The 56,837-nt window shown below is 66.6% G+C and carries 53 protein-coding genes (2 of these 53 running past the window's edge); 26 read left to right on the top strand and 27 right to left on the bottom strand.

The annotated features are described in order from the left end of the window. Window positions 1-493 carry the 5' portion of a MarR family winged helix-turn-helix transcriptional regulator gene (locus tag CHB69_RS02315; RefSeq protein WP_089214336.1) on the bottom strand. It extends 14 nt beyond the left edge of the window, so 493 of the gene's 507 nt are visible here — the first part of the coding sequence; the start codon lies at window positions 491-493; the stop codon falls past the left edge of the window. A gap of 187 nt (window positions 494-680) precedes the next feature. Between CHB69_RS02315 and leuD the strand changes: the two genes are divergently transcribed. Then, complete coding sequence (gene leuD / locus CHB69_RS02310) at window positions 681-1,283, top strand: 3-isopropylmalate dehydratase small subunit (RefSeq protein WP_089214335.1); 603 nt, start codon at window positions 681-683, stop codon at window positions 1,281-1,283. Between the two features lie 159 nt (window positions 1,284-1,442). Here leuD and leuC read toward each other — a convergent pair whose 3' ends face one another. Then, complete coding sequence (leuC, locus tag CHB69_RS02305) at window positions 1,443-2,870, bottom strand: 3-isopropylmalate dehydratase large subunit (RefSeq protein ID WP_089214763.1); 1,428 nt, start codon at window positions 2,868-2,870, stop codon at window positions 1,443-1,445. A gap of 293 nt (window positions 2,871-3,163) precedes the next feature. Between leuC and CHB69_RS02300 the strand changes: the two genes are divergently transcribed. Further along, on the top strand, window positions 3,164-5,509 hold the full coding sequence (locus tag CHB69_RS02300) for a TonB-dependent receptor (RefSeq protein ID WP_089214334.1): 2,346 nt from the start codon (window positions 3,164-3,166) through the stop codon (window positions 5,507-5,509). A gap of 73 nt (window positions 5,510-5,582) precedes the next feature. Further along, window positions 5,583-7,283: a sulfatase family protein gene (locus CHB69_RS02295; RefSeq protein WP_089214333.1), complete on the top strand. Its 1,701-nt coding sequence runs from the start codon at window positions 5,583-5,585 to the stop codon at window positions 7,281-7,283. Here the strand turns inward: CHB69_RS02295 and CHB69_RS02290 are convergent. The 10 genes from CHB69_RS02290 to coxB all read right to left on the bottom strand — a co-directional run bounded on the left by CHB69_RS02290 (window position 7,280) and on the right by coxB (window position 16,143). Further along, window positions 7,280-8,170, bottom strand: coding sequence for a class I SAM-dependent methyltransferase (locus CHB69_RS02290; protein WP_170935400.1), 891 nt, complete (start codon window positions 8,168-8,170; stop codon window positions 7,280-7,282). The genes CHB69_RS02295 and CHB69_RS02290 overlap by 4 nt on opposite strands. After that, on the bottom strand, window positions 8,163-9,560 hold the full coding sequence (gene thrC, locus CHB69_RS02285; protein WP_089214332.1) for a threonine synthase: 1,398 nt from the start codon (window positions 9,558-9,560) through the stop codon (window positions 8,163-8,165). Before thrC ends, CHB69_RS02290 begins: the two co-directional genes overlap by 8 nt. Window positions 9,561-9,586: 26 nt before the next feature. Further along, the gene (locus tag CHB69_RS02280; protein ID WP_089214331.1) at window positions 9,587-10,228 is read right to left on the bottom strand and encodes an SURF1 family protein; all 642 of its coding nucleotides are present in this window, start codon (window positions 10,226-10,228) and stop codon (window positions 9,587-9,589) included. Further along, complete coding sequence (locus CHB69_RS02275) at window positions 10,221-10,661, bottom strand: DUF983 domain-containing protein (RefSeq protein ID WP_089214330.1); 441 nt, start codon at window positions 10,659-10,661, stop codon at window positions 10,221-10,223. Before CHB69_RS02275 ends, CHB69_RS02280 begins: the two co-directional genes overlap by 8 nt. Beyond that, window positions 10,621-11,496: a cytochrome c oxidase subunit 3 gene (locus tag CHB69_RS02270; RefSeq protein WP_089214329.1), complete on the bottom strand. Its 876-nt coding sequence runs from the start codon at window positions 11,494-11,496 to the stop codon at window positions 10,621-10,623. Before CHB69_RS02270 ends, CHB69_RS02275 begins: the two co-directional genes overlap by 41 nt. Window positions 11,497-11,573: 77 nt before the next feature. Continuing rightward, complete coding sequence (locus tag CHB69_RS02265; RefSeq protein WP_089214328.1) at window positions 11,574-12,140, bottom strand: cytochrome c oxidase assembly protein; 567 nt, start codon at window positions 12,138-12,140, stop codon at window positions 11,574-11,576. Next, window positions 12,137-12,286 (bottom strand): hypothetical protein, encoded by a 150-nt coding sequence (locus CHB69_RS19990; RefSeq protein ID WP_170935399.1) that lies wholly within the window; start codon window positions 12,284-12,286, stop codon window positions 12,137-12,139. Before CHB69_RS19990 ends, CHB69_RS02265 begins: the two co-directional genes overlap by 4 nt. Further along, complete coding sequence (locus CHB69_RS02260; protein WP_089214327.1) at window positions 12,283-13,194, bottom strand: heme o synthase; 912 nt, start codon at window positions 13,192-13,194, stop codon at window positions 12,283-12,285. The genes CHB69_RS19990 and CHB69_RS02260 overlap by 4 nt, the downstream gene beginning before the upstream one ends. Window positions 13,195-13,388: 194 nt before the next feature. Next, window positions 13,389-15,053: a cytochrome c oxidase subunit I gene (gene ctaD, locus CHB69_RS02255; protein WP_089214326.1), complete on the bottom strand. Its 1,665-nt coding sequence runs from the start codon at window positions 15,051-15,053 to the stop codon at window positions 13,389-13,391. A 19-nt stretch (window positions 15,054-15,072) separates the two neighbouring features. Beyond that, window positions 15,073-16,143: a cytochrome c oxidase subunit II gene (gene coxB / locus CHB69_RS02250; protein ID WP_089214325.1), complete on the bottom strand. Its 1,071-nt coding sequence runs from the start codon at window positions 16,141-16,143 to the stop codon at window positions 15,073-15,075. Between the two features lie 230 nt (window positions 16,144-16,373). Here coxB and pyrE point away from each other — a divergent pair, with 230 nt between their 5' ends. The 5 genes from pyrE (at window position 16,374) to CHB69_RS02225 (ending at window position 20,235) form a co-directional block, all read left to right on the top strand. Then, window positions 16,374-16,961 (top strand): orotate phosphoribosyltransferase, encoded by a 588-nt coding sequence (pyrE, locus tag CHB69_RS02245; RefSeq protein ID WP_089214761.1) that lies wholly within the window; start codon window positions 16,374-16,376, stop codon window positions 16,959-16,961. Beyond that, a complete protein-coding gene (locus CHB69_RS02240) occupies window positions 16,958-17,704 on the top strand; it encodes a pyridoxine 5'-phosphate synthase (protein WP_089214324.1) in 747 nt (248 codons plus the stop codon). The genes pyrE and CHB69_RS02240 overlap by 4 nt, the downstream gene beginning before the upstream one ends. Window positions 17,705-17,864: 160 nt before the next feature. Next, entirely contained in the window at window positions 17,865-18,269 is a 405-nt protein-coding gene (gene acpS, locus CHB69_RS02235; protein ID WP_089214760.1) for a holo-ACP synthase, read from the top strand. Next, complete coding sequence (lepB, locus tag CHB69_RS02230; RefSeq protein WP_245836466.1) at window positions 18,266-19,126, top strand: signal peptidase I; 861 nt, start codon at window positions 18,266-18,268, stop codon at window positions 19,124-19,126. The genes acpS and lepB overlap by 4 nt, the downstream gene beginning before the upstream one ends. Window positions 19,127-19,131: 5 nt before the next feature. Next, window positions 19,132-20,235 (top strand): AI-2E family transporter, encoded by a 1,104-nt coding sequence (locus tag CHB69_RS02225; protein WP_089214322.1) that lies wholly within the window; start codon window positions 19,132-19,134, stop codon window positions 20,233-20,235. Window positions 20,236-20,275: 40 nt separating this feature from the next. Here CHB69_RS02225 and CHB69_RS02220 read toward each other — a convergent pair whose 3' ends face one another. Further along, window positions 20,276-20,800, bottom strand: coding sequence for an FKBP-type peptidyl-prolyl cis-trans isomerase (locus tag CHB69_RS02220; protein WP_089214321.1), 525 nt, complete (start codon window positions 20,798-20,800; stop codon window positions 20,276-20,278). Between the two features lie 380 nt (window positions 20,801-21,180). Then, window positions 21,181-21,387 carry a 30S ribosomal protein S21 gene (gene rpsU / locus CHB69_RS02215; RefSeq protein ID WP_003047635.1) on the bottom strand — a complete coding sequence of 69 codons (207 nt, stop codon included), beginning with the start codon at window positions 21,385-21,387 and terminating at the stop codon, window positions 21,181-21,183. A gap of 280 nt (window positions 21,388-21,667) precedes the next feature. Between rpsU and CHB69_RS02210 the strand changes: the two genes are divergently transcribed. The 4 genes from CHB69_RS02210 to CHB69_RS02195 all read left to right on the top strand — a co-directional run bounded on the left by CHB69_RS02210 (window position 21,668) and on the right by CHB69_RS02195 (window position 25,407). Beyond that, window positions 21,668-22,432 (top strand): class II aldolase/adducin family protein, encoded by a 765-nt coding sequence (locus tag CHB69_RS02210; protein ID WP_089214759.1) that lies wholly within the window; start codon window positions 21,668-21,670, stop codon window positions 22,430-22,432. 27 nt (window positions 22,433-22,459) lie between these two features. After that, window positions 22,460-23,005 (top strand): (2Fe-2S)-binding protein, encoded by a 546-nt coding sequence (locus tag CHB69_RS02205; RefSeq protein WP_089214320.1) that lies wholly within the window; start codon window positions 22,460-22,462, stop codon window positions 23,003-23,005. Between the two features lie 127 nt (window positions 23,006-23,132). Continuing rightward, window positions 23,133-24,014, top strand: coding sequence for an RcnB family protein (locus tag CHB69_RS02200; RefSeq protein ID WP_245836464.1), 882 nt, complete (start codon window positions 23,133-23,135; stop codon window positions 24,012-24,014). A gap of 118 nt (window positions 24,015-24,132) precedes the next feature. After that, entirely contained in the window at window positions 24,133-25,407 is a 1,275-nt protein-coding gene (locus CHB69_RS02195; RefSeq protein ID WP_089214319.1) for a metal-dependent hydrolase family protein, read from the top strand. A gap of 272 nt (window positions 25,408-25,679) precedes the next feature. Here the strand turns inward: CHB69_RS02195 and CHB69_RS02185 are convergent, their stop codons facing one another. After that, window positions 25,680-28,304: an EAL domain-containing protein gene (locus CHB69_RS02185; protein WP_245836450.1), complete on the bottom strand. Its 2,625-nt coding sequence runs from the start codon at window positions 28,302-28,304 to the stop codon at window positions 25,680-25,682. 167 nt (window positions 28,305-28,471) lie between these two features. Here CHB69_RS02185 and CHB69_RS02180 point away from each other — a divergent pair, with 167 nt between their 5' ends. Beyond that, window positions 28,472-29,500 (top strand): fatty acid desaturase family protein, encoded by a 1,029-nt coding sequence (locus CHB69_RS02180; protein ID WP_089214317.1) that lies wholly within the window; start codon window positions 28,472-28,474, stop codon window positions 29,498-29,500. A gap of 2 nt (window positions 29,501-29,502) precedes the next feature. Here the strand turns inward: CHB69_RS02180 and CHB69_RS02175 are convergent, their stop codons facing one another. From CHB69_RS02175 to CHB69_RS02165, 3 genes are read right to left on the bottom strand one after another with little or no spacing between them, the layout of a single operon-like run. Beyond that, the gene (locus CHB69_RS02175) at window positions 29,503-29,985 is read right to left on the bottom strand and encodes an asparaginase domain-containing protein (protein WP_212541877.1); all 483 of its coding nucleotides are present in this window, start codon (window positions 29,983-29,985) and stop codon (window positions 29,503-29,505) included. Continuing rightward, complete coding sequence (locus tag CHB69_RS02170) at window positions 29,982-30,467, bottom strand: DUF3291 domain-containing protein (RefSeq protein WP_089214756.1); 486 nt, start codon at window positions 30,465-30,467, stop codon at window positions 29,982-29,984. Before CHB69_RS02170 ends, CHB69_RS02175 begins: the two co-directional genes overlap by 4 nt. A gap of 11 nt (window positions 30,468-30,478) precedes the next feature. Next, window positions 30,479-32,080, bottom strand: coding sequence for a lysine--tRNA ligase (locus tag CHB69_RS02165; RefSeq protein WP_089214755.1), 1,602 nt, complete (start codon window positions 32,078-32,080; stop codon window positions 30,479-30,481). 106 nt (window positions 32,081-32,186) lie between these two features. On the opposite strand from CHB69_RS02165, the gene CHB69_RS02160 reads away from it, so the two are divergent. The 3 genes from CHB69_RS02160 to CHB69_RS02150 all read left to right on the top strand — a co-directional run bounded on the left by CHB69_RS02160 (window position 32,187) and on the right by CHB69_RS02150 (window position 34,244). Beyond that, on the top strand, window positions 32,187-32,555 hold the full coding sequence (locus CHB69_RS02160) for a PilZ domain-containing protein (RefSeq protein ID WP_089214315.1): 369 nt from the start codon (window positions 32,187-32,189) through the stop codon (window positions 32,553-32,555). 132 nt (window positions 32,556-32,687) lie between these two features. Beyond that, window positions 32,688-33,038, top strand: a complete 351-nt coding sequence (locus CHB69_RS02155; protein WP_089214314.1) for a DMT family protein — start codon at window positions 32,688-32,690, stop codon at window positions 33,036-33,038. A gap of 18 nt (window positions 33,039-33,056) precedes the next feature. Beyond that, the gene (locus CHB69_RS02150; RefSeq protein WP_089214313.1) at window positions 33,057-34,244 is read left to right on the top strand and encodes a carboxynorspermidine decarboxylase; all 1,188 of its coding nucleotides are present in this window, start codon (window positions 33,057-33,059) and stop codon (window positions 34,242-34,244) included. On the opposite strand, the gene CHB69_RS02145 is transcribed toward CHB69_RS02150, so the two are convergent. Continuing rightward, entirely contained in the window at window positions 34,225-35,883 is a 1,659-nt protein-coding gene (locus CHB69_RS02145) for an FAD-dependent oxidoreductase (protein WP_089214312.1), read from the bottom strand. The two genes, CHB69_RS02150 and CHB69_RS02145, sit on opposite strands and share 20 nt — an antisense overlap. A 230-nt stretch (window positions 35,884-36,113) precedes the next feature. On the opposite strand from CHB69_RS02145, the gene CHB69_RS02140 reads away from it, so the two are divergent. The 7 genes from CHB69_RS02140 (at window position 36,114) to CHB69_RS02110 (ending at window position 43,640) form a co-directional block, all read left to right on the top strand. Then, on the top strand, window positions 36,114-37,310 hold the full coding sequence (locus tag CHB69_RS02140) for a type III PLP-dependent enzyme (protein ID WP_089214311.1): 1,197 nt from the start codon (window positions 36,114-36,116) through the stop codon (window positions 37,308-37,310). Between the two features lie 258 nt (window positions 37,311-37,568). Then, entirely contained in the window at window positions 37,569-38,300 is a 732-nt protein-coding gene (otsB, locus tag CHB69_RS02135; protein ID WP_089214310.1) for a trehalose-phosphatase, read from the top strand. Beyond that, window positions 38,285-40,078: a glycoside hydrolase family 15 protein gene (locus tag CHB69_RS02130; RefSeq protein WP_089214309.1), complete on the top strand. Its 1,794-nt coding sequence runs from the start codon at window positions 38,285-38,287 to the stop codon at window positions 40,076-40,078. The genes otsB and CHB69_RS02130 overlap by 16 nt, the downstream gene beginning before the upstream one ends. Next, window positions 40,075-41,469, top strand: a complete 1,395-nt coding sequence (locus tag CHB69_RS02125) for an alpha,alpha-trehalose-phosphate synthase (UDP-forming) (protein WP_089214754.1) — start codon at window positions 40,075-40,077, stop codon at window positions 41,467-41,469. Before CHB69_RS02130 ends, CHB69_RS02125 begins: the two co-directional genes overlap by 4 nt. A 41-nt stretch (window positions 41,470-41,510) precedes the next feature. Then, window positions 41,511-42,680: a CaiB/BaiF CoA transferase family protein gene (locus CHB69_RS02120; protein ID WP_089214308.1), complete on the top strand. Its 1,170-nt coding sequence runs from the start codon at window positions 41,511-41,513 to the stop codon at window positions 42,678-42,680. A gap of 82 nt (window positions 42,681-42,762) precedes the next feature. Next, entirely contained in the window at window positions 42,763-43,191 is a 429-nt protein-coding gene (locus CHB69_RS02115; protein WP_089214307.1) for an MAPEG family protein, read from the top strand. Between the two features lie 11 nt (window positions 43,192-43,202). Beyond that, window positions 43,203-43,640, top strand: a complete 438-nt coding sequence (locus tag CHB69_RS02110; RefSeq protein WP_089214306.1) for an MAPEG family protein — start codon at window positions 43,203-43,205, stop codon at window positions 43,638-43,640. Here the strand turns inward: CHB69_RS02110 and CHB69_RS02105 are convergent, their stop codons facing one another. The 8 genes from CHB69_RS02105 to CHB69_RS02070 form a co-directional block, all read right to left on the bottom strand. Continuing rightward, the gene (locus CHB69_RS02105) at window positions 43,641-44,840 is read right to left on the bottom strand and encodes a class I SAM-dependent RNA methyltransferase (protein ID WP_089214305.1); all 1,200 of its coding nucleotides are present in this window, start codon (window positions 44,838-44,840) and stop codon (window positions 43,641-43,643) included. Window position 44,841: 1 nt separating this feature from the next. After that, window positions 44,842-46,188, bottom strand: coding sequence for an NAD(P)H-hydrate epimerase (locus CHB69_RS02100; protein ID WP_089214304.1), 1,347 nt, complete (start codon window positions 46,186-46,188; stop codon window positions 44,842-44,844). A 36-nt stretch (window positions 46,189-46,224) separates the two neighbouring features. Continuing rightward, window positions 46,225-46,599: a hypothetical protein gene (locus tag CHB69_RS02095; RefSeq protein ID WP_245836448.1), complete on the bottom strand. Its 375-nt coding sequence runs from the start codon at window positions 46,597-46,599 to the stop codon at window positions 46,225-46,227. Then, window positions 46,596-48,458: a dihydroxy-acid dehydratase gene (gene ilvD / locus CHB69_RS02090; RefSeq protein ID WP_089214303.1), complete on the bottom strand. Its 1,863-nt coding sequence runs from the start codon at window positions 48,456-48,458 to the stop codon at window positions 46,596-46,598. Before ilvD ends, CHB69_RS02095 begins: the two co-directional genes overlap by 4 nt. Window positions 48,459-48,785: 327 nt before the next feature. Further along, window positions 48,786-49,517: an N-formylglutamate amidohydrolase gene (locus tag CHB69_RS02085; protein WP_245836447.1), complete on the bottom strand. Its 732-nt coding sequence runs from the start codon at window positions 49,515-49,517 to the stop codon at window positions 48,786-48,788. Further along, the gene (locus tag CHB69_RS02080) at window positions 49,514-50,362 is read right to left on the bottom strand and encodes a 4-(cytidine 5'-diphospho)-2-C-methyl-D-erythritol kinase (protein WP_089214752.1); all 849 of its coding nucleotides are present in this window, start codon (window positions 50,360-50,362) and stop codon (window positions 49,514-49,516) included. Before CHB69_RS02080 ends, CHB69_RS02085 begins: the two co-directional genes overlap by 4 nt. Before the next feature lie 4 nt (window positions 50,363-50,366). Then, entirely contained in the window at window positions 50,367-51,977 is a 1,611-nt protein-coding gene (locus CHB69_RS02075) for a tetratricopeptide repeat protein (protein ID WP_245836445.1), read from the bottom strand. A 52-nt stretch (window positions 51,978-52,029) separates the two neighbouring features. Continuing rightward, entirely contained in the window at window positions 52,030-53,685 is a 1,656-nt protein-coding gene (locus CHB69_RS02070) for an electron transfer flavoprotein-ubiquinone oxidoreductase (RefSeq protein ID WP_089214301.1), read from the bottom strand. A gap of 118 nt (window positions 53,686-53,803) precedes the next feature. Between CHB69_RS02070 and CHB69_RS02065 the strand changes: the two genes are divergently transcribed. The 3 genes in view from CHB69_RS02065 to moaB are tightly spaced (at most 3 nt apart) and all read left to right on the top strand, a layout consistent with a single transcriptional unit that may run on beyond the window. Continuing rightward, window positions 53,804-54,589: a uracil-DNA glycosylase family protein gene (locus tag CHB69_RS02065; RefSeq protein ID WP_089214300.1), complete on the top strand. Its 786-nt coding sequence runs from the start codon at window positions 53,804-53,806 to the stop codon at window positions 54,587-54,589. 3 nt (window positions 54,590-54,592) lie between these two features. Continuing rightward, on the top strand, window positions 54,593-56,365 hold the full coding sequence (locus tag CHB69_RS02060) for a lytic transglycosylase domain-containing protein (protein ID WP_089214299.1): 1,773 nt from the start codon (window positions 54,593-54,595) through the stop codon (window positions 56,363-56,365). Then, window positions 56,355-56,837 carry the 5' portion of a molybdenum cofactor biosynthesis protein B gene (gene moaB, locus CHB69_RS02055; protein ID WP_089214298.1) on the top strand. The gene runs 42 nt beyond the window's last position, so only the first 483 of its 525 coding nucleotides appear in the window; the start codon lies at window positions 56,355-56,357; its stop codon lies beyond the right edge, outside the window. Before CHB69_RS02060 ends, moaB begins: the two co-directional genes overlap by 11 nt.

The following is a 56,837-nucleotide window of genomic DNA, read 5'->3' as shown; positions in this document are numbered from 1 at the left end:
CGGACAGCACTGCGAGTTCGCGCGTCTCTTCGGCCAGATTGTCGATGACCCGGCGCATCAGCGCCTGCAGCGTCTCGACCTCGGCGTCGGTCATGCCGCGCGTCGCGACCTCGTGGATCTCCGCGTTCATCGGCGCGAGCACCAGTTCGAGCTTTTTGGCATGCGGGGTCAGATAGATGAAGGTCTTGCGGCGATCCTCCGCCGTCTTCTTGCGCGTGATCAGCCCGGCCTTCTCCAGCCCTTTCAGCGCGACGACGGTGGTCGGCTCGCGCATCCCGACGCGCTCCGAAAGCTCGCGCTGGGTGATGCCGTCTTCGCGCCAGAGCTGGCGCAGAAAGCGCCATTGTCCGGCCGACACGTCATATTCGAGCGTCTTGCGCTCGAGCAGCCGCGAAAAGGACCGAAAGACGATGCGCGCCAGATAGCCGATGCTGTTGTCCGGATTGGTGTAATATTCGGCCGGATGCCGATAGCTTTGTTTTGCCTTGGCCAAACTCGTTCCCCTGCCACACGCTCGGCGGCAGCCTCTTTGACCTCCGCCCTGTAAATCTTAGAGCCCGAAGAATCAGGCGGCAACCTCCTTTCGTATGCAAACGCCGCGTAACGCGGCGTTTGCATTGGACAAATGCGCGTCGATCACATACTTAGGATACTAAGTTAATTGCAGGAATGCCCCGCCAGTGCAGAAATTCACCCGCGTCCGCGCGCCGGCCGCCCCCTTGCCGCTCGCCAATGTCGATACCGACATGATCATTCCCGCGCGCTACATGAAGGCGCTGACGAAAGACGGGCTCGGCAGGCATCTGTTCCAGGAGCTGCGCTATGCCGAAGACGGCCGCGAACGGCCCGACTTCATCCTCAACCACCCCATATGCCGGGCGGCGCAAATCCTGATCGCCGACCGCAATTTCGCCTGCGGATCGTCGCGCGAGCACGCCGCCTGGGCGCTGACCGATTTCGGCATCCGCTGCATCATCGCACCGAGCTTCGGCGATATTTTCGCGGGCAATGCGCGCAAGAACGGGCTGCTGCTGATCCGCCTGCCCGACGCCATATGCGAGGGGCTTCGTCGCGACGTCGAGCGGTCGCAATATGCGCCGATCGAGGTCGACCTCGAGATGCAAACGATCCGCCTCGCTTCGGGCGAGACGCTGGCATTCGCGATCGACCCCGACGACCGGCGCGTCCTGCTCGAAGGCCTCGACGACATCGGCCGCACGCTGCGCCACAACGACGCGATCGCGCGGTTCGAAGAGGGGGGTAGGGGTTCGGATTCGGCGTGATTTTGGGGTGGGGAGCGGACTGACTTCCCAACCATGAACCGTCGCCCCAGCGAAAGCTGGGGCCGCTGCCGGCCTGGCCTTTTGCTGCTGTGACAAGAGGATGGCGGCCCCAGCTTTCGCCGGGGCGACGGCGGGAAACGGCTCGATTCCAGACGCCTCCTACGTCCCATTCGCATCAAGCTCCGACGGATCGGCGATACACCCCGCAATCGCGCTCGCCGCCGCCAGCGCCGGGCTCATCAAATGGGTGCGCCCGCCGCGCCCCTGGCGGTTCTCGAAATTGCGGTTCGAGGTCGAGGCGCAGCGCTCGCCCGGGTTCAGCCGGTCGGGATTCATCCCGACGCACAGCGAACATCCCGGCTCGCGCCAGTCGAAGCCGGCGTCGCGGAAAATCCGGTCGAGCCCCTCCTCCTCGGCCTGCCGCCTGACGAGCCCCGACCCGGGAACGACCATCGCGCGGACGTGACCCGCAACCTTTCGTCCGCTCGCCACCGCAGCCGCGGTCCGCAGATCCTCGATCCGGCTGTTGGTGCAGCTGCCGATGAACACCCGGTCGAGCCGCGTCCCGGCAATCGGCGCGCCCGGAGTCAGGTCCATATAGGCGAGCGCCCGCTCGGCCGCGGTGCACGCCTCGGAGCCCGCGAGCGCGGCCGGGTCGGGAATCGTCCCGTCGATCGCGACGACCTGCGACGGATCGGTGCCCCAGCTCACCATCGGCCGCACCGCCGCCGCGTCGAGCCAGAGTTCATGGTCGAAAGACGCCCCCTCGTCGCTCGCAAGCTGCCCCCAGCGCCGCACCGCCGCGTCCCAGTCCGCGCCGGCGGGCGACGCGGGCCGCCCTTCAAGATAGGCAAGGGTCGTTTCGTCGGGCGCGATCAGCCCGGCCCGCGCCCCCATTTCGATGCTGAGGTTGCAGAGCGTCATGCGCCCTTCCATCGACAGCGCGCGGATCGCCTCGCCCGCATATTCGACGACATGCCCCGTCGCCCCGTCGACGCCCAGCGTGGCGAGGATGTGAAGTGCCAGATCCTTTGCCGAAACATCCGCCGCCAGCGCGCCGTCAACGACGATGCGCATATTGCGCGACCGGCGCTGGCGGATCGTCTGGGTCGCGAGCACATGCTCGACCTCGCTGGTGCCGATCCCGAAGGCGAGCGCACCGAAAGCGCCATGCGTCGAAGTGTGGCTATCACCGCACACGATCGTCATCCCGGGCTGCGAGCGCCCCTGTTCGGGGCCGACGACATGGACGATGCCGTTGCGCCGATCGCCCATGGCGAAACGCTCGATGCCGAAGCGGTCGGCATTCATCGCCAGCGCCTCGAGCTGCGCACGCGCCTGATCGTCGGCCACCGCTTCGGGGCCAGCCGCCTGCCCTTCGGTCGGGACATTATGATCGGACAATGCCAGCGCGCGCTCGGGCCGGCGCACCGCGCGCCCCGCCGCAGCAAGCGCGGCGAAGGCCTGCGGCGACGTCACCTCGTGCAGCAGGTGCAGGTCGACATAGAGCAGGGTCTCGCCCTCGTCCTCCGCCACCACATGCGCGTCCCAGATCTTGTCGTATAAAGTGCGTGCCGCCGCCGTCATCGGGCGCTCCCCCGTCGCGTTCCGAAGCGCGCCCAACGAGCCGATTCGGACCTTTTCAAAATACTTAGAGTTCTAACTTATATCGAGAGAGCCGTTCGGCGCGCAAGCGCGAATGAGCACCGCCGGCGAAATATACTTAGTAGTTGAAGTATTTTTTCGCTGTGCTACGAAATGCCCCGGGAGCGAGACGACTCAGTCCGCCGGATGCGCACGACAAGGGACAATCCCGCACGCGCCGGACGCGAAAGGCACAGGCCGCCAGGCGGCTCACTCCCGAAAGAAAATAGGGCCGGATGGCTAAGCGCATTTCCGCCGCGACGACGCGCGCGCGGGAAGCCGATGGCGTGCGGCCGGTTTGGGAGGACAGGATGAAGACCGGATTTCTCTTGGCTTCGGCGGGCGCGATCGCCCTGACCGCGAGCCCCGCACAGGCCCAGACGACCGACGCGGCCCCCGCCGGGGACGTCCCGGCGGCGGCCGAAGCCTCGCCCCATGGCGGCGACATCGTGGTCACCGCGCAGCGCCGCAGCGAAAGCGTGCAGGACGTCCCGATCGCGATCGCCGCGTTCAACAGCGAGATGGTCGAGGCGAGCGGCAGCACCAACATCACCAGCCTCAACGGCATTGCGCCCAATGTCGTGCTCCAGACGCAGGGCCTCGTCGCCAATGTGCCGATGATCGCGATCCGCGGCATGAGCACGTCCGACCCCGATCCCAACGCCGACCCCAAGGTCAGCACGATCATCGACGGCGTCTATATTCCCTTCGTGTCGAGCACGATGCTCGACCTGTTCGACGTCGAGCGCATCGAGGTGCTCAAAGGTCCGCAGGGCGTGCTGTTCGGCAAGAACAACCTCGCCGGCACGATCAACGTCGTCACGTCGCGCCCGGCCGACGATTTCGGCGGCGAGGTGCGGCTGACCGCCGGCTCGAACGGGCTCAAGCAGTTCCGCGGCAAGATCAACAGCGGCCGCTTCGCCGACGACGCGCTCGCCGCCAAGATCGCGGTCAATTTCCGCGACTATAACGGCTACAGCCGCAACGTCGTCACCGGAAACAGGCTCAACACCGCGAACGTCAAATCGGTGCGCGGCGCGCTCGATTATGACAAGGGCGGGCCGTTCACCTCGACCGTCGTCGTCGACTGGCTGAAGCAGAAGACCACGGGCCCCGCCCCGCACGTCCTCGACAATGGCGACCCCAATTGGGACCTCCTGCCCGACGAGGTGAAGACCGACATTCGCAAGTCGGCCGTGCCCTTCGATCCCTATGCCAACACCGAAACCTATGGCGGGTCGTGGAATTCGAACCTCGACGTCGGCTATGGCAGCATCGCGGCAGTGCTCGGCTATCGTCACCTGACCTATATCACGCGCGGCGATTTCGACGGGTTGATCACGCCAGTCCCGGGCCTCGACGTCACCCGCGACTTTTCGGGTGAATCGAAGAGCGCCGAGCTGCGCTATGTCTCACCCGAGGACGAGCCGGTCGATTTCGTGGTCGGCGCCTATTATCAGGCCGATAAATGGCGCCAGTTCAACACGGTGCTGGCGAACCCGACCACGACGACGCTCGCGCAGCTTCACCAGGACACCGAAAGCTACGCGCTCTTCGCGCTCGTCAACGCGCACCCGACCGAGCGGCTGACGCTGTCGATCGGCGGCCGCTACAGCCACGACCGCAAGAAATACGACATCGCAACGCAGGTGCTGATCGGCGGTATCCAGCGCTCGTCATTCGAGAGCAGCCTCGAGAACAGCTGGTCCGAATTCACCCCGCGCCTGACGGTGGAATATAAGCTGTCGCGCGACGCGATGCTCTACGCCAATTATTCGCAGGGCTATAAGGCGGGCGGCTATAATTCGCGCGGCACGATCCCGGAGAATATCGGCCCCTATAACCCCGAACATGTGAATGCGTTCGAGGTCGGCGCGAAGACCGATCTGTTCGACCGCCTGCTTCGCCTCAACGTCGCGGGTTTCGTCAACAATTACCGCGACCTGCAAAGCGCCGTGACCAGGATGGGTGCGGTGCGGCCGGAAAATATCACCACCAACGTCGCCGCCGCAAAGATTTACGGGTTCGAGGTCGAGACGCTGCTGCGCCCGGCGCCGGGCCTGACCTTCGGCGCCAACCTCGCCTATCTCCACGCCCGCTACACCGATTTCTGCGCCGATACCGACGGGGTGTTCACCGACGGCTCGCCCGAGCCCGGCCAGTGCGCCCCGGCGATGCCGATCCTGATCAACGGCACGCCCAACGGCACCTTCGCGGTGCCGACCGATTCGACCTATCTCGAGCTCGCCAATGCGCCGAAATGGAGCGGCAGCCTGTCGGCCGACTATGCGATCCCGACCGGCTTCGGCGAGGTGAGGCTCCACGCCGACGGCCGCTATTCGGCGCGCTTCAACACCTGGGGCCGCAGCAACGATCCCGGCTATTATCGCAACGAGGTGATGCTGGTGAACGCGAGCATCGCGGTCGCGGGGGTCGACGACCGGTGGAAGGTCACCCTCTATGGATCGAACCTGACCGATCAGGACGTGATCTCGGGTGCGATCTCCGCCGGCGCGACGCCGATCCAGCAATATTATCAGCCGCCGCGCGAATTCGGGGTGGACGTCGCGTTCAAATTCTGACGCGATCCGCCCGCGGCGCGCTACGCTGCGCCGCGGGCTTTCCATTGAAACAGCCGTCAACCGGGAGAGTGAAATGGGTTGGGACGTCGATCGCCGGACATTCGTCGGGGGCATGGGGGCGCTCGCCGCCGCGGGGATCGGGGGGCCGGCGCTCGCGAAGAACGGCAAGCCCTATAATGTGCTGATGATCGTCACCGATCAGGAACAGAGCATGGCGAGCTATCCCGCCGGCCTGCTCGAAAAGCTGCCGGCGCATCGCGAACTGCTCGAACGCGGGCTGCTGGTCGAAAATTACCACGTCCATACCACCCCCTGCACGCCGTCGCGCTCGACGATCTTTCAGGGGCATCACACCCAGCAGACGGGGCTGTTCCTCAACAGCGACAATGCCCCCTACCCCGTCGCCGCCGAGGATATGCCGACGCTCGGCCACATGATGCAGGCCGCGGGCTATTATACGAGCTACAAGGGCAAGTGGCATTTGAGCCGCATCAATTTCGAACGCAACTGGACGCGCATTCCCGGCGGCATCTATCCGACCACCGAAAATGCGATGGAGAAATACGGCTTCCACGATTACGGCTTCGACGGCGAGGAAGTCGGGCTGACGTGGGACGGCTACAAGGCCGACATGTTCGTCGCGGGCGACGCGGCGCGCGCGATCTTCGACTATGCGCGGCGCGACAAGGCGGGCGGCAAGCCGTGGTTCCAGGTCGTCGGCCTCGTCAATCCGCACGACATCATGTTCTATGACGCGACGGGCAAGCAGGCCGAAAGCCGTCCCGATCCGAACATATTGGGACCGCTCCGCCGCGAGCCCGGCGATCCGCTCTACGAGGTCGACAACAAGTTCGACCTGCCGGCGAGCTTCTACAAGGACGACCTTTCGACCAAGCCCGAGGCGCATCGCGCGATCGTGCGACTCAACGATCTCTTCTACGGCATCATGCGCCACGACGACGAGGAAAGCTGGCACCGCTTCATCAACTATTATTACAATTGCCTGCGCGACGTCGACCGGCGGCTCGGGCAATTGCTCTGGGCGCTCAAGGAGAGCGGCCAGATCGACAATACGATCATCATCTATACCAGCGACCATGGCGAGCGCGCCGGCGCGCACGGGATGCGTCAGAAGGGCGCGACGATGTATCGCGAGGAAACCAACATTCCGATGATCGTCGCCCACCCCGATTTCGCGGGCGGGCGCACGACCAAGGGGCTGATGGGCGCGATCGACATCGCTCCGACGCTGATGAGCCTCGCGGGCCTGTCGGCGGACGAACAGGCGAGCCGCTTCCCCGGCCTTCCCGGCATCGACGTGTCGGGCCTGTTGTCCTCGCCGACCGCAAAGACCGAGCGCGACCGTCGGGGGCATCTCTTCGACTATGCCGTCGTCCATTATTGGGAACCGACGAAGGATCGTTCAGCGACCCTCGCTTCGGGCGAACCCGATTATTCGAAGCGTTTCGACCTCAGCAAGCGGCGCCTTCACCGTGGTATCCACGACGGGCGTTACAAGTTTGCGCGCTATTTTGCGCCGGCGCACCACCATACGCCGACCGACTGGCAGACGCTGATCGCGATGAACGACCTGGAACTCTACGACACCCACGCCGACCCCGGCGAAATCGTCAATCTCGCGCTCGATCCGAAGCACAAGGCGACGGTGATGAAGCTCAACGAGCAGACGAACGCGCTGATCGCGCGCGAGATCGGGATCGACGACGGCCGCGAATATCCGGGGCCGACCGAGATGTATAACCAGCCGGCCTAACAGCTCCAGCGCGCGAAGATGGCGGTGGGGAGCAGCAATCCGCGCGCCTCTTCGCGCACCGCGAGCTCGCCGCATTCGACCGTGCCGGGCAGATGCGCCAGCGTCTGCGACAGCAATTCGCCGATCGCCAGCGCCGACATGCGCACCGCATAGACGGTCAGGAACAGCGCGCGGCTGTCGGCGTCGAGCAATTGCCCGCAATCGGCGAGCAGCGGCGCGAGCCCCTCCTCGATCTGCCAGCGTTCATTATTCGGCCCGCGTCCGAATTTCGGCGGGTCGAGCAGGATCGCGTCGTAACGCCGTCCGCGCCGCACCTCGCGTGCGGTGAACTTGCCGGCGTCGTCGACGATCCAGCGGACCGGCCTGTCGGCGAGCCCTGCAAGCTCGGCATTCTCGCGCGCCTGCGCCACCGACTTCTTCGACGCATCGACATGCGTGACCGCAGCGCCCGCCGCCGCGAGCGCCTGGCTTCCAACGCCGGTATAGCCGAACAGGTTCAGAAAGGCGGGATCGGGCGTGTCCGCAACCCTTTCGCGCAGCCAGTCCCATACCGGCGCCATATCGGGAAAAAAGCCCAAATGCCGGAACGGCGTGCAACTTGCCGTAAAGCGCGTCTCGCGCCAGCCGAGCGGCCAGCCTTCGGCGGGCACGGGCTTATGGAAATACCAGCGCCCGCCGCCATCCTCGTCCGACGCGGGAACGAACTCGCCGTCGGCCGCCTCCCATTCGCTCGCGGAGAGCGCGGGCTCCCACATCGCCTGCGGTTCGGGCCGGATGAAGCGATAGGCGCCATAGCGTTCGAGCTTGCGCCCGCCGCCGCTGTCGATCAGCCCGTAATCGTCCCACCCCTCACCGACGAGCGTCCTTAGGGGCGGCAGATCAGCCACGGGCCGCTTCGGCGAGGATATAGGCCTTCACCGCATCATAGTCGCCGGGCAGCTTTTCATAGCGCTCTTCGCGGTCGAAAAGATTGCCGAGCCGCGCGGGCAGCGGCGGACGCACGCCGCTCGCGCGCTCGACCGCATCGGGGAATTTCGCCGGATGCGCGGTCGCGAGCGTGACGACGGGCACGTCGGCGTCGATCTCGAGCGCGCGCGCAGCGGCGAGCCCGACCGCGCTGTGCGGGTCGATGAGCTGGCCCCCGCGCTCCTGCGCCCAGCGCAGCGCGAGCGCCATTTCGTCGCCGTCGATCCGCGCGCTCGAAAACAGGCGCCGGGCGCCCGCGAGCATGTCCTCGGGGATCGACATGGCGCGGCTGGCGTCGAACTCGGCCATCATCCGCCTGATCGCGCCGCCGTCGCGCCCCGACAGGTCAAAGAGCAGCCGCTCGAAATTGCTGCTGACCTGAATGTCCATGCTCGGCGTCGCGGTCGGCGTCACATGGCCCGCGCTATAATCGCCGCGGGTCAGCGCGCGGTGGAGGATGTCGTTGACGTTGGTCGCGACGACGAGCTTTGCCACGGGCAGCCCCATCTGCGCCGCGACATAGCCTGCAAAGACGTCGCCGAAATTGCCCGTCGGCACGCTGAAGGCGATTTCGCGGTCGGGCGCGCCGAGGCGGACGCCGGCATAGAAATAATAGACGATCTGCGCCATCAGCCGCGCCCAGTTGATGCTGTTCACCGCCGACAGCGTGACCCGGTTCCGCGCCTCCTCGTCGCCGAACAGGCGCTTCACCATCGCCTGTGCATCGTCGAAGCTGCCGTCGATCGCGATATTATGGACGTTCGGCGCGAGCACCGTCGTCATCTGGCGCCGCTGGACGTCGCTGACGCGGCCTTCGGGATGCAGCATGAAGATGCGGATATGCTCGCGCCCCGCGACCGCCTCGATCGCCGCCGACCCGGTGTCGCCGGAGGTCGCGCCGACGATCGTGATATCGCGGTCGCCGCCGGCGAGGAAGGTTTCGAACAGCTGGCCGAGCAGTTGCAGCGCGACATCCTTGAACGCCAGCGTCGGACCGTGGAACAGCTCGAGCAGCCAGTGACGATGATCGAGCTGGACAAGCGGCGTCACCGCATCGTGGCTGAAGCGGCCATAGGCGGCCCTGCACAGCGCACGCAGTTCGTCCTCGGACAATACGCCGGCGACGAAAGGCGCCATGATCCGCACCGCGGTTTCGACATAATCGAGCCCGGCGAGCGCCCGGATGTCGTCGGTGCCGAGCCGCGGCCAAGCGGCCGGGACATAGAGCCCGCCGTCGCTCGCCAGTCCGGCGAGGGTGGCGGCACGAAAATCGAGGGTCGGCGCAGAGCCGCGCGTGCTGATATAGTCCATGACGCAATGCGCCTAGCGGCGCGGCGTCAGCGCTGCAAGCGGCGGCGTAGCGCCAATATGTAGATCACCACCGCGATCCCCGCGAACAGGAACCATTGCACGGCATAGGCGAGATGATTGTTCGGCACGTCGGCACCGCTCGGCACCGCGCTCGCGCGCAGGCCCGGCGCGGGCGTGTCGGCGACGAGCATCGGCCGCGCCGGCACCGCGCGCCCCGTCAGCCGCTCGATCAGGCTCGGCTGCTCGGGACCGGGGACGATCGTTCCCTGCACCGTCCCGCCCTTCCACGCCGGCGGCGCAAAGTCGTCGGCGATGCCCATGTCGACGAGCGCGCCCGGCCCTTCGGCGCCGGTCCGGCAGTCGGCGATCATGCGGATGCCGCTCCCCCCTTCCCGCGCGGCACCGCTGCGCGGGAGCCAGCGCACCGGCTCGAGGCAGGTCACGCTGCTCTTGCGAAACAGCATCGCGTCGGGGACCGGAGCAAGAGCGGGATAGGCGACCGTCGCCGACATCGCGCGATTGCGTTCGTAGAGCGCGATCAGCGCTTCCTTCTCGCCCTTGCGCTGAAGCTGCCAGACGCCGAGCGCGACCATGATCAGCACCGCCAGCGCGACGAGCAGCGTCGGCACCAGCGGCCAGCGGCGCGGCGGAAGGGCAGGCTCAGTCATGGGGCTCGTCGTCGGCGCGCCGTCCTTCGGCCGCCTGCCGCTGATGCTCGCTCGCGAGCAGCGCGGCCTTGGCGATGCGCAGGCCATAGACAACCGCGGCGGCGGTAATCGGCACCCACAGGATGACATGCACCCAGAAGGGCGGCTCGAAGGCGAAATCGACGAGAATCGCGGCGACGACGATCAGCGCGCCGATGATCATCGTCAGGAAGGCCGCGGGTCCGTCGCCGACATTATAGCTTTCGAAATCGAGTCCGCACACCCGGCAGCGCGGCGCAAACTTCGCCAGCCCTGCAAACAGCGTCTGCGCGCCGCACTGCGGGCACAGACCGAAAAGGGCAGCGCGCCCGACCGGCGGCTGCCCCTTCTTAATGTCGTTATCGTGCGTCAAATCAGTGCGCGGCGACCGGCGCGCCCCAGCCGCCCCAGACATAGACGATGATGAAGAGGAACAGCCACACGACGTCGACGAAATGCCAATACCAGGCCGCGGCTTCGAACCCGAAATGCTGCTGCGGCGTGAAGTGGCCCTTATAGGCGCGGACGAGGCAGACGATCAGGAAGATCGTGCCGACGAGGACGTGGAAGCCGTGAAAGCCCGTCGCCATGAAGAAGGCCGAGGTATAGTTGATCGTGCCGAACGGGAAGGGCGCGTGCGCATATTCATAGGCCTGGATCGCCGAGAAGACCGCGCCGAGGATGATCGTCGCCCACAGGCCCTTCTTCAGCCCCTCGCGATCGCCGTGGATCAGCGCGTGGTGCGCCCAGGTGATCGTCGTGCCCGAGCAGAGCAGGATCAGCGTGTTGAGCAGCGGCAGCGAGAAAGCGTCGATGACGTGGATGCCGGCCGGCGGCCACTGGGTGATCGCGGCCGCGCCGTCCTGTCCGAAGAGCGAGGTCACCGCGCCGTCGACGATCTCGACCGGCACCGGAAAGAGCGAGAAATCGAACCACGCCCAGAACCAGCCGACGAAGAACATCACTTCGGATGCGATGAACAGGATCATGCCATAGCGCATATGGAGCTGCACCACCGGCGTATGATCGCCGGCATGCGCTTCCTTGATCACATCGCCCCACCATTGGAAGAAGGTCAGGATCACGCCCGCGAAGCCGAGGCCGAGCACCCATTTGCCGACGCCGCCGAAATGGTCGGCGTGCATCGCCATCACCAGCCCGAAGAACATGACGAGCGCCGCGACCGAGCCGATGAGCGGCCAGACGCTGGGGTTTACCAGGTGATAGTCATGATGTTTGGCACCGGCCATTTCGCAGTTCCCGTATTTGCCCCAGCTCGGCGATTCCCCATCGCCAGCCGGCCTGTTAGACTCTGTTGCTCGCGGCCTTAGCTCGCCTTTTTCCCGTCGTCCACAGGGTAGAAGGTATAGCTAAGCGTGATTTCCTGAATGTCGCGCGCGTCGACATCCTCCTTGATCTTGGGGTCGACGAAGAAAAGCACCGGCATCCGCACCTGCTCGCCCGGTTGCAGCGTCTGCTGGGTGAAGCAGAAGCACTGGATCTTCGTGAAATATTTCCCAGCCTGGTCGGGAGTGACGTTGAAGGTCGCGGTGCCCGTGATCGGCCGCGACGATTCATTCCTGGCGATAAAGATCGTCATGTCGCGCGCGCCGATCGTCACCGTGTCGCGCGGATGTTCGGGATAGAATTTCCACGGCAGCTTCGGCGACACATTGGCGTCGAAGCGCACCGACACCGTATCGCTGAGGACCTTCGGCTCTTCGGCGGCAGCGACCGGATCATAGCGCTGCGTCGTCCCGCCATAGCCGGTGACGCGGCAAAAGAGATTGTAGAGCGGAACCGCCGCGAAACCCAGGCCGACCATCGCCACCGCGATCGTAGCGGCGACGAGCGCAAGGCGCTTGTTCTTCCTGCGGATCGCGTCGCTGGTCATTTTGGCACCACCATGCGCGCCACCGTAATGAAGAAGAAGAGGAAAGCCAGACCGGCGAGAAGCCAGCCCATCAAATTAGCGCGGCTCCGCTGGCGCCGGCGATATTCGGCTTCGTCGAAGGGTTCGGGCGTCGGTTCGTCGGTCATAGCGGCCACAGATGGTCGGCCACCACGGCGCCGAACAGGATGAAGAGATAGGCGATCGAAAAGGCAAAGAGCCGCTTTTCGGGCTGCATCCGGTCGCCCTCGCCCGCCGTGCGCAGCCCCACCGGCACCGACAGCAGCACGAAAGCCGCGGACAGCAAAATTGCGGTCCAGCCATAGAGCGCGCCGGCAAGCCCAAGCACCCAGGGCGCGATCGCGGCGGCCGCCATGATGATTGCGTAGAAGAGGATCTGGCGCCGCGTCGCGCGCTCGCCCGCGACGACCGGCATCATCGGAATCCCCGCAGCGGCATAGTCCGAGCGCACGAACAGCGCGAGCGCCCAGAAATGCGGCGGCGTCCACAAGAAGATCAACAGGAAGAGCAGCACCGGCAGCGGCGCGATCGTGCCCGTCGCGGCGACCCAACCGATCAGCGGCGGAAACGCCCCCGCCGCGCCGCCGATCACGATGTTCTGCGGGGTGCGCGGTTTGAGCCACATCGTATAGACGAGGACGTAGAAGAGGATCGAGACGGCGAGCAGCGCCGCCGCCTGCCAATTGGCAGCGAACAGCATCAGAAAGACCGAAAAGGCAGCGAGCCCGACCCCGAAATGGAGCGCGGTCTGCGGGTCGAGACGGCCCGCGGGAAGCGGCCGGTTCGCGGTCCGCTTCATCTTTGCGTCGAGACCCGCCTCATACCATTGGTTGAGCGCGCCCGATGCCCCAGCACCCAAGGCAATCGCGAGGATCGAGGAAAAGGCAAGCACCGGATGCATAGGCCCCGGCGCCGCGAGCAGCCCGCACAGCGCCGTGAAGACGACGAGCGACATTACGCGCGGCTTGGTGAGCGCGAACAGGTCGCGCCAGTCGGCCGGAAGCGTCATTGCGCCATGTGTCAGGCTCTGCGCCATGATGGTGATCTTATAGCCTTTGGAGCGTCATTGCGAGCGAAGCGAAGCGATCCAGAGCGGTTTACGCACACTCTGGATTGCTTCGCTTCGCTCGCAATGACGAATTTGGTGAGTTTGCCATGCTTGACCCGCTTGAGAGGCAGTGCCCCCTTGCCACTTGTCGGCAGAGGGCACGGCCTGACAGGCGAAAATCATCACGCGATCCGCGGCAGTTCGTTGAACTGGTGGAACGGCGGCGGGCTCGACAGCGTCCATTCGAGCGTCGTCGCGCCTTCGCCCCACGGATTGTCGACCGCCTTCTTGCCCGCGACCAGCGAATAGATCACGTTCACGAAGAAGAAGACCATCCCGACCGCCATGATCGCATAACCATAGGACGAGATCAGGTGCCAATAGGCATAGGCTTCCGCATAGTCGGGATAGCGGCGCGGCATGCCCTGCTGGCCCAGGAAGTGCTGGGGGAAGAACAGGACGTTCACGCCGATGAAGAAGATCCAGAAGTGCAGCTGGCCCAGGACCTCGCTGTACATCCGGCCCGACATCTTCGGGAACCAGTAATAGAAGCCCGCGAACAGCGAGAAGACCGCGCCGAGCGAGAGCACATAGTGGAAGTGCGCCACGACATAATAGGTGTCGTGAAGCGCGGTATCGACGCCGCCGTTGGCGAGCACGACGCCGGTGACGCCGCCGACGGTGAACATGAAGATGAAGCCGATCGCCCAGACCATCGGCGTCTTGAAGCTGATCGAGCCGCCCCACATCGTCGCGATCCAGCTGAAGATCTTGATCCCTGTCGGGACCGCGATGACCATCGTCGCGGCGGTGAAATACATTTTGAGGTTCACGCTCATGCCGACGGTGAACATGTGGTGCGCCCACACGATGAAGCCGACGACGCCGATCGCGACCATGGCATAGGCCATGCCGAGATAGCCGAACACCGGCTTGCGGCTGAAGGTCGAGATGATCTGGCTGACGATGCCGAAACCGGGCAGGATCATGATATAGACTTCGGGATGGCCGAAGAACCAGAAGAGGTGCTGGTAGAGCACCGGATCGCCGCCGCCCGTCGCATCATAGAAGGTGGTGCCGAAGTTGCGGTCGGTGATCAGCATCGTGATCGCCGCGGCGAGCACCGGCAGCGCGAGCAGCAGCAGGAAGGCGGTGACGAGCACCGACCAGACGAACAGCGGCATCTTGTGCAGGGTCATGCCCGGCGCGCGCATGTTGAAGATGGTGGTGATGAAGTTGATCGCGCCAAGGATCGACGCCGCACCCGCGAGGTGGAGCGAGAAGATCGCCATGTCGACCGCCGGACCTGCCGAGCCGCTGGTCGACAGCGGCGCATAGACGGTCCAGCCGGTGCCGGCGCCGTTGCCGCTGCCGCCGGGCACGAACATCGAGCCGACGAGCATGACGAAGGCGACCGCGGTCAGCCAGAAGCTGACGTTGTTCATGCGCGGGAACGCCATGTCGGGCGCGCCGATCATCAGCGGCACGAACCAGTTGCCGAAACCGCCGATCATCGCCGGCATGACCATGAAGAAGACCATGATCAGGCCGTGCGCCGTGATCATCACGTTCCAGAAATGCTTGCCCGCGACCTCGTCGCCCGCGCCGCCCATGAACTGCGCCCAGCCCTGGAGATACTGGATGCCGGGTTCGGCGAGCTCGAGGCGCATCATGCCCGAAAGCACGCCGCCGACGATGCCGGCGATGATCGCGAAGATCAGATAGAGGGTGCCGATGTCCTTGTGGTTCGTCGACATGAACCAGCGGACGAAAAAGCCCGGCTTGTGATCGTGATCGTCATGCGCGTGGTCGGCATGGATCGGTGCAGTCGCTGCGATATCGGTCATTATTCTGGCCCTCGGCTTATCAGTTCGTCGTCGCCGGCGAAGCGGCGGGCGCGTCGCCAGCCGCCGTATCGGGCGTTTCGGCGGGCGCGGTGGTGCGGACGGCCGCAATCGGGCCTTCGGGAACGGGTTGCGCCGCAGCGGGAGCCGCAGCCTCGGCGCCATCGGGGTTGCCGCCCTTCGAGCGGACCCATGCCTTCCACTTGTCCATCGGCAGCGCCTCGACCGCGATCGGCATATAGCCGTGATCGACGCCGCAAAGCTCCGAGCACTGGCCGTAATAGACGCCGGGCTTGTTCACCGTGAAGGTCGTTTCGTTGGCGCGCCCCGGAACCGCGTCCATCTTGGTCCACAGCGCGGGGACCGCGAAGCTGTGGATCACGTCGGCGCCGGTGATGATCAGCTTCACCTGCTGGCCGACGGGGACGACCATGCGATTGTCGACGGCGAGGTGATAGGGCTCGCCCGACGCCTTCGCCTGTTCCTCGGTCAGCATTTTCGAGACATATTCGCCGATGCCCTGGTCGGGATAGGCATAGCCCCAATACCATTGATAACCGGTGACCTTGATCGTCAACGCGTCCTTCTTAGGCGGTTCATATTGCGCCGCGAGCAGGCGGATCGACGGCACCGCGATCACCGCGAGGATCAAGACCGGGATCGCGGTCCAGATGATTTCGATGAAGGTGTTGTGCGTCGTTTTCGACGGAACCGGATTGGCCTTGGCACGGTAGCGGACGATCACCCAGAGCAACAGGCCGAGGACGAAGAGCGAAATCACGGTGATGATCGGCAGCAGCACCACATGACTGAACCAATAGGCCTGTTCGCCGATCGGGCTTTCCTGCGTCTGGAAGTTGATCCCCGCATCGACCGGCTGCCCGACGCCGGGGGCCGGCTTCATCGGCACATAGGTCGCGTCGCCCGCCGGAGCCGCTGCATCGGCCGCGGCCTGCGTCGCGGCGTCGGTTGCCGGAGCCGGAGTCGCCGAGGCCGTCGCCGCCGGCGCTTCGGCCGGGGCCTGCGCATGGCCCGCGCCCACCGCGCCCAGCGATAAAGCTGCCGCAATTACAAGGGTTTTCAAGCTCTTCATAAGGATTGTGCCGCCCGTTGCCTGTTGTCTTTATCGATCCCCCAACCCACCCCTCAGGATGCCGGACAATCGTCTCGGCGCCGCGCGGACGGGCTGAATCTCGCGGGGGCTATAGACCCGCTTGCCGCTTGCCTCAAGCATCTCTAACACTATTTTGCAGCGGGCAAATTTGCCCTGCCCGACCCCTGTCGCTGACCGCGGCGATGCAATGGAAAAAGAACGCTTCTCCCATGACCGACGACGAAATCCTGGCCGAGTTCCGCGCCGCCGACGCGCTGCTGCACGGACATTTCCTGCTCTCCTCGGGCCGCCACAGCGAATATTATCTGCAGTGCGCGCGCGTGCTGATGGACACCGAGCGCGCCGGGCGCCTCGCCGTCGCGCTCGCGGGCAAGCTGCCGCGCGATCTTCGCCATGCGATCGACCTCGTCGTCTCGCCCGCGATGGGCGGGGTGATCATCGGGCACGAAATGGGCCGCGCGCTCGGCAAGCCGGCGATCTTCGTCGAGCGCCCGACCGGTACTTTCGAGCTGCGCCGCGGCTTCGAGATCGAAAAAGGCGCGAAAGTGCTGATGGTCGAGGATGTCGTCACGACCGGCCTTTCTTCGCGCGAGGCGATGGATGCGGTGCGCGCCGCGGGCGGCGAGGTGCTGGCCGAAGTCGCGCTCGTCGATCGCTCGGCGGGCAGCGTCGACCTCGGTGTGCCCTTCTATCCGCTCGTCGCGATCAACTTCCCGACCTATGCGCCGGACGAACTGCCCGGCCATCTTGCGGACACGCCCGCGGTCAAGCCCGGAAGCCGGAGCCAGGCGGCTTGACCGCCTCCCCTTCCCCGCACCGCCTGCGGCTCGGCGTCAACATCGACCATGTCGCGACGATCCGCAACGCGCGCGGCGGCGAGCATCCCGATCCGGTGCGCGCGGCCGAGATCGTCGCCGCGGTCGGCGGCGACGGAATCACCGCGCATCTGCGCGAGGACCGGCGCCATATCCGCGACGACGACCTCGCGCGCATCCAGGCCGCGACGGACCTGCCGCTCAATCTCGAAATGGCGGCGACAGAGGAAATGCTCGCAATCGCGCTGCGCCATGCCCCGCACGCGGCGTGCATCGTCCCCGAAAAGCGCGAGGAGCGCACGACCGAGGGCGGGCTCGACGCCGCGGGGCAGCATAATCATCTCGCTCCGATCGTCGCGCGCCTCTCCGACGCGGGCATCCGCGTCAGCCTGTTCATCGAGCCCGATGCGCGCCAGATCGAGGCGGCGATGCGGCTGAAGGCGCCGGTGGTCGAATTTCACACCGGCCGCTACGCCCATGCGGAGGGCGAAGCCCGCGCCGCCGAACTGCGCCGCCTCGCCGATGCGGCGGCGCTCGCGTGGAAGAACGGCATCGAACCGCACGCGGGGCACGGCCTGACCTATGACAATGTCATCCCCGTCGCCGCGATCCCGCAACTCGCCGAACTCAACATCGGCCATTATCTGATCGGCGAGGCGATCTTCACGGGGCTGGAAGACGCTGTGCGCCGGATGCGGGTATTGATGGACGAGGCGCGGGGCTAGTGGGCAAGAATTTCGTCATTGCGAGCCCTTCGACTGCCTTGCAGGCGCTCAGGATAAACTCGCGCGTGGCGCGAGCGAAGCAATCCAGAGGCGGCCTTGCGCCGCTCTGGATTGCCGCGTCGCCTTCGGCTCCTCGCAATGACGGCCTGTGGGGGCCGTCATGATCATCGGTCTCGGCTCCGACCTGTGCAGCATCGAGCGCATCGAGGCGTCGCTCGCACGCTTCGGCGAACGCTTCGAGATGCGCGTCTTCACCGAGATCGAGCGCGCCAAGGCGGCGCGGCGCCCCTTCACCCGCGCCGGCACCTATGCCAAGCGCTTCGCGGCCAAGGAGGCTTTCTCGAAAGCCGTCGGCACGGGCTTCAAGCGCGGCGTGTTCATGAAGGACATCGGCGTCGTCAACGCGCCGTCGGGCGCCCCGACGCTCGCGCTCACCGGCGGCGCCGCCGAGCGGCTCGCGGCGATGCTCCCGGCGGGGCACCGCGCGCAAATCCATTTGACGCTGACCGACGATCATCCGTGGGCGCAGGCCTTCGTCATCATCGAAGCGATACGGGACGAATGATGGCGAAGAAACGAAAGCGCGCTGCCGACGACGGCAGCTGGGGCAAGTTCATCCGTGACATCATCGTGATCCTGCTGCTCGTGCTCGGGATTCACAGCTGCGTCGCCAAGCCCTTCTATATCCCGTCGGATTCAATGATGCCGACCTTGCGCAACGGCGACCGGCTGATCGTCAGCAAATATCCCTATGGCTGGTCCTATGCCTCGGTGAGCTTTCATCTTGCGCCCAGGATGAAAGGCCGGCTGTTCGGCAGGCTGCCGCAGCGCGGCGATATCGTCGTGCTCGAACATCCCGACACGCGCATCGACTATATCAAGCGCGTCATCGGACTGCCAGGCGATACGATCGAACTGCGCGGCGGCGCGCTGATCATCAACGGCAAGCCGATCAAGCGCGAGGTGCAGCCGATGCTGTCGATCCCCGTCGATGCCAATCTGCCCGGCCCCGATTCGAGCCTCTATCGCTTCGTGCGGCGCGGCGACGACGGGCGCATGATGCTCGAACTGCCCGTGGTGCGCGAAACGCTGCCCGGCGGCGCGACCTTCGACACGATCGACATGGGCCCCGGCTATGCGACCGACGATTATGGGCCGATCACCGTCCCCGCCGATCATCTGTTCCTGATGGGCGACAACCGCGACGGCAGCGCCGACAGCCGCGTCCCCGTCGCGATGAAAGGACTCGGCGGCCCGGTCCCCTTCGAGGCGATCGCCGGCCGCGCCGAAATCATCAGCTTTTCGACCGACGGCACGACCCAATGGTACAACCCATTGAGCTGGATTCGCGGGCTGCGGTCGGGCCGCGCCGGAACCGATCTTCATCCGCCGCGTGAAGAGGCGGTCGTCAACAGGGAGTGACGGGTATGGCGGAAACCGGGGAAACGGCAGGATCGCGCCGAAGGCCGGACAGCCAGGCGCCCGGCCCGGCCGAAATCCGCAATCAGCTCGTCCGCACCGAACTCGTCAAGGCGAGCGTCTGGCTCGGCCTCGCGCTGTTGATCGGCGCGTGCATCGTGCTGATCCAGCCGATCCTGCTGATCTTTGCGGGAATCGTCGTGGCGGCGATGCTCGACGGGGGCACGCGCCTGCTCGGCCGCGCGCTGCCGATCGGGCGCGGCTGGCGGCTGTTGATCGTCTGCCTGTGCCTCACCGCCTTTCTGTTGTGGACGATCCTGTTCGCGGGCTCGCAGATCGCCGATCAGGCCGCGACGCTGCAACGGGTCGTGATGGCGCAGATCGACCGCGTGGCGGCTTGGGCGAGCGATCACGGGATGGGCAATCTCCAGCTCGATACCAAGACGATCACCGACAATCTTGCGGGCACCGTCGGGCGCGTGACCGCGGCGCTCGGCACGGTGGTCGGCGCGCTGACCAGCCTCGTTATGATTATGGTGCTCGGTCTTTTCCTCGCGATCGAACCGCGGCTCTACGAACGCGGTGTCGCGTGGATGCTGCCGGTGAGCGCGCGCGAGGACTTTTATCTCACCACCGCGCGCATGGGCTTTACCCTGCGCCGGCTGATGGCGGGGCGGCTGCTCGGCATGGCGGTCGAAGGGGTCGGGACCTGGCTCGCCTGCCTCGCCGTCGGCATTCCGATGGCAGCCCTGATGGGGCTCCTCACCGGCCTGCTCGCCTTCATTCCCAACATCGGCGCGATCGTGTCGGGCGTGCTGCTTGTCCTTGTCGGTTTTTCGGCGGGGACCGACACCGGCCTTTGGGCGATCGCCATCTATCTGATCGTCCAGACCGTCGACGGCTATGTCATCGTGCCGATGGTCGCGAAGCAGACGGTCGATCTCGCCCCCGCGCTCGTTCTCGGCGCGCAGATATTGCTCGGCACGCTGCTCGGCATCCTCGGCCTGTTCCTCGCCGACCCGCTCGTCGCGATGACCAAGGTCGCGCTCGAACGCGAGGCCGAGCGCAACGCCGCGGGCAAGCCCAAACGAAAAACGGCGGCGAGCCTCTGATCGAAGCGTCGCCCCAGCGGAGGCGGGGGCGACGGCATGGCTATGGTTGCGATGCGCCCGGCGGCGGGCCGCCCGGACCACCGGGGCCGCCCTGCATCTGCATCTGCTGCATCTGCTGCATCATCGCGCGCACTTCGGCGGCGTTGCGGAAGTCGATCAGCTCGACATCGAAATAGAGCGTGCTGTTCGGCGGGATCGGACCCGCGGCCTGATCGCCATAGCCCTCTTCGGGCGGGATCACGATCTTGTATTTGCCGCCGCGCTGCATCTGCTTGAGCGCCTTCGAAAAGCCGGGGACCGAGCCGGCGACCGGCAGCGGCGCCTGCTCCTGCTGGTCGAACACCGTGCCGTCGGCCAGCTTGCCGGTATATTTGATCAGGACCATGTCCTCGTCGGTCGGGCTCGGGCCTTCGCCGGGCTTGACGACCTCGACGGTCGTGCCACGCTCGATCGTCTGGCACCAGGCGACGCCCACCGCCAGCGCGACCAGCGCCGCGAGGCCGATCCAAAGCAGCCACAGCCCGCCCTTGCTCACCGGGCGCAATGGAACCGTCGTCACACTCATCGTCGCTGATCCTTCCCTGGCGCCGCACGGGCGCGAATGTCGGCGCCGCCTATAGGCGGAGCGACGTGGAAGGGTCCAGAGGCAAATGTGCGCGGGGAGTGGGAGAGGCGACGGCTATGGGGTGGGGAGCGGACGTCGGACAAAACCCCTCCTCTTCAGAGGAGGGGCAGCGAGACTTGCGAGCTTGCTCGCTAGTCGCAGCGGGGTGGTGCTAGACGCCTTGCGCGCTATCGCGCGCCACCACCCCCAACCCCTCCTCTGAAGAGGAGGGGCTTATGAACGACCCCTCCCGCCCGAAACCCGTCGTTCCCAACGAAAAAGGGCGCCGCGTTGCCGCAGCGCCCTCTTTTCGAATCAGGATCCCGAACGGGAAGACGGGCTTACTTGATCCCGTCGCGTTCCATCCGCTTGCGCTCCATCTTGCGGGCGCGGCGGACGGCGGCGGCGCGTTCGCGCGCACGCTTTTCGCTCGGCTTCTCGTAGTGACGGCGCAGCTTCATTTCGCGATACACGCCCTCGCGCTGCAGCTTCTTCTTGAGCGCGCGAAGGGCCTGGTCGACGTTGTTGTCGCGAACGATGATCTGCATATGCCGTGTCGTCTCCTGTTCGTTCCGGCAGCCTTGGTTTCGGGAAAATCCCCGATCGCCCAAGACCATCAATATTCGGGCAATAAAAAGAGCGCCGCGAAAGCGCGACGTTCCGTTGCAGCGCCACTAGCGGGATTCGCGCCGAAATGCAAGCCCCCGCGCGACGAACCGCGTCCGTGCCGCATCGACGACCGGCGGCGACCCTCGCGGGATTGTGCCGCCCCCTCGCTCTGTGGCATAGGTAGCAGGACGAAACCGACAGGTGAAGAGGATCAAGGCCATGGCAACCCAGCTCAAGCGCAACAGCAAATATAGCGAAGCCGAATGGACGGCGCGGCAGGAACTGGCCGCCTGCTATCGAATCTTCGCGATGATGGGCTGGGACGAGATGATCTTCAACCACATCACGGTGAAGGTGCCGGACGAGGACGGCAGCTATCTGATCAACCCCTATGGCATGCATTTCAGCGAGGTCACCGCCTCGACGCTGATCAAGATCGACATCGACGGCAACAAGGTCGACGAAGACAATCCGTGGCACGTCAACAAGGCGGGCTTCGTCCAGCACAGCCTGTTCCACCGCGAACTGCCCGACGCGCACGCGATCATCCACACGCACACGACCGCGACGATGGCGGTCTGCTCGCTCGAGGGCGGGCTTCAGCCGACCAACTTCTATGCGTGCAACTATATGGGCCAGATCGGCTATCACGACTTCGAGGGCATCACCGTCCGCGAAGAGGAAGGCGAGCGATTGCTCGACAATCTGGGCGACAAGCGCATCCTGATGCTGCGGAATCATGGACCGGTCGTGATGGGCAGGACGCTCCCCGAAGCCTTCATCAAATATTGGGCGCTCCAGCGTGCATGCGAAATCCAGCTCGCGACGATGAGCATGGGCAAGCCGATCCTGATCGGCGACGATGTCGTCAAGGTGCATCAGCGCGACCTTTATCAGGCACAGATCCCCGGCGGTGCCGGCCGCGCCGAATTCGACGCGATGGTGCGCAAGGTCGACAAGATCGACACGAGCTGGCGTGACTAATCCGGCGGCGGCGCTACGAAGGCCGCTATGACGAAATTCTCGGTCAACGACCGCCCGGTCGAATATCGCATGGACCCCGACACGCCGCTGCTGTGGGCGCTTCGCGATGCGTCGAACCTGACCGGCACCAAATATGGCTGCGGCACCGGCGACTGCGGCGCCTGCACCGTCGATATCGACGGCGAGGCGATTCGCAGCTGCCTGGTCACCATCGCCGAGTGCGAGGGGCGGCTCGTCACGACGATCGAAGGCCTGTCGCGCGACCGCAGCCATCCGGTGCAACAGGCGTGGGTCGCCGAACAGGTGCCGCAATGCGGTTTCTGCCAGTCGGGGATGATCATGGCCGCGGCGGTGCTGCTGCGCGGCAACAGCAGCCCGAGCGATGCCGAAATCGACGCCGCGATGACCAATATCTGCCGCTGCGGCACCTATCCGCGCATCCGCGCCGCGATCCGCCGCGCGGCGCGCGTCCTGCGCGGCGAGGAACGGATTGCCGCCGCGCCGCCCCCCGGCATCCGGCCCGAGGACGCCGCGCGCGCCGTCCCCGCGCTGCACCCGTCCCCGGACTCCTGATCGCGCACCAAAGCTGAACGAAAGGCAACATCGCGGTTCAGCACCGACTCATTTCGTCATCGGTAAGACTCGCTTTATCTTCCCGGCTGGCGTGCCAGCGAACGGGACCCGAATTGGAGACGATCTGATGAAGAAGATGTTCGGCGGGCTGCTGATGGCAGCGACGATCCTGACGCCGCTCGGCCCCGCCTTTGCGCGTCCCGACAGCCCGGCGCATTCGGCGCAGCGCGGCGACCGCGGCCACCGCGGCTCGGGCGCGAGCCACCAGCAGCGCAGCCCGCAGCGCAGCGAAGCACGCAGCCGCCCCGCGTCGCGCCCGCACTATCAGCAGCGCCGCGTCGAACGGCCGCAGGCGCAGCGGAATGTCGAGCGCCGAGCGGTTTCGCGGCCGCAATCGACCAGCGCGTATCGCGGCCGCGGCGAGCGAGCCGGCAACGACGGGCGCCATGGTGGCTACGACCGCAATCGCAGCCAGCGCGAGCAGTGGAACCGCAACGACCGCGGCCGTGGCGACAGTCGCAACTGGAATCGCGACGATCGCGGCCACAACAATGACCGTGACCGCTACGACCGCCGCAATTGGAACCGTAACGACCGGAACCACAACGACAGCCGCAACTGGAACCGCAACGACCGGCGCAACGATTATCGGTGGGACCGGAACCGCAACGACTATCGCTATCGCGGCGACCGTTCGCGCGGCTGGAACCGCGACTGGCGCCACGACCGGCGCTATGACTGGCGCAGCTACCGCAACGTGCATCGCAGCTATTACCGCCTGCCGCGCTATTATTCGCCCTATCCGCACTATGGCTATCGGCGTTTCAGCATCGGCTTCACCCTGGGTTCGCTCTTCTATGGCCAGCGCTATTGGATCAACGATCCCTGGTATTATCGCCTGCCGCCCGCCTACGGCAATTATCGCTGGGTCCGCTATTATGACGACGCGTTGCTCGTCGACATCTATTCGGGCCGGGTGGTCGACGTGATCTACGATTTCTTCTGGTAATATTCCTTTCGGTTACCGGAAGCACACTGAAGGGCCGGCGCCGCGCCGGCCCTTCTTTTATGGACTTGCCCTTCCCGCCCCGCCGCGCCACGATCATGCGCAGAAAAAGGGGAGCGATATGCGCAAGATCACCATGCTCGTCGCGGCGGCCCTCGCCCTGACGACGGGCGGCGCCGCGAGCGCCAAGACCACCGTCATCTATGCCGGCAAACTGATCGCCGACGCCGACAAGGGGGCGCAGGGGCCCGCGACGATCGTCGTTACCGACGACCGCATCACCTCGATCACCGCCGGCCGCGCCAAAGCGCCGGCAGGCGCCGAAATCGTCGACCTTGGCGACAAGACGGTGCTGCCCGGCCTGATCGACCTCCACGTCCATCTGACCGGCGACCCCGGCGGCGATTTTCGCAGCGAAGCGGTGGAGCCCGACGAATGGGGCGTGGTGGTCGGCACCAAGAATGCGCGCCTGACGCTCAGGGCCGGCTTTACCACGGTCCGCGAAGCCGGGTCGGCGCAATATACCGCCTTCGCGCTGCGACGCGGCACCGCCGAAGGATTCGTCGAAGGACCGCGGATCATTGCGGCCGGCCCGTCGCTTTCGATCGTCGGCGGCCACGGCGACGTCACCGGCTTTCGCGAAGACATCCACGCGGTGCTCGACCAGGGCTATAGCTGCACCGGCGCGGTCGAATGCGCCGAAAAGGTCCGCAAGGCCTCGCGCGCGGGCGCCGACGTCATCAAGATCACCGCGACCGGCGGCGTCCTGTCGCAGCAGGGCCGCGGCCTCGGCGCCCACTTCACCGATGCCGAGATGGAAAGCATCGCCCAGACCGCGCATTCGCTGGGGCTGAAGGTGATGGCCCACGCGCATGGCGCGCGCGGCATCGAAGCGGCGTCGGCCGCGGGGATCGACAGCATCGAGCACGGCACCTTCGCCGACGACGCGGCGCTCAAGGTGATGAAGGCGAAGGGCACCTACCTCGTCCCGACGCTGATGGCGTTCGAGGGCGTGCGCGAGCGGCTCGGCAAGGGGATCTATACGCCGACGGTCGAGGAAAAGGTGCGCATGACGCTGGGCACGGTCGGGCAAGCGGTCGGCAAGGCCAAGGCGCTCGGCGTTCCGATCGCTTTCGGCACCGATGCGGGCGTGTTCGAGCACGGCCGCAATGCCGGCGAATTCGCGCTGCTGGTGAAGGCGGGGCTGACCCCGCGCGAAGCGCTGGCGAGCGCGACCACCGTCGCCGCGCGCCTGCTGTCGATGGAGGATGAGGTCGGCCGCCTCGCCCCCGGCCTGTCGGCGGACATCATCGCGGTATCGGGCGATCCGCTGTCCGACGTGACGGCGCTCGAAAAGGTCGACTGGGTGATGGCGCGCGGCCGGATCGCCGACTAGAGCAGTTTTCGACCAATCTGGGTCGCCGGGACGGAGCCGATTTTGGCCCAGCGCGAGAAGCGAGGAGCCGTGCGATGCGGGACATCGTGCGCGACGAGCGACGCTGCGATGGGCCAAAAGCGGCCCGCCGCCGGGCGGTTGCGCCAGACAGCCCGCTGGACAGCGTTGCGTCGCTTGCAGGGGCAACCAGCCCCTGCCGCACGCCGACGCCTCGCCAGCGGGCTGTCTGGCGCAATCACGACGACCCAGATTGGTCGAAAACTGCTCTAGCGTCAGGCGGCGCGGCCGACTGCGGGCCGGGCCGCCGCCCGCCCTGCCCCGCCTTTGCCGATCAGCGTCTCGAGCTCGATCGCCCTGGCGAACTGCACCCCGACGCGGTTGCCGTTCGACCAGCGCACGCGCGCCTCGATCCGCAGCCCGTCGCCGAACGCCAGGGTCAGCGGCGTATCTTCGGGCACGTTCCACAATCCTTCGATCAGCGCGCCGCCGGTCGACACGTTGCGGACGAGCGCCTCATAATTGTGACCGCCGCTCGCCACCTCGATCGTCCGCAAGATATGCCGCCGCGGCGCCCGCGCGCTCTTGTAGCCGCGCGCGACGACATGCCCATCCTTCTCGCCGATCAGCGCGAGAATCTCGTCCAGGTCCATCGGCTTGCCATAGATATAGCCCTGGACATGGCTGCACCCCAGCCCCCGGACCAGCGCGAGGTCGTCGTGGGTCTCGACCCCCTCGGCGGTCGTCTCCATGTCGAGCGCGGTCGCGAGGCCGACGATCGACGAGATGATTGCGGCGTTCATGCTGCTCTTGTCGGCGGCGCCGAGGACGAAGCTCTGGTCGATCTTGATCTTGTCGAACGGCGCCTTCTTCAGATAGCCGAGCGCCGAATAGCCGGTGCCGAAATCGTCGAGCGCGAGGCGCACGCCGGTGCGCTTCAGCCGCTGGAACATCGCCAGATTTTCCGGGCTCTCGTCGAGGAACACGCCCTCGGTGATCTCGAGCTCCAGCTGTGCGGGCTCGATCCGCGATGCCGATACCGCGCTCATGATCGTCGCGGGCAGTTTTTCGTTGGCGAACTGGCGCGGCGAGACGTTGACCGCGACGCGGTAGCCGGGACCAATCCTGGCAACCGCGTCACACGCGGTGCGGATGATCCATTCGCCGATCGGCACGATCAGGTTCGATTCCTCGGCGATGGGGATGAACTTCGAAGGGCTGACGACCTTGCCGTCGCCGCGTCGCCAGCGGATCAGCGCCTCGAAGCCCGTGATCTTCTCGCGCGCGACATCGACGATCGGCTGATAGAGCAAAGTCAGCTCGTCTTTCGCCAGCGCGTCGCGCAGCGCATCTTCGATCGCCTTGCGCTCGCTCGCCTGATTGTGCATCGCGTCGGCATAGAAGCGATAGACGCCGCGTCCCGCATCCTTTGCCGCATAGAGGGCAAGGTCGGCGTTGCGCACCAGCGCCGAAGCGCCGACGCCCGCGCCGCTCGACACCGCAATGCCGACCGACGAGCCGATACGCACCTGTTCGCCCTCGATGGCGAAGGGTTTGGCGAGGCTCAGAATGATCGCATTGGCGATGCTCGCCAGCTTTTCGGGCTGGGTGATTTGCGGCAGCACGATCTGGAACTCGTCGCCGCCGAGCCGCCCGACCTGCCCCTTGTCGCCGATGATCTGGGTGAGCCGCGCCGCCGCCTGCTGGAGAAGCTGGTCGCCGACCGGATGGCCGAGCGTGTCGTTCACCGCCTTGAAGCGGTCGAGGTCGAGCAGCAGCAGCGCGCAGGGTTGCGGCTGGCCGATGTGGTTCTTGAGCGCGCGCTCGAGCAGGTCGGTGATCTGCAACCGGTTGGCGAGGCCGGTGAGCGTATCGTAGCGCGCGAGCTGGTTGATCGCGCGCTCCGACTTCTTCTTTTCGGTCAGGTCGGTGCCGCTGCCGCGAAACCCCTGAAAATTGCCATATTCGTTGCTGATCGGCTGGCCCGAAATCGACCACCAGCGCTCCTCCCCGGGCACCGCCGCCTGCACGGTCAACTCCTTGAACGGCGTCCGCGACGACAGGCTGAAGCCGAGCGTCCGCTCCTCGCTTTCATCCCTGCCGACGCGCTTGCGGATCAGGTCGGTGAACGGCCGGCCGAGCAGGTCGGCAAGCGGCCGATCGAGCTTCGCCGCGATCGTCGGCGAAATATAGACGAGTTGGCCATAGCGATCGGTTTCCCAGAACCAGCCGCGCCCGGCGCGTTCGAAATCGCGCACCAGATTGAGCGCGCGCTGCTGCTCGCTGACGACGAGCCGCGCGGTGCGCGTCGCGCGGCGCTGATGCCTAATGTCTTCGCGCATCATCACCATCAGCAAGGCGAGGAATATGAGCGCTGTGATCGCAAAGGGCCACGATGCGACCCCGATCGCGCCGCCGAGGGCGGTCGCGCCGGCAAAGGCGAAAAAGGCCGGGCGCGCGATCGACGAGGCCGAAGCGGCGACGAGGATCGCGCCAAGATGGATCGCCGTAAAGGCGCCGAAGACCAGCCGTTCGTCGGGCACCGCCACCGCCGCGAACAGCGCCGTCGAGCCGAGCAGGCTGCTCAGCGCAACGAGGATCATCGCGGTCGCCGCGATCCGGCGCGGATGCCTGAGCAATCGTCCGCGCGGCATTCGCATCGCCTGTCCGATCACCGTCAGGGCCACGTCGCACGCTATGCCGGCGCCGAGCACTGGCGCATACCAGCCGGTTTGCAGAAAGCCCGCAAGGCCGGGGAAGAAGGCGAAGGCGAAAAAGGCGAGCGCACGGCCGACGAGCACATAATGCCAGAGCTGGGCGACGCGGATCAGCCGGGCGACCAGACCGGGTGAACCGAACAGCGATTCCTCCCCGCTCGTCGAGCGCGCCAACGAGCGCAATATCGCCTCCTTACTCCCCAAAATCCGCCGTTCCTGCTGCTTTGGACCGGGTTGGAGCCCTCTCAGAAAGGGGTTTCCAAATCCTTATGCGGGCGCGTTCATTTGCGCCGAAGCTGTGCCAAAACGGAAGGACTTTGGTTTCGCATCGCAACTTGTTATGCTGTGTTATGCCCGCCGTTCGCCTCTTGCCGCCCGACCGCTTTTTCGACCGTTCCGAATGGGCGGCGATCACTCGCGCTTCGCCCTGGCGCGGCATCTGGCTCGTCGCGCATGCGTGGATCGTCACGGCCGTGCTGCTGGGCGTCGCGGCCTGGTCGCAGAACCCGCTCGTCTGGCTGCTTGCAGTCATTTTCGTCGGCGGACGGCAGCTGGGCCTTGCCATCCTGATGCACGACGCGGCGCACGGCGCGCTGCATCCGAACCGGAAAATCAACAATTTCCTCGGCCAGTGGCTCACCGGCGCGGCGACCGGGTCGGACCTGATCGCCTATCGCACCTATCATCTGCAGCACCACAAATATACGCAGCAGACCGAAGACCCCGACCTGTCGCTGTCGAAGCCCTTCCCCACCACCCGCGCGAGCCTGTGGCGCAAGGTCGTGCGCGACCTGACCGGCCAGACCTTCGTCAAGCAGCGCCGCGCGCAATTCGGCTATGCCTGGATCGGCCTCAAGGCGATGCTGCGCGGCGAGGCGGCGGACAGGCGCGGCGGCACGCGCGCGGGCACGCCGTTCAACAAGCAGTCCGACGACGGCATGACGTCACCCACCGCCGATCTTGCGGGCGCGATGGCGGTGACGCGCGCGGTCGGGCGCTTCCTGCTCGTGCAGGCGGTGCTGCTCGCAGCCTCGCTCGCGCTTTACGGCTGGACGCCTTGGCTGCTCTGGATCGCGGCGATGGCCACCACATTCCAGCTCTACCTGCGCGTCCGCAACATCGCCGAACATGCCTGCACGACGACGGGCAGCGACGATCCCTTCACCCATGCGCGCACGACCCGCGCGAACTGGCTGGAGCGCGCGACGGTCGCTCCATATTGGGTGAATTATCACGCCGAGCACCATCTGTTCATGGGGGTGCCTTGCTATCGCCTGCCGCAAGTCCACGCCGCGCTCGGCCGCGCGGGCAAGCATGACGCGATGACGATCGCGCCGGGTTATGCCGCGGTGCTGCGGCAGGTGACGGCGAAAGCTTAGCCTCAGCTTTCGGCGACGAAACGCGCGCCCGCGCGATCCTTCACCGTCGTCGCGGGGTCGAAGATCATCCCGTTCATCGCGACATAGACGCCCGCCGGCAGCGTCTGGACCGCCGCGAGCGCGAAGCCGACGTTGAATTCGGCGTCGCTCGCGCGCACCGATGCCGGCTGCATCGCGCCGGTCATCACGATCGTCTTGCCGGGGATCGACTGAAGCACGCGGCCCGTCGTCACCATCGTGTCGGTGCCGTGGGTGACGAGGATCTGCGCGGCATCGCTCGCCGCGACGGCGGCGCGGATCGCCTCGCGGTCGGCGTCGTCCAGTTCGAGGCTGTCCTTGCGCATCAGCTGCGTCACGCGGTGCGGGACGAGGACATTATTCTCGCGCAACATGTCGGGAATCGCCGCCGGGCCGATCTGAAACTCCGAAAGCGCGTCGAAATAGACTTTGTCGATCGTGCCGCCCGTGGTGAAGATTTCGATCACGCGCATTCGTCCTGCACCGGCACCGCCGCCGTGCCGTCGGGCGCCGGGAACGGCCGCTTGAAGATAAAGGCTTCGGCCGTCGGCCCCTTTGCCTCCAGCATCGCAATCCGCGCCATCCCCTCGGCGACGGACGGACGATGTCCCGCGGGCACCCACCAAAGCACCTGGTAAACGCCGATATTGTCGAACCACTCCTTGCGTCGCTTCATGACCGCAAGGTGATCGGGCCGACGATAGACAAAGGCGGCGAGCGCATCGAGATCACGCCACACCGACATATTCGCGATAAGGTGCGGATCGTCGGTGACGGGCACGTCGGTCGCGTCATTGCCGTCGCCCGTCAGACGCCAGATAAAGCCGTCGCTCGCCTCGGCCACCGCGTTCACATGATCGAGCGCATCCATGAAATCGCGGTTGGCGACATGCTCCGGAGGCAGCCGAAAGCGCGCGATATTGATCTGTGCGAGTTCAAAGCCTGCCATGCCATCCTCCTTCATGCCAGTGCCTCGGCGATCAGCCGCCGCGTGTTGTCGATCCCGAACAGCGCGATGAAGCTGCCCATGCGCGGCCCGGCGCTCGATCCGAGCAGCGTCTCATAGAGCGCCCGGAACCAGTCGCGCAGATTTTCAAAGCCATAGGCGTCGTTCTTGCCGATTTCATAGACGATATTCTGGATGTCGTCGGCCGAGGCATCGGCGGGCAGCGCCGCGAGCTTGTCGTCGAGGTCCTTGAGCGCCGCGCCCTCGCCGCCTACGGGCTTGCGCCGCTTCAGCGTCGGCGCGACATAATCGCGGTTATACGCCATCGCATTGTCGATCAGCCGGTCGAGCTCGGGCCAGGTCGCCGCATCGGCGCCCGCGACATATTGGCCGAGATAGCGCCAGATCTGCTCCTTCGACGCGTCGGCGCCCATCACCGCGACAAGATTGAGGAGCAGGCCGTAAGTCACCGGCAGCACCGCATCGGGAACCTGCTCGCCGCGCGCGACATGGACGTGGTGCACCGGATTGCCGAGCTTCTTGTCGGGCTCCTGCGCCGGATAGGCGCCGCGCATCTGCAGATATTCGTCGACCGCCTTGGGCACGACGCCGATGTGGAGCTGCTTCGCCGCCTTGGGCTCGCGATAGGCATAGAAAGCGAGGCTTTCCTCGCTGCCATAGGCGAGCCACTGCTCCATCGACAGGCCGTTGCCCTTCGACTTCGAAATCTTTTCGCCCTTTTCGTCAAGGAACATCTCGTAGATCAGCCCTTCGGGCTTGCGCCCGCCAAGCGCCCGCGCGATCTTGCCCGACTGGATGCCGCTGTCGGTCAGATCCTTGCCGTACATCTCGTAATCGACGCCGAGCGCGACCCAGCGCATCGCCCAGTCGACCTTCCATTGCAGCTTGGCGCCACCCGAGAAGATACAATGCGTGATCGTCTCGCCCTCGTCCTCGAAGGACACGAGCCCCGCATCGGCATCGACGACGGTCACCGGCACCTGCAGCACGATCCCCGACGTGGGGCTGACCGGCAGGATCGGCGAATAGGTCGCGGCGCGCTCGGCGCGGAGCGTCGGCAGCATGATGTCGAGAATGTCCTGATTGTGGCGCAGGACATTCTTCAGCGCCTCGTCGAACGCGCCCGAGCGATAGCGTTCGGTCGAACTGACGAATTCATAATCGAAGCCGAAGCGGTCGAGAAACTCGCGCAGCATCGCATTGTTATGATGCGCGAAACTCTCGAACTTGCCGAACGGATCGGGGATCGCGGTCAGTGGCTTGCCCAGGTGCTCGCGCAGCATGTCGCCGTTCGGCACATTGTCGGGAACCTTGCGCAGCCCGTCCATATCGTCGCTGAATGCCACGAGCCGCGTCGGCGCGCCGCCGGTGAGTGTTTCATAGGCGCGCCGGACCATCGTCGTGCGCAGCACTTCGTTGAAGGTGCCGATGTGCGGCAGGCCCGACGGACCATAGCCGGTCTCGAACAGCACCGCCTCGCCGCCGGGCTTGCCTTGCGGATAGCGTTTGACCAGCTTGCGCGCTTCCTCGAACGGCCAGGCCTTGGACGTTTGCGCCGGTTCGCGCAGCGAAGGATGAAGATGCAAGTCGGTCATGAATGCGCCCATAGCGGCAAGCGCGACCGAATCGAAAGGCAAAAGTGCCGGCCCGTGCGGGGCGACCGTTACCGGAATATTTACCATGTTGCGGCAAACTTCGGCCATGACCAGCTCACCGCCCCGCCGCCCGCGCGAGCATAAGCGCACCGCCGTCGACCTCGACGTGATCGTCAACGGCGTCCTCAACCATATCGGCGGCCGCATCACCGACCTGTCCGAAGGCGGCGCGCGCATCGACGGTGCCAGCCTGCCCGAACGGTCGCGCTGTGAAATCCATTATGGCGGGCAGATCGTCTATGCCGTGGTGATGTGGTCGGAATATGACCGCATGGGGGTGCGCTTCCCCTATGAATTGACGCACGGCCCGCTGTTCCGCGCGCTCGAAGCCGCCCGCGAGGCAACGCCGAGCGGCCCGGCACGGATTTTCCTCAGCCAGCGCCACACCGGCTTCGGGCGCCGCGGGTTGAACTGAATTTGCGCCAGTCGCCGCCGCTGTCCGAGGTTACGACGGGCAAGATACGATCAACAAGCAATATTCTGCATCCCATCTTCGTCATTCCCGCAAAGGCCGGGATGACGTAAAAATTAAGGGACCCGTGGACATATGACCGCCTATTTCCTGCCCATCGGCCTCCTCTTCGTCTCCAACATCTTCATGACCTTTGCCTGGTACGGACATCTCGGCGACCTTTCGCGCCCGATCTGGCTCGCGGTACTGCTGGCATGGGGCCTGGCCTTCTTCGAATATTGCCTCGCGGTGCCGGCAAACCGCATCGGCTACGGCGTCTATAGCGCCGCCGAACTCAAGACCTTGCAGGAAGTCATCACGCTCATCATCTTTGCGGGCTTCGCGGTCTTCTGGCTCGGCGAAAAGCTGACGGTGAACCACCTCATCGGCTTCTCGCTGATCGCGGCGGGCGCATTCTTCATCTTCAAGGGGCCGATCGCGGCCTGACGACAGGATATTCGACCGATGGAAACCAGAGCCGGCGATCCCGGGGCCTTTGCCCATTTCGACCTTACCCGCGTCCCCTCGCCCGCCTTCGTCGTCGACGCGGCGAAGATACGCGCGAACCTCGCCGTGCTGCGCCGCATCGGCGATGCATCGGGCGCGCGCGTGCTTGCAGCGCTCAAGGCCTTCTCGATGTGGTCGCTGGGCGATACGGTCGCCGAATATCTCGACGGCGTCTGCGCCTCGGGCCTCTACGAAGCGCGGCTGGGGCGCGAGGAATATGGCGGCCCCAATGGCGACAAGGAGGTCGCGACCTATTGCGCGGGCTACAAGGAAGCGGACCTGCCCGACATCGCGCGGCTGTCGGACCATCTGATCTTCAATTCGCCCGGACAGCTTGCGCGCTTCCGCCCGCTGCTGGGTCGCCTGCGCGCGCAGGGCGAGGCGTTCGACATCGGGCTGCGCATCAACCCGATGCACAGCGAGGGCGAGGTCGCGAAATATGATCCCGCCGCACCGTGCAGCCGGCTCGGCTTCCCGGTCACGCAACTGCTCCCCGAGCATCTGGAGAGCGTCGACGGCATCCATATGCACAGCCTGTGCGAGCAGGATTTCCCGCCGCTCCAGCGTACCTGGAATGCAGTGCAGCCGACGCTACGTCCCTTTTTCGGCCGGCTCAAATGGATCAACTTCGGTGGCGGCCACCATATCACCCGCGCCGATTACCAGACGGACGACCTGATTGCCTTTCTGAAGCGCGTGCGCGCCGAAACCGGCTGCGAGGTGATGATCGAGCCGGGCGAGGCGGTCGCACTCGACGCAGGAATCCTCGTCGGTGAAATACTCGACCTGTTCGACAATGGCATGCCCATCGGCATCGCCGACATCAGCGCGACATGCCACATGCCCGACGTGATCGAGGCCCCCTATCGCCCCGCGATGCTCGGCGAGGCGGGCGAGGGCCCGCCGACCCGCCTCGGCGGCCCCTCATGCCTTGCCGGCGACGTGATCGGCGATTATCGCCTGCCCGGTGGCGCGCGCATCGGCCAGCGCTTCGCCTTTCTCGACCAGGCGCATTATTCGATGGTCAAGACCAATACATTCAACGGCGTGCCGCTGCCGTCGATCTGGCTGTGGGACAGCGAGACCGACGATCTGCGCGAGATCCGGCGTTTCGGCTATGAGGATTTCAAGACGCGGCTGAGCTGATTTCCGCCAGCGCCGCGTGAATGTCGCTCACGACCACCGATCCCTCACCCACCGATGAGGCGACGCGCTTCACCGACCCCTTGCGCACGTCGCCGACGGCGTAGATGCGCGGCCAGCTCGTTTCGTAGCGGCTCGGCATCCGATCGAGCGACCAGCCGGCGCGCACGAGTTCGAGCGGGGCGATGTCGGTGCCGGTCTTCACGAAGCCACGTTCGTCGCACACCATTTCCTTTGGTAGCCAGCCGGTGTTCGGGCGCGCACCGATGAAAAGGAACAGGAAGCGGCAATCGCAATGCCCCTCCGATCCGGTTTCGCGGCAGCGGTAGGTCAGCCCCTCGAGCCCCTCCGCACCGTGCAGCGCGGTTACGTCGGTCGACGGAATGATCGCGATATTCGGATGCTCCTCCAGCCGCTTGACCAGATATTCGGACATCGTCTCGCGCAGGCTCGCGCGGCGGAAGATGACATGGACCTTCTTCGCAAAGCTCGCGAGATAAATCGCGCCCTGCCCCGCCGAATTGCCCGCGCCGACCACGGTGACCTCGGCGTCGCTGCATAGCTGCGCCTCCATCGGCGTCGCGCCATAGAAGATACCGCGCCCTTCATAGGCTTCGATCCCGTCGATCGGCAGCCGCTGATATTGCGCGCCGCTCGCGATCACCACCGCGCGGCTGCGCAGCCGCCGGCCGTCGGCGAGGCTCAGGCAATAGGCGTCGGCGTCGCGTTCGATCGCGCTCGCCCGCACCGGCGCGACGAGCCGCGCGCCGAATTTCTGCGCCTGCACCGTCGCGCGCCGCGCGAGTTCATTCCCCGAGATTCCGGTCGGAAAGCCGAGATAATTCTCGATCTTCGATGAGGTGCCCGCTTGCCCGCCCGGCGCCAGCGAGTCGATCGCGATCACCGTCAGCCCTTCGGACGCGGCATAGACCGCCGCCGCGAGCCCGCCGGGGCCGCTGCCGACAACGATCACGTCGGCGGTCGCGCCGTCGGGCAACAGGTCGAGCCCCAGCCCGGCGGCGAGCTGCTCGGGCGTCGGCTGCACGAGCACATCCGCCGCGCCGAGGATCGCCACCGGCAATTGCGCATCGTCGATCCCGCGCTCGGCGAGCAGGTGCGCGGCGACCGGCCCGTCGGCGGGGTCGAACCAGCGGTGCGCGACGCCATGCTTGGCGAGCAGGTCGCGCAGCGCATAGACGCTGCGATCGCGCGCGCTGCCGATCACGATCACGGCGGCAAAACCGCGGCGGTTGCTGAATTCGCGCCGCGCCGCGAAGATGCGCACGAAAATATCCGAATAATGCGAATTGGCGGCGATCAGCTGCTGGAAGCGTGCGTGCGGGATCCGCAATATCGCGCCCTCGATCCCCATTTCGACGCGCGACAGGTGGCGCTGGCCGGTGAGCACCGACAGGTCGCCCGCGAACTGCCCGCGCTCCATCCAGCCGACCCGTTTCGGCCCGGCGTCGGAGTTTGCGAAGATATGCACCTCGCCCGACAGCGTGACGATGCAATCGGGCGCCATCGTGCCGTCGACGATCAGCAGTTCGCCCTCGCGGTGCGACTCGACGGTGCCCCAGGCAGCCAATTCGTCGAGTTCGGCGTCGGTAAAGGTATGATTCACATCGGCGGGAGAGGTCATGTGGACAATTTCCTTGTCGCTCCGCCGCGCCGTGGTCGGCGCCGCTATCCGCCTTTTCTAGCCTTTGCCGGGATCGGCGCAAGCCGACGCGCGCCCGCAAAAAACCGTGGGACAGGGTCTTTACACGCCGGCCTCCCGCCCATATATGCGCCCCTCGCTGCCCCAGGGGGACTTCCAATAACCGCAAGGCAGCCCTTGTCGTTTAACTTTACCTTTGGGGGTCCCTTGAATTGCACCAGAAACATAGCGCCCACGGGCTGATTCAGGCACTTTCGCCGATCGAACCTGTTACGCTTGTCCGCCCGCATGCCGCGCGGCGCGCAGCGCGTTTCTTCATCGAGCGATTTCCCGGCACGACCATGTATGCGGTGAAGGCGAATCCCTCGCCCGACCTTCTGCGCGTGCTTTGGGACAGCGGTGTGACTCATTATGACGTCGCCTCGATCGCCGAGGTGCGGCTGGTCGCGCGCGAGCTTCCCGAAGCCACCCTTTGCTTCATGCATCCGGTCAAGGCCGAGGAGGCCATTTCCGAAGCCTATTGGAAGCATGGCGTGCGCACCTTCTCGCTCGACACGATGGACGAGCTTCAGAAGATCGTCCGCGCGACCGAGGGCGCCGAGGATCTCAACCTGCTCGTGCGCCTTCGCGTTTCGTCCGATCATTCGAAGCTCAGCCTCGCCGCCAAGTTCGGCGCCGAGCCCGAGGATGTCACCGAGCTGCTCATGGCGACGCGTCAGGCATCCGACGCGCTCGGCATCTGCTTCCACGTCGGCAGCCAGGCGATGACCCCGCACGCCTATGCGCAGGCGATGGAGCGCGTCCGCGCCGCGATCGTCGCGGCGTCGGTGACGGTCGATATCGTCGATGTCGGCGGCGGCTTCCCTTCATCCTATCCCGGCATGGAGCCCCCCCCGCTCGACGCCTATTTCGAGACGATTCACCGCAGCTTCGAAAGCCTGCCGATCAGCTATTCGGCCGAGCTGTGGTGCGAACCCGGCCGCGCGCTGTCGGCCGAATACAGCTCGCTCGTCGTGCGCGTCGAAAAGCGCCGCGATCAGGAGCTCTATATCAACGACGGCGCCTATGGCGCGCTGTTCGACGCCGCGCACGTCGGCTGGCGCTTCCCGGTCGCGCTGCTGCGCGAGCCCGAGAGCGAGGCCGAACTCGTCGCCTACAGCTTCTATGGCCCGACCTGCGACGACCTCGACCATATGGCGGGTCCCTTCTACCTGCCCGCCGACGTCAAGCCCGGCGACTTCATCGAGGTCGGGATGCTCGGCGCCTATGGCTGCGCGATGCGGACGAAGTTCAACGGCTTCGGCGCCGAGGAAATCCACATCGTCGAGGACGAACCGATGGCGAGCCTCTACACCGGCGAAGTCGACGAACCCGAACGCCGCACAGCGACGGTGACCAAGCTGTTCTGAGCGGGCGGCTGCAAACCTTCCAAGCCCCTCCTCTTCAGAGGAGGGGTTGGGGGTGGTGGCGCGCGTCAGCGCGCAAGACTTCGAGCACCACCCCGCTGCGACTAGGGCGCAAGCGCCCAAGTCTCGCTGCCCCTCCTCTGAAGAGGAGGGGTTTGGTCGAATGACAGCTAACCAACCCAAAACCGTCGCCTGCGCACAATCGCCACCGCACAGGCGAACGCTTGACCCATCGGGTCGCCGCCCCTAGCCTTTGCCGCAATGCACAAAATTATCGACCTCCCGACACCGCCGCCGCTCGCCGAGCTCGCGGCGGGGCGCGCGGTCGCGCTGTTTCTCGATTTCGACGGAACGCTCGTCGAGATCGCCGACACCCCTGAGGGCATCCACGTCCCCGACGGCCTTCCCGCCCGGCTCGATGCGCTGCACCGCATGCTCGATGGCCGCATAGCGATCGTCAGCGGCCGGGCGATCGCCGACATCCAGTCGCACCTCGGCGCGCTCGACGTGCTGATGGTCGGCTCGCACGGTGCCGAGATCGGCAAAGCCGCCGAGCCCGAGACAATCCTCTCCGATGCGAGCCGCGCCGCGATCGCCGCGCTCGCCGCCGAGTGGCCGCGATTGCTCGTCGAGGCCAAGCCGCATGGCATCGCAGTCCACTACCGGCAGGAACCCGACGCCGCCCCGGCGGTATTACAGCTCATGGACGACATGGCAGCACGCGAAGGGCTTGCCGCGCGCCGCGGCAAGATGGTGGTCGAACTTGGCCCGAAAAGCGCGAACAAGGGGGCAGCTGTGACCAGCCTGATGGCTGCGCCGCCGTTCGCGGGCGCGCTTCCCTTGTTTATCGGCGATGATGTGACTGACGAGGACGGCTTTGCCGCGGTCGACGCGGCGGGCGGAAGCGGCATCCTCGTCGGTGCGCCGCGCCCAACCGCCGCGCGCTATCGTCTCCCCGACCCGGAAGCGGTTCACCAATGGCTGATCCCGTAAGCTCGCTCGCTCTCTGGCCGATCGGCAACTGCCAGGTCAGCGCGCTGGTCGATGGCGAAGCCGGTTTCGTCTGGGGCTGCGTTCCGCGCGTCGATGGCGACCCGGTCTTCTGCGCGCTGCTCGGCGGCGACCGGCAACAGGAAGGCGCCTGGCGCTTTCGCCTTGCCGGGCAGATCAAGGCGACCGCTGCCTATCGCCGCAACACGCCGATCCTCGTCACGCGGCTCGAGGCCGAGGATGGCAGCGCGGTCGACATCGTCGATTTCTGCCCGCGCTTCGAACGGTCGGGCCGCATGTTCCGCCCCGTCGCCTTTGCACGCATCGTCCGGCCCGTCGCCGGCAGTCCGCGGCTCGAGATGGAGCTGGTGCCGATGCGCGACTATGGCGCCGAGGTCGCGCCGACGACGCGCGGGACCAACCATATCCGCTATCTGATCGGCAATCAGCCGCTGCGGCTGACCACCGATGCGCCGGTCGGCTATGTGATGGAAGGCCACGCCTTTCGCGTCGAGCAGGACCTGCATTTCTTCCTCGGCCCCGACGAACCCTTCACCGGCAACGTCGAACAGGTGCTGCGCGGGATGGAGGAGGCCACCGACCTTTACTGGCGAAGCTGGTCGCGCGGCCTCGCGACGCCGATGGACTGGCAGGACGCGGTGATCCGCGCCGCGATTACGCTCAAGCTCTGCCAGCACGAGGAAACCGGCGCGATCGTCGCCGCGCTCACCACCTCGATCCCCGAAGCGCCCGACAGCGGCCGCAACTGGGACTATCGCTTCTGCTGGATCCGCGACGCCTATTACACCGTGCAGGCGCTCAACCGCCTCGGTGCGCTCGACGTGCTCGAGAAGTATCTCGCCTATCTGCGCAACATCGTCGACCGTGCGGCGGGCGGGCAGATCCAGCCGCTCTATTCGGTGATGGGCGTCACCGAACTCGACGAGAGCGTCGCCGAAAGCCTCGCCGGCTATCGCGGCATGGGTCCGGTGCGCAAGGGCAATGCCGCCTGGACGCAGGTGCAGCACGACGCCTATGGCCAGATCGTGCTGCCGACGGTGCAGGGCTTTTTCGACCAGCGCCTTTTCCGCATGGCCGACGAGCGCGATTTCGAAAGCCTCGAAAGCGTCGGCGAGGTCGCGTGGAAAATGCACGACCAGCCCGATGCCGGCCTGTGGGAGTTCCGCACCCGCCAGCTCGTCCACACCTATTCGGCGGTGATGAGCTGGGCGGCGTGCGACCGGCTCGGCAATGTCGCCGCGCGCATCGGGCGCCGCGACCGGGTGAAGGTCTGGAACGATCGCGCCGCGAAGATCCGCGCGACGATCGAGCGCGAGGCGTGGAGCGAGGAACAGGGCCATTATGGCGCCGCCTTCGGCCATCCGCACCTCGACGCGAGCCTGCTCCAGATGGTCGAGCTGCGCTTCATCCGCGCCGGCGATCCGCGCTTCCAATCGACCTTTGCGGCGATCGAAAAGGCGCTGCGGCGCGGCGAGCATATGCTGCGCTATGACAGCGAGGATGATTTCGGCCAGCCCGAAACGGCGTTCAACATCTGCACCTTCTGGCTGATCGAGGCGCTGCACCTGTGCGGCCGCTCCGACGAGGCGCGCGCGCTGTTCGAAACGATGCTCGCGCACCGGACGCCGTCGGGCCTGCTGTCCGAGGATCTCGATTTCGACAATGGCGAGCTGTGGGGGAATTTCCCGCAGACCTATTCGCTGGTCGGCATCATCAATTGCGCGGGACTCCTGTCGCGCAGCTGGGACACGGTGCGATGAGCCGCCTGATCGTCGTCTCGAACCGGGTTTCGGTCACCAAAGGACGCGGCGCGGCGGGCGCGCAGGGCGGGCTTGCGGTCGCGATGAACGGCGCGCTGCGCAAGCATGGCGGCATCTGGTTCGGCTGGTCGGGGAATGAGGTCGCGCGCTTCACCGGCCAGCTCACCATGCAGCGCGCCGACGGCTTCACCACCGCGACGATCGACCTCGAACCGCACGACGTCGACGAATATTACAATGGCTATGCGAACCGGACGCTGTGGCCGCTCTTTCACTACCGCATCGACCTCGCCGAATATGAAACCGAGTTCGGACGCGGCTATGAGCGGGTCAACGAGCAATTCGCGAACAGCCTCGTCCCGCTCGTCGAGGAAGAGGATCTCGTCTGGGTGCAGGACTATCATTTCCTGCCGCTCGGCGAACGGCTGCGCGCGCATGGGCTGAAGAACCGCCTCGGCCTGTTCCTGCACATTCCCTGGCCGCCGACGCGCCTGCTCGTCTCGCTGCCCTATCACGAGCGCCTAGTCCGCGCGATGCTCCACTATGACGTGATCGGCTTTCAGTCGACCGAGTGGCTCGAAAGCTTCCTCCATTATTGCCGCAAGGAACTGCAAGCCGACGTCGACGAAGACAGCGGCACCGTGCAGCTCGACGGGCATGTCGCCGTTGCTCGCGCCTTTCCGATCGGCATCGACTACAAGGAATTCATGGCGTTCCGCGGCACGCAGACTGCGCAGCGCGCCTATGAACGCCTCGCCGGAAGCGCGCGCAACCGGTCGGTCGTGATCGGCGTCGATCGCCTCGACTACAGCAAGGGGCTGCCCGAGCGGATCGACGCGATGGAACGGCTGTTCACCACGCACGACGATATGGTGAACCAGCTGCTCTATGTGCAGATCGCACCCCCTTCGCGCGAGGATGTGCGGTCCTATCAGGAGATCCGCGCGACGCTGGAGCAGAAGACCGGGCAGTTCAACGGCGCCCATTCGGACGTCGATCTCGTCCCGATCCGTTACGTCAACCGCGGCTTCGGCCGGGCCGAACTGTTCGGCTTCTATCGCGCAGCGCGGATCGGGCTGGTGACGCCGATGCGCGACGGGATGAACCTCGTCGCCAAGGAATATGTCGCGGCGCAGGACCCCGAGGACCCGGGCGTCCTGATCCTGTCGCGCTTTGCCGGCGCCGCCGAGCAGATGAGCGACGCGCTGCTCGTCAATTCGCACAGCGCCGAGGACGTCGCGCGCGCGCTGTGGACCGCGCTTCACATGCCGGTCGAAGAGCGGCGCGCGCGCTGGGAAAAGCTCAACGCCGTCGTGCGCGACCACGACGTCATCGGCTGGGCCGAGGATTTCATCGCCCTGCTCGCCGCCCCGCCGTTTCACCACATGTGATTTTAGGTTGCATGATGCGACCCATTCGGTGAAACCGGCGCATGGCCATGCTTTCCGGTATCCGCATCGTCGACCTCACCACCGTCATTTTCGGCCCCTATGCGACCCAGATGCTCGCCGACCTCGGCGCCGAGGTAATCAAGGTCGAAACGCCGGGGCTCGGCGACGTCTCGCGCTATCTGGGAAGCGGCGTCCCCGACCCGACGATGGGGTCGATCCATCTGACCGTGAACCGCGGCAAGCGTTCGATCGCGCTCGACCTCAAGCAAAAAGAGGATGCCGCGGTGCTGCGCGAGCTGATCGCGACCGCCGACGTCTTTTTCCACAATATCCGCGGCAAGGCGATCGCGCGGCTCGGCTTCGACTATGAAAGCTGCAAGGCGCTGAAAAACGACATCATCTATGTCCACGGCACCGGTTTCGGGCAGGACGGCCCCTACGCCGACCTTCAGGCCTATGACGATGTGATCCAGGCGGCGACCGCGACGACCAGCCTGCTGCCGCGCGTCGACGGCGACCCTCGGCCGCGCTATTTCCCGTCGCTGATCGCCGACAAGATCGCGGGCCAGTTCGGCGCGCAGGCGATCCTCGCGGCGCTCGTCCACAAGCTGCGCACCGGCGAGGGGCAACAGGTCGAAGTGCCGATGTTCGAATGCTTCACCTCGTTCATGCTCACCGAGCATCTGCGCGACGCGACGCTCGCCCCGCCGCTCGGCCCGGCGGGCTATCCGCGCCAGCTCGACCCGGCGCGCCAGCCCTTCCCCACCGCCGACGGCTATGTGGCGATCGTGCCCTATACGCCCGAATCGACCTTGCGCCTGATGACCCTGCTCGGCAGCGCGGAGCTGCTCGAAACGCCGGACTATGAAGCGGCGAAGGCCAAGGGCGAGCATATGCCGCTCATCTATTCGGAGATTGCGCGCAAGACGCCAGCGAAAACCACGGCCGAATGGCTGGCGCTGTTCGCCGCCAACGACATACCCGCAATGGCGGCGCGCGATCTCGACGCGATCAAGGACGACCCGCATCTGGTCGCGACGGGCTATTTCCGCCGCCGCGACCATCCCGATGTCGGCGCCTTCGACGAGATGCAGCCGCCGGTCAGATATGGCGCCGCGCCGCCCCGCGACCTCGGCTTTGCGCCGCGGATCGACGGCGACGGCGAGGCGATCCGCGCCGAACTCGAAGCGGGGAGAAGGAAGCGGGCTTAGCCATTGCAAAGTCGCGGCGCGCGGCTAGCATCGGCTCCAGGCGGCCTCGCTACGACAATGCCGCGACGAAAAGGGGGAAGCTATGTCCGATAATATTCTCGCGCCCGGTGCAGTGCTCGCGCTCTGGACGCTGATCATGCTCGGCTGGATGGCGGCGACGCGGTTTCCGGCGATGGCCAAAGCCGGGATCGACATCAAGGCACGGCCCGGCGGCCGCGGCATCGACCTCGAAACCTTGCTGCCGCCCGAGGTCAACTGGAAGTCGCACAATTATACCCACCTGCTCGAGCAGCCGACGCTTTTCTATGCGGTGATCGTCTTCCTGCACCTGTCGGGCGGCGACGTCGGCTACACGCGCTGGATCGCCTGGGCCTATGTCGCGCTGCGCATCGTCCACAGTCTTTGGCAGGCGACGGTGAACCGCATCCCGGTGCGCTTCGCGATCTTCGCGCTCTACAGCTTGTGCCTGTTCGCGCTTTCGGTGCTCGCGGTCATCGCGACACTCGGTTGAGGGAGGGGAAAATGACCGATACGAATGCGATTCTGGGGCCAGTCGCGACGCTCGCGCTCTGGTCGATGGTGATGTGGCTGTGGATGTATGCGACCCGCATTCCTGCAATGCAACGCGCCAAGCTCGACGCGGCAAAGATGGTCGGCGGGACCGGCAAGAGCCTCGACGATATATTGCCGGCGGAAGTGCAGTGGAAGGCGCACAACTATAATCATCTGATGGAGCAGCCGACGGTTTTCTACGCCGTCGCGATCGCGCTCGCGGTCGGCGGCATGGGCGGCGGGCTCAACGCGCAGATCGCCTGGGCCTATGTCGGTCTGCGCATCGTCCACAGCCTGATCCAGGCGACGGTGAACCGCGTGATGTGGCGCTTTCTGGTGTTCGCGCTCGCCAGCCTCGCGCTGATCGCGCTCTGCCTGCACGCCTTCATGGGTTTCGTGCTCCACTGATCAGCGGCTGAAACGTGCGGCTAGTTCCACATGGGTCGACCAGCGGAACTGGCCTACCGGCTGTACCCAGTCGAGCGCATAGCCGCCCGCGACGAGCGCCTTGGCATCGCGCGCGAAACTTGCCGGGTTGCAGCTGACATAGGCGATGCAGGGCACCGCCGAGGCGGCGAGCTGCTTCACCTGCTCCTCGGCCCCCGCGCGCGGCGGGTCGAGGATCACCGCGCCGAAGCGGTCGAGTTCGGCGGGGATCAGCGGCCGGCGGAACAGGTCGCGATGCTCGGTCGCGACGAGCGCACGCGCGCGGTTGGCGGCGCTGGTGAGCGCGAGAACCGCATCGCGTGCGCCCTCCGCCGCATAGACTTTGCGCCCTGCCTGCACCGACAAGGCAAAGGTGCCGACCCCAGCGAACAGGTCCGCGACCGCGCCGGTATCGCCGATTGCGCGCGCGACCGCCTCGACCAGCGCCGCCTGCCCCGCGGCGGTCGGTTGCAGAAAGGCGAAGGGCGGGACCTCCACGGCGATTCCGTCGAAGCGCACCGTCGGCGGCTCGGGCTGCCACACGGTTTCGAGCCCGTCGCCCTGGTCGATCGCGAGGCGGGCAAGCGCGTGCGCCCCTGCGAAGTCCTGCAGCGCCATCGCCGCGTCGAGCCCGTCGGCGCGCACGCCCTCGAGCAGGACCTCGGCGCCCTGGTCGAGCATCTGGAGCTTGACCTTCACCGGCCGCCGCTGCGGCGCGATGGTCGCGAGCAGCGCGCGGATCGGCGCGACGAGCGAAAACAGGTCGGGAAGCAGCAGCGCGCATTCGCGCATGTCGACGATCTGATTGCTCTGCGCGGCGTTGAAGCCGAGCGCGACCTGCTTGCCCGCCCGAATCGCGGTCAGCGCCGCGCGGCGCCGGCTTCGGGGCGGTGAAAGCAGCGCGGGCAGCACTTCACTCGCGACCACCTGCTGCGCCGCAAGCGCGCCAACGACGCGGTCGCGCACGAAATCGGCAAGCGCGGCTTCGGCGACATGCTGTAGCTGACAGCCGCCGCATTTGCCGAAATGGCGGCAGACCGGGGCCGCACGATTGGGGCCGGGCACCAGCGTGCCGTCGGCCGCGAGCCGGTCGCCGGGCACCCCGCCCGCGACATGGCGCCCGTCGGCGGTCACGCCGTCACCGCGCGCGGCGATACGCTCGATCAGCGCGGCGTCGTTCATGTCAGTCCCTTATCAGATCGTCGGCCACCAGGCCGGGGCCGATAGCCTGCGCGCGCACAATATGCCAGCCCACCGCCGCAACCGCGGCGTCGAAGGGATCGCGACCGTGTGCCAGCATCGCACCGCATGCGCCCGCCAGCACATCGCCCGTCCCCGCCGTCGCGAGCCATGGGCAGCCGGGCCACGCCGCCGCGACGCGGCCGTCGGGCGCCGCGACGATCGTGTCGGCGCCCTTGCAGATCACCACCGCGCCGCTTTGCTCGGCTGCCGCCCGCGCGCGTTCGATCTTGCTGCCGCCGAAATCGGGAAAGGCGCGCGCGAACTCGCCCTCGTGCGGGGTCAGTATCGCCGTCATGCCGCCCAGCTTCGGCAGCGCCGATGCGATCGCCGCCGCGTCGAGCACGAGCGGCTTGCCGCTTGCGAGCGCCGCCTTGACGTCACGATCGAGCGCCGCACCCGCGGGATAGCCGGGACCGACGACGACCGCGCCGAGCCGCGCATCGTCGAGCCGCCCGGCATAGCCCTCGCCGTCCTCGGCAATGACCGCCGAGAACGGCGCACGCGCCGCGCCGCTCAGCACGACATAGCCCGCTCCGGCACGCAGCGCCGCCGCGGCCGCAAGTCCCGCCGCCCCCGGCATCGGTCCCGCGCGGACGAGCACCATGCCGCGGCTGAACTTGTGCGTCGATGCGTCCGGGGCTTCGCCGACGAAGCGCGGCAATGTCGTCATTCCCCGATCGGCCGCGATCCCGATCCCGGCGAGCAAGGTGCGCCCGCAATAGGGTGCGGCCGGGAGCAGCACATGCGCGGGCTTGAGCGCGCCGAGCGCCAGCGTGATGTCGGCGGGCAGCGGCGGCGTCCAGTCCCGGCCGCCATCGGCATCGACCCCGCTCGGCACATCGACCGCGAGCACGCGCCGCCCCGCAAAGCGCCGCAGCCGCTCCGCCAGCTCGTCGCCGAGCGGGCGTGTCAGCCCGACGCCGAACAGCGCATCGGCGATCAGCGGCGCGGGCGCCATTTCGTCGGTCAGCGCCTCCACGCCGCCCGTCCATCGCGCGCGTGCAGCGCGCGCCAGATCGGTCTTCGGCTCGGCGAGCGCCGCGACCCGCACGCTCGCGCCGCGCTCGGCAAGCCGGCGCGCCGCGACATAGCCGTCGCCGCCATTATTGCCGGGACCGCAGAGGACCAGCACCGGCGCCCCCGCCGCCATCCGCCACGCGAGGTCGGCGGCCGCCGCGCCCGCGCGCTCCATCAGCTCGGCGAGCGAGGTGCCGCCCGCCGCGCACAGGGCCTCAGCGGCGCGCATCGCCTCGCTGGTCAGGATCGGGGCGTCGGCTGGGACGGACATAGCGCCTACCCTAGCACGGCAACGCCAAAAGTCGCGTCAGTTCGCGCCGCCGGTGTTCGCTGGCAGGCGATAGCGGTCCTTGCCGACCGCTACCTCGATCATTCCGTCGCCGATGACGGTCACCTTCGCGGGTTCGGACCCGTCCGCCGCGACCACGCCGCGCCCGTCGGTCGCGATTGCAAGGCGGCGATAACCGCTGTCGGCACGCCCGACGACGAGCACGGTCCCGTCGGCGCCGTTCATTTCGTCGAGGGTGCAGTTGCGAGCGAAATCGGGCGCGCCTTCGAGCGCGCAGTCGATACGCCCGCTCAATTCGGTTTCACCGGACTGGCCCGATTCGGCGTCGGAGGAAGCGTTGCAGCCCGAAAGCAGCAACAGCGGCATCAGCGCCCCGCCCCCCTTGACCGTCATCCCCGCGTGCCTTTCAGTTGCGACAGGTCGCGCACCGCGCCGCGCGCGGCGCTCGTCGTCATCGCGGCATAGGCCTGAAGTGCTACCGAAACCTTGCGCGCGCGCGGCTTGTCGGGGTGCCATGCGGCCTCGCCCTTCGCCTCCATCGCCGCGCGCCGCGCCGCAAGCTCGGCGTCGGAGACGATCAGGTCGATCGTGCGGGCCGGAATGTCGATCTTGATGAGGTCGCCGTCCTCGACCAGCCCGATCGCCCCGCCCTCGGCGGCTTCGGGCGAGACATGGCCGATCGACAGCCCCGACGTCCCGCCCGAAAAGCGCCCGTCGGTGATCAGCGCGCAGGCTGCCCCGAGCCCCTTCGACTTCAGATAGCTCGTCGGATAGAGCATTTCCTGCATCCCCGGCCCGCCCTTCGGCCCTTCGTAGCGGATCACGACGACGTCGCCCGCTGCGACCTGTCCGGTCAGGATTCCCGCGACCGCCGCGTCCTGGCTTTCGAACACCTTCGCCGGGCCGGTGAATTGCAGGATCGAATCGTCGACCCCCGCGGTCTTCACGATGCAGCCGTCGAGGGCGATATTGCCCGACAGCACCGCGAGCCCGCCATCCTTGCTGAACGCATGGTCGGCCGAACGGATCACCCCACCCTCCCGGTCGAGGTCGAGCGTGTCCCAGCGCCGCTCCTGGCTGAACGCGGTCTGCGTCGGCACGCCGCCGGGCGCCGCCATGAAGAATTTCTGGACCGCCGGATCGTTCGTCCGCCCGATATCCCATTTGTTCAGCGCATCGCCCAGCGTCGCGCTATGCACGGTCGGCAGGTGCGCGTGGATCAGCCCCGCGCGTTCGAGCTCGCCGAGAATCGCCATGATCCCGCCGGCGCGATGGACGTCCTCCATATGCACGTCGCTCTTTGCCGGCGCGATTTTCGAGAGACAGGGGACGCGGCGCGACAGCCGGTCTATGTCCGCCATGGTGAAATCGACACCCGCTTCATGGGCAGCAGCGAGTAGGTGGAGCACCGTGTTGGTCGATCCGCCCATCGCGATGTCGAGGCTCATCGCATTTTCGAACGCCTCGAAGCTCGCGATCGTGCGCGGCAGCACGCGATCGTCGCCTTCCTCATAATGGCGGCGGCACATCTCGACGATCATATTGCCCGCGCGCAGAAACAGCGCCTTGCGGTCGGCGTGCGTCGCGAGCGTCGAGCCGTTGCCCGGCAGCGACAGGCCCAGCGCTTCGGTCAGGCAGTTCATCGAATTGGCGGTGAACATGCCCGAGCAAGAGCCGCAGGTCGGGCAGGCCGAACGCTCGACCGCGGCGACCTCCTCGTCGCTATAATGTTCGTCGGCGGCGGCGACCATCGCATCGACCAGATCGAGCGCGACCTCCTTGCCCTTGAGCACGACCTTGCCCGCCTCCATCGGCCCGCCCGAGACGAACACGGCCGGAATGTTGATGCGCAGCGCTGCCATCAACATGCCGGGAGTGATCTTGTCGCAGTTGGAGATACAGATCATCGCGTCGGCGCAATGCGCATTGACCATATATTCGACGCTGTCCGCGATCAGGTCGCGGCTCGGCAGCGAATAGAGCATCCCGTCGTGGCCCATCGCGATGCCGTCGTCGACCGCGATCGTGTTGAATTCCTTGGCGACCCCGCCCGCCGCCTCGATCTCGCGCGCGACCATCTGGCCAAGGTCTTTCAAATGGACGTGGCCGGGGACGAACTGGGTGAAGCTGTTGACCACCGCGACGATCGGCTTGCCGAAATCCTCGTCCTTCATTCCCGTCGCGCGCCACAACCCGCGCGCGCCCGCCATATTGCGGCCATGGGTCGTGGTGCGTGAACGATAAGAAGGCATTTTGAGAGTTCCCGATAATAATATTACGGATATTGGGGGTCGCTCTACACGGCAAGGCGGGCAGTTTCAACGGCGCGCGCGCAATAATTGTTTCGCGCAGAGGCGCAGAGATCGCAGAGAAGAAGGATAAAATGATTTCACGCGGAGACGCGGAGAGAGGGCGCTTGCCGCGAAGCGGCCTTTCTCATCCTATGCCGCGCCGTGGCGCAACGTCGATATGGAATGGGGCTATCGGCCCGGCGCTTCCTCTCCGCGCCTCCGCGTCTCCGCGTGAACCTGTTATCCGTCTTCCTTCTCTGCGATCTCTGCGCCTCTGCGCGAATCTATTTATGTGATTTCTGCCCGAACCAGTTTTTCGCACATGCGCGCCAGCCACTCAGCAAAGCGTGTTTGGCCGGCCGCGTCGGCGACCAGATCCTGGCGCATCTCGATCCCGACATAGGGAATATCGTTCGCCTCGGCGTGGCGGTTCATCGTCGCGTTGAGCAGCTTGCCCGAATAGGGAAGCTGGTCGCCGACGGTCAGCCCTTCGGCTTCGAGCGCGGCGATCGCTGGCGCGGCGAGCCGCGCGTCGGCGTTGTAGAGCACGCCGACCTGCCACGGCCTCTCCTGCGCCGGATCGCTCGCAAGGTGCGGAGTGAAGCTGTGGAGCGAAAGGATCATTGCCGGCCGCGCCGCCGCGATCACCGCCGCGATATGGTCGTGATAGGGGCGGAAGAAGCGCGCGATCCGCGCCTCGCGGCCTGCATGATCGAGCGCATTGCCCGGGATCGCATGGCCGTCGCTGGCGATCGGGATCACGCCTGGCGCGTGCTCCTCGCGGTTGCAATCGACGACGAGACGCGAGACGCCGCCGAGGATTGCGGCATCGACCGCACCGCCCTCGACGAGCCGCGCCGCGACCTCGGCGACGCCGATGTCGATCGCGATATGCTCGCGCAGCAAGGCCGCGTCGATGCGGAGGTCGATGTCCGCGGGCACATGCGCCGAGGCATGGTCGCCGATCAGAAGAACGCCGCCGGCGCGCGGCGTCCCGAGGTCGCGCCACGCTTCGCTCACCGCAGCCGCCCGCTCATCTGCCACCATTCGGGGCGACGCTCGCGCAAGTGGAGCGCCGCGGCGTCGCGTTCGGCAGCGGCGTCGAACAAGGCGAAGCAGGTCGCGCCCGACCCCGACATGCGCGCGAGCCACGGACGCAGGCCACCGAGTTCGGTCAGCACATCGGCGATCACCGGACAGCCGGCGATCGCGGGGCGCTGCAGGTCGTTGCGCGCCGCGAAAAGCTGCGCGCGCAAATCGGCGCCGGTGAACAGCGGCCCGCGATCGACCCCGTCCCACGCTGCGAATACCGGCCCCGTCGCGACCGGCGCGCGCGGATTGACGAGCAGCACCGGCGTATCTTCGAGCGCCAGTTCGGGCACCGGGCTAAGGTCGGCTCCCGTCCCGACGCCGAGGCACGTCTCGCTCGCGACACAAGCGGCGATGTCGGCGCCGAGCGGGCTCACCACCCGCGCGAGCGTCGTATCGCCCAGCTCCGGCAGGAAATGCCGCCGCACCAGCCGCGCCATCGCCGCGGCGTCGGCCGACCCGCCGCCGATGCCCGCCGCGACGGGGAGCGCCTTGGTCAACCGGACGGCGAGCGGCGGCACGCGGGCGGTGCCATAGCGCTCGCGTAGCAATGCCAGCGTTCGCAACACCAGATTATCGGCCCCCGCGTTCAATCCTTCGGCAAATTCGCCGTCGATCGCCAGCCTGTCGGCATCGGCTACCTCGGCCACGATCGCGTCGCCCGCATCGACAAAGGCGAACAGCGTCTCGATGTCGTGATAGCCGTCGCTGCGCCGCCCGCGGACGTGCAGCGCGAGGTTGATCTTGGCCCAGCCGGTCTCTTCCACTGCCGTCACCCGCTCAGGGCGCGATGGTCGCGGGGCTCAGCCCGTCGCGCAGCTTCGTCTCGATCCGCGTCGCCATATCGGCGTCGGCGATGAGCGCCGCGGCGCGCCAGACATAGCGCGCCGAAAATTTCCGCCCGCTTTTCCAATAGGCATCGCCCAGATGCTCGACGATCACGGCATTTTCGGGATCACCGCGCTGCGCCCGTTCGAGCAGCGGGACCGCTTCGTCGACGCGTCCGGTCAGGAAATAGGCCCAGCCGAGCGAGTCGGTGATGCTGGGGTTCTGCGGCGCCTGTTTCCACGCCGCCTCGATCCGCGCGAGCGAGGCGTCGACGTTGCGGCGCCGCTCGAGCGCCGAATAGCCCGCGAAGTTGAGGATCGCCGGATCGTTCGGCCGCAACGCCACCGCCTTTTCGATCAGCGGTTCGGCCTTGTCCCAATCGTCGGCCTGTAGCGCAAGGTCGGCCTCGGCGATCAGGACCGTCGCGCGCAGGTCGCGGTCCCTGTCGTCGTCGCCGAGCGCCGCTTCGAGCCGCGCATAGGCCCGCGCCGCAGCGACGCGATCGTCCGACTGGCGCGCGAGATCGGCGAAGCGGATCAGCAGGCTGCGCGGCGCGTCGGCATCCGCGACCGCGCTTTCGGCGAGCCGCAGCGCCTCAGCCTCGTCGCCCGCATCGAGGAGGAGTTCGGCGCGGCGCATGAGAAGGGCCGGCGGCAACGACGCATCGCCGGGCAGCAGCGCGAGCGCATCGCCCGGCTGCTCGTTGCGTTCGAGCGCCTCGACCAGCGTCGCACGTACCTGCCAGTCGCTGTCGTTCAGCCACCAGGCGGCGCGCGCAAAGAGCAGCGGCACCGAAGGGCTGCCGTTCGGGGTGCGCGCAATGCCGTCGGCGAGCAGGCCAAGCCAGTGCGCGACACCGGCGCGCGGGGTCGATACCGGCTGGTCGGGGAGCAGCAGCAAGGGGTCCTCGCGTTCGCCCGCCGCGAGCGCGATGCGCGCGCGCAGCCGCCGTGCGGCCTCGCCTTCACCGATCTTGTCGAGCGACGCGGCGACGCGCAGCGCGACGAGCTGGCTCGACCGGTCGGTGAGCCCGATGGTATCGAGATGCCGCACCGCTTCGTCGGTCCGGCGCGCCGCGAGTTCGACCAGCACGGCTTCGAGCTGCAATGCCGGTTGGGGCCGTGCGGCGGGAAAGGCCGCGAGCAGCCAGCGTTCGGGCCGTTTTTCACGCGACCCCACGTCAATCCAAGCCGCGATCGCCGGGTCGATCAGCTTCGAAATGACATCGACCCCGGCCTTGTCCTGCCGCGCGGCGAGATAGCTGCGCACCGCCTTCCAGTCCGAGCGACGCAGCGCGTCGACGATCAGCACGAGCTGCGCGTCGAAGCGGCGGTTGCCGTCGTCCCAAAGCGTGGCGGCCGCGCTGCGCGCCGCGGCGAAATCGCCCGCCTCGATCGCCTGTTCGAGCATACGGCCGTGCAGCCCCGGCAGGCCGGGCGCGTGGCTCGACACGGCGGTCAGCGCCGACAGCGCGGCGGCGGGCTCGCCCGCCTCCTCGGCAAGCCGCGCGCGCACGAACGCGTCGAGCGCCGCCTCGACGTCGTCGGCGGCCCGTGCCGGCACCGCGGGCAACAGCGCGACGGCGAGCGTCAGGATCGCGGCGGCGCGGACGGTCCTACATGTTCGGATAATTGGGGCCTCCGCCGCCTTCGGGAGTGACCCAGTTGATATTCTGGGTCGGGTCCTTGATGTCGCAGGTCTTGCAATGGACGCAATTCTGCGCGTTGATGACGAACTTGGGCTCGCCCTCCTCCTCGCCGACGATCTCATACACCCCCGCCGGGCAATAGCGCTGCGCGGGCTCGTCATAGAGCGGCAGATTATATTCGACCGGGATCGACGGGTCCTTGAGCTGAAGGTGGCAGGGCTGGTCTTCCTCGTGATTGGTGTTCGAGAGGAACACCGACGAGAGACGATCGAAGGTCAGCACGCCATCGGGCTTGGGATAGTCGGGCTTCGGCATCATCTCGGCGCGATAGAGCGTGGTGTTGTCGGGATGATGCTTCATCGTGAACGGCATACGGATGCCCAGCGTCTCGGCCCACATCGTCATGCCCGACAGGATCGTGCCCGCCAGGTCGCCATATTTCTCGACGAGCGGCAGCACGTTGCGCACGACGCTCAGCTCTTTTTTGACCCAGCTCGCGTCATAGGCCGCCTGATAGGCGTCGAGCGTGTCGCCCGCGCGCCCCGCCGTCACCGCGGCATAGGCCGCCTCGGCCGCCATCATCCCCGATTTCATCGACGTGTGCGTGCCCTTGATGCGCGGCACGTTCAGGAAACCGGCGCTGTCGCCGATCAACGCGCCGCCCGGAAAGGCGAGCTTCGGCACCGACTGCCAGCCGCCGTCGCTGATCGCGCGCGCGCCATAGGAAACGCGCTTGCCGCCCTTCAATATCTTCGCGATTTCGGGATGCGTCTTCCACTTCTGCATCTCCTGAAAGGGGGAGATATGCGGGTTGCGATAGTTGAGCCAGGTCACGAAGCCGAGCGCCACCTGTCCGTTCGCCTGATGATAGAGGAAGCCGCCGCCATTGGCATTTTCGTCGAGCGGCCAGCCCTGCGTGTGGATCACGCGGCCCGGCGCATGGTTGGCGGGGTCGATGTCCCACAATTCCTTGACGCCGAGGCCGTAAACCTGCGGCTCGCAATCGGCGTCGAGCGCGAACTGCGGCTTCAGCTGCTTGGTCAGGTGGCCGCGCGCGCCTTCGCCGAAGAGGGTATATTTCGCATGGAGTTCGAGGCCGGGGGCATAGTCCGGCTTGTGGCTGCCGTCGCGCGCGACGCCCATATCGCCGGTCGCGACGCCCTTCACCGAGCCGTCGTCATTATAGAGGATTTCGGCGGCCGGGAATCCGGGGAAGATTTCAACCCCCAGCCCCTCGGCCTGCTCGGCGAGCCAGCGGCAGAGATTGCCGAGGCTGCCGGTATAGGTCCCCTTGTTGTGCATGAAGGGCGGCGAAATGAATTCGGGCAGGCCGAATTTCTTCTTTTTCGTCAGAATCCAGTGCTGATTGTCGTTCACCGGCACTTCGGCGAGCGGACAGCCGGACTCGCGCCACTCGGGCAGCAGCTCGTCGAGCGCCTTGGGGTCGATCACCGCCCCCGACAGGATGTGCGCGCCGACTTCGGACCCCTTTTCGAGGATGCACACCGACACGTCAGTGCCCGCTTCGTTCGCAAGCTGCTTGATGCGGATCGCCGCCGAAAGCCCCGCCGGACCCGCGCCGACGATGACCACGTCATAGGGCATCGATTCCCGTTCGCTCACCGATAATACCTTTCTGCCGTCCCCGCGCCGATCATTCACCGCAACCGGCGCTCATTCTGTCACGAATTGCGATGCCCGCCAATTGACGTATCCGTCAACTCCTGTCTCAAACAAATTGATGGGTGGGCAAAATACAGCCTTGCTGGCGCAAAGCTATTGCGACTGGTGGTCGCTTGCGGGCGTCGATGCGCTCGTCGGCGAGGCGCCGGCGGGGTGGCTGACGCCGCCCGCGGCGAACGATGCAGCGACGAAAGCACGGCCCGTGGCACCCGCCGAAGCCGAACCGCCGCCCCTTCCCGCAGCCCTGCAACGCCAGGCTCCCGCCGACGTTCCCGAAACCAAAGGCCCGGTCGAGATGCCGGCCGACTGGTCAGCGTTCCAAAGCTGGCTCGCCGAACATCCCGACGTTCCGGGCAGCCAATGGGACGCGCGCCGCGTGCTCCCCGTTGGCGATCCGGGCGCGCCGCTGATGCTGCTCACCGCATGGCCCGAAATCGACGACCAGCGCGACGGCGCTCTGTTCGCCGGGCCGGCGGGGCAGCTTCTCGACGCGATGCTGCACGCGATCGGCACGACGCGCGGCGAATGCTATCTCGCGAGCCTTGCCGTCACGCGGCCGCCGGGAGGACGCTGCGACGCGGCCGATGTCGAGGCGCTCGACCGCCTGCTCTGGCATCATCTGACGCTCGCGCGGCCCGGCCGCCTGCTGCTGATCGGCGGGGACATCGTGCGGATGGCGGCGGGCCTTGCCCTCCCCGATGCGCGCGGAAGGTTACTCGAAATTAACCATCAGGGCGGCAAGATGGCGGCGGTGGCGGTCGCGAGCCCCGCGATGCTGCTCGCCCGGCCGGCGCACAAGGCAGCCGCCTGGGATAGCCTGAAACTGTTCAACCGGGGACGTTGACCGATGTTGAAACCGACCATGGCCTTGACCGCCTCGCTTTTCCTTGCCGCTGCGGCCGTCGCGACGCCGGCGATGGCCGCCGACGCCGGCGCGCCCGGCATGGCATCCGCGGCACAGACCGTTCCCGACATCCTCTCATCGAAACAGAAGCAATATTATTCGCAGGTGCTCGCGGCGATCCGCGGCGAGCGCTGGGCCGAGGCACAGGCGCTCCTCGCGGGCGCCGATAACGACGGACCGCTCGACGATTTCCTGCGCGCCGAATATTGGCTCGCCGCGAACAGCCCGCGCGCCGAAGTTTCGGACCTGATGCCGATCCTCTCGCGTTCGCCCTGGCTACCGCAGGCGGCGCAGCTCGGCCGCCTTGCGACCCGCCGCGGCGCGACCGACTTGCCGTCGCTGCCGCCCGAAGTCTCGCTCAGCTGGTCGGGCAGCGCGCCGCGCCGGCTCGGCGCCGACACGGTCAGCGATCCCTTCGCTGCGGGGCTCGCCAGCAGCATTCCCGACCGGATCAAGAACGACGATCCCGCGGGCGCCGAGGCGCTGCTCAACAGGGTGATCGACAAGCTCAGCCCCGCGGCGCGCGCCGAATGGACGCAAAAAGTCGCCTGGTCCTATTATATCGAGAATGATGACGCCAACGCGCTGCGCCTCGCGCGCGACTGCACCGGCGGGCGCGGCCCCTGGGCGACGCAGGGCGCGTGGGTCGAGGGTCTCGCCTCGTGGCGGATGCGCGACTATCGCGGTGCCCTCACCGCCTTCGACCGCGTCGCACGCGAAGCCCCCGACAGCGAACTCCGCGCGGCGGGCTATTATTGGTCGGCGCGCGCCGCGATCGCGGCGGGGCAGCCCGAACTGGTCGAGCCGCGCCTGCGCGCCGCCGCGGCGAACCAGGAAACGCTTTATGGCCTGCTCGCGCTCGAAACGCTCGGCGAGGAGCCGAAAAGCCAGCGCGAGGATCTGCGTCCCGACCGCCGCGCCTGGCGCGCGCTGGAAAAGCAGCCGAACGTCCGCGCCGCGATGGCGCTCGCCGAAATCGGCGAGGATCGCTATGCCGGCGAAGCGCTGCGCCATCAGGCGAAGATCGGCGATCCGCGGCAGCACGAACAGCTGATCGGCATTTCGGAGGCGCTGAGCCTGCCCGAAACGCAGCTGTGGCTCGCGCACAACACGCCGCAGGGCCGCCGCCTCGCCGCCTCGACACGCTATCCGCAGCCGAACTGGCAGCCCGTCGGCGGCTGGAAAGTCGACCCGGCGCTCGTCTTCGCGCACACCCTGCAGGAATCGCGCTTCCAGCGCGCGGCGGTCAGCCCCGCCGGTGCCTATGGGCTGATGCAGGTGCGGCCAGGCACGGCCGGCGACATCGCGCGCTGGGACGGCGACAAGATCAAGGCCGCGCTCAGCGACCTCAAGACGCCCGAGGTCAACATGGATCTCGGCCAACGATACCTGCAATATCTGAGCCGCGAGTCGGCCACCGGCGGCCTGCTGCCCAAGGTCATCGCCGCCTATAACGCCGGCCCCGCGCCCGTCGCGCGCTGGGAGACCGAGGTTCACGACAATAACGATCCGCTGCTCTACATGGAGTCGATCCCCTATTGGGAAACGCGCGGCTATGTCGGCACCGTGCTGCGCAACTATTGGATGTACGAGGCGCAGCAGGGCAAGCCGTCGGACAGCCGCGCCGCGCTAGCGCAGGGGAAATGGCCGCGTTTTCCCGACGGCAAGGACCGCATCCGGCTGACCGCGGTGGGCGGCCTCGGCCATGCCGATTGACGAAAGCCGGACGTTCAAGCCGGTCCGCATAGCGCTTCTGACCATTTCCGACAGCCGCAGCGCGGCCGAGGACACGTCCGGCGACGCGCTCGAAGCGCTGCTGACCGGCGCCGGTCATATCCTCGCCGCGCGCGCGATCATCCGCGACGAGATCGACCTGATCGTCTCGCGCCTCCACAACTGGATCGACGACGCGCAAATCGACGCGGTCATCACCACCGGCGGCACCGGCCTCACCGGCCGCGACGTGACGCCCGAGGCGCTGCGCCGCCTCGACGGCAAGGATATTCCGGGCTTCGGCGAGTTGTTCCGCTGGCTCAGCTATCGGACGATCGGCACCTCGACGATCCAGTCGCGCGCCTGTGCCGTCGTTGCGCGCGGGACCTATATCTTCGCGCTGCCCGGCTCGACCGGCGCGGTGAAGGATGCATGGGAAGGCATTCTCGCGACCCAGCTCGACAGCCGGCACCGG

Source organism: Sphingopyxis indica, from assembly GCF_900188185.1.
GTDB lineage: Bacteria > Pseudomonadota > Alphaproteobacteria > Sphingomonadales > Sphingomonadaceae > Sphingopyxis > Sphingopyxis indica.
This window is presented reverse-complemented; position numbering and strand designations above follow the sequence as displayed.

Bases quoted from the DNA above. Each gene is read 5' to 3' on its own strand.
- CHB69_RS02220 (WP_089214321.1), bottom strand. From the start codon at position 20,800: ATGAGTGTGACGACGGTTCCATTGCGCCCGGTGAGCAAGGGCGGGCTG.
- CHB69_RS02210 (WP_089214759.1), top strand. From the start codon at position 21,668: ATGGCAACCCAGCTCAAGCGCAACAGCAAATATAGCGAAGCCGAATGG.
- CHB69_RS02300 (WP_089214334.1), top strand. From the start codon at position 3,164: ATGGCTAAGCGCATTTCCGCCGCGACGACGCGCGCGCGGGAAGCCGAT.
- CHB69_RS02100 (WP_089214304.1), bottom strand. From the start codon at position 46,188: ATGTCCGTCCCAGCCGACGCCCCGATCCTGACCAGCGAGGCGATGCGC.
- CHB69_RS02145 (WP_089214312.1), bottom strand. From the start codon at position 35,883: ATGACCTCTCCCGCCGATGTGAATCATACCTTTACCGACGCCGAACTC.
- CHB69_RS02260 (WP_089214327.1), bottom strand. From the start codon at position 13,194: ATGGCGCAGAGCCTGACACATGGCGCAATGACGCTTCCGGCCGACTGG.
- CHB69_RS02225 (WP_089214322.1), top strand. From the start codon at position 19,132: ATGGCGGAAACCGGGGAAACGGCAGGATCGCGCCGAAGGCCGGACAGC.
- CHB69_RS02180 (WP_089214317.1), top strand. From the start codon at position 28,472: ATGCCCGCCGTTCGCCTCTTGCCGCCCGACCGCTTTTTCGACCGTTCC.
- CHB69_RS02160 (WP_089214315.1), top strand. From the start codon at position 32,187: ATGACCAGCTCACCGCCCCGCCGCCCGCGCGAGCATAAGCGCACCGCC.
- CHB69_RS02110 (WP_089214306.1), top strand. From the start codon at position 43,203: ATGACCGATACGAATGCGATTCTGGGGCCAGTCGCGACGCTCGCGCTC.
- ilvD (WP_089214303.1), bottom strand. From the start codon at position 48,458: ATGCCTTCTTATCGTTCACGCACCACGACCCATGGCCGCAATATGGCG.
- rpsU (WP_003047635.1), bottom strand. From the start codon at position 21,387: ATGCAGATCATCGTTCGCGACAACAACGTCGACCAGGCCCTTCGCGCG.
- CHB69_RS02165 (WP_089214755.1), bottom strand. From the start codon at position 32,080: ATGACCGACTTGCATCTTCATCCTTCGCTGCGCGAACCGGCGCAAACG.
- CHB69_RS02200 (WP_245836464.1), top strand. From the start codon at position 23,133: ATGAAGAAGATGTTCGGCGGGCTGCTGATGGCAGCGACGATCCTGACG.
- pyrE (WP_089214761.1), top strand. From the start codon at position 16,374: ATGACCGACGACGAAATCCTGGCCGAGTTCCGCGCCGCCGACGCGCTG.
- acpS (WP_089214760.1), top strand. From the start codon at position 17,865: ATGATCATCGGTCTCGGCTCCGACCTGTGCAGCATCGAGCGCATCGAG.
- CHB69_RS02130 (WP_089214309.1), top strand. From the start codon at position 38,285: ATGGCTGATCCCGTAAGCTCGCTCGCTCTCTGGCCGATCGGCAACTGC.
- CHB69_RS02275 (WP_089214330.1), bottom strand. From the start codon at position 10,661: ATGTCTGGGGCGGCTGGGGCGCGCCGGTCGCCGCGCACTGATTTGACG.
- coxB (WP_089214325.1), bottom strand. From the start codon at position 16,143: ATGAAGAGCTTGAAAACCCTTGTAATTGCGGCAGCTTTATCGCTGGGC.
- thrC (WP_089214332.1), bottom strand. From the start codon at position 9,560: ATGGACTATATCAGCACGCGCGGCTCTGCGCCGACCCTCGATTTTCGT.
- CHB69_RS02065 (WP_089214300.1), top strand. From the start codon at position 53,804: ATGGGTGGGCAAAATACAGCCTTGCTGGCGCAAAGCTATTGCGACTGG.
- CHB69_RS02270 (WP_089214329.1), bottom strand. From the start codon at position 11,496: ATGGCCGGTGCCAAACATCATGACTATCACCTGGTAAACCCCAGCGTC.
- ctaD (WP_089214326.1), bottom strand. From the start codon at position 15,053: ATGACCGATATCGCAGCGACTGCACCGATCCATGCCGACCACGCGCAT.
- CHB69_RS02150 (WP_089214313.1), top strand. From the start codon at position 33,057: ATGGAAACCAGAGCCGGCGATCCCGGGGCCTTTGCCCATTTCGACCTT.
- CHB69_RS02195 (WP_089214319.1), top strand. From the start codon at position 24,133: ATGCGCAAGATCACCATGCTCGTCGCGGCGGCCCTCGCCCTGACGACG.
- leuC (WP_089214763.1), bottom strand. From the start codon at position 2,870: ATGACGGCGGCGGCACGCACTTTATACGACAAGATCTGGGACGCGCAT.
- CHB69_RS02155 (WP_089214314.1), top strand. From the start codon at position 32,688: ATGACCGCCTATTTCCTGCCCATCGGCCTCCTCTTCGTCTCCAACATC.
- CHB69_RS02125 (WP_089214754.1), top strand. From the start codon at position 40,075: ATGAGCCGCCTGATCGTCGTCTCGAACCGGGTTTCGGTCACCAAAGGA.
- CHB69_RS02295 (WP_089214333.1), top strand. From the start codon at position 5,583: ATGGGTTGGGACGTCGATCGCCGGACATTCGTCGGGGGCATGGGGGCG.
- CHB69_RS02120 (WP_089214308.1), top strand. From the start codon at position 41,511: ATGGCCATGCTTTCCGGTATCCGCATCGTCGACCTCACCACCGTCATT.
- CHB69_RS02115 (WP_089214307.1), top strand. From the start codon at position 42,763: ATGTCCGATAATATTCTCGCGCCCGGTGCAGTGCTCGCGCTCTGGACG.
- CHB69_RS02280 (WP_089214331.1), bottom strand. From the start codon at position 10,228: ATGACTGAGCCTGCCCTTCCGCCGCGCCGCTGGCCGCTGGTGCCGACG.
- CHB69_RS02265 (WP_089214328.1), bottom strand. From the start codon at position 12,140: ATGACCAGCGACGCGATCCGCAGGAAGAACAAGCGCCTTGCGCTCGTC.
- CHB69_RS02205 (WP_089214320.1), top strand. From the start codon at position 22,460: ATGACGAAATTCTCGGTCAACGACCGCCCGGTCGAATATCGCATGGAC.
- CHB69_RS02095 (WP_245836448.1), bottom strand. From the start codon at position 46,599: ATGACGGTCAAGGGGGGCGGGGCGCTGATGCCGCTGTTGCTGCTTTCG.
- CHB69_RS19990 (WP_170935399.1), bottom strand. From the start codon at position 12,286: ATGACCGACGAACCGACGCCCGAACCCTTCGACGAAGCCGAATATCGC.
- CHB69_RS02105 (WP_089214305.1), bottom strand. From the start codon at position 44,840: ATGAACGACGCCGCGCTGATCGAGCGTATCGCCGCGCGCGGTGACGGC.
- CHB69_RS02170 (WP_089214756.1), bottom strand. From the start codon at position 30,467: ATGGCAGGCTTTGAACTCGCACAGATCAATATCGCGCGCTTTCGGCTG.
- CHB69_RS02060 (WP_089214299.1), top strand. From the start codon at position 54,593: ATGTTGAAACCGACCATGGCCTTGACCGCCTCGCTTTTCCTTGCCGCT.
- lepB (WP_245836466.1), top strand. From the start codon at position 18,266: ATGATGGCGAAGAAACGAAAGCGCGCTGCCGACGACGGCAGCTGGGGC.
- otsB (WP_089214310.1), top strand. From the start codon at position 37,569: ATGCACAAAATTATCGACCTCCCGACACCGCCGCCGCTCGCCGAGCTC.